63 protein-coding genes (2 of these 63 running past the window's edge) are annotated in these 57,671 nt (G+C 32.7%); 48 read left to right on the forward strand and 15 right to left on the reverse strand.

Going from position 1 to position 57,671, the window contains the following annotated elements:
* The 12 genes from ACX6U0_RS00720 to ACX6U0_RS00775 all read left to right on the forward strand — a co-directional run.
* A protein-coding gene (locus ACX6U0_RS00720) for an SRPBCC family protein (protein WP_464958093.1) crosses the window boundary here: on the forward strand, window positions 1-414 show its 3' portion. It extends 36 nt beyond the left edge of the window; only the last 414 of its 450 coding nucleotides appear in the window; its start codon lies off the left edge, out of view; the stop codon is at window positions 412-414.
* Window positions 415-465: 51 nt separating this feature from the next.
* On the forward strand, window positions 466-894 hold the full coding sequence (locus ACX6U0_RS00725; RefSeq protein WP_464958094.1) for an SRPBCC family protein: 429 nt from the start codon (window positions 466-468) through the stop codon (window positions 892-894).
* 6 nt (window positions 895-900) lie between these two features.
* On the forward strand, window positions 901-1,356 hold the full coding sequence (locus tag ACX6U0_RS00730; protein ID WP_464958095.1) for an SRPBCC family protein: 456 nt from the start codon (window positions 901-903) through the stop codon (window positions 1,354-1,356).
* 206 nt (window positions 1,357-1,562) lie between these two features.
* Window positions 1,563-2,009, forward strand: a complete 447-nt coding sequence (locus ACX6U0_RS00735) for a GyrI-like domain-containing protein (protein WP_464958096.1) — start codon at window positions 1,563-1,565, stop codon at window positions 2,007-2,009.
* A gap of 120 nt (window positions 2,010-2,129) precedes the next feature.
* Window positions 2,130-2,546: a VOC family protein gene (locus tag ACX6U0_RS00740; protein WP_464958097.1), complete on the forward strand. Its 417-nt coding sequence runs from the start codon at window positions 2,130-2,132 to the stop codon at window positions 2,544-2,546.
* A gap of 578 nt (window positions 2,547-3,124) precedes the next feature.
* On the forward strand, window positions 3,125-4,156 hold the full coding sequence (locus ACX6U0_RS00745) for a C45 family autoproteolytic acyltransferase/hydolase (RefSeq protein ID WP_464958098.1): 1,032 nt from the start codon (window positions 3,125-3,127) through the stop codon (window positions 4,154-4,156).
* 679 nt (window positions 4,157-4,835) lie between these two features.
* Window positions 4,836-8,294, forward strand: coding sequence for a S8 family serine peptidase (locus ACX6U0_RS00750; protein WP_464958099.1), 3,459 nt, complete (start codon window positions 4,836-4,838; stop codon window positions 8,292-8,294).
* Between the two features lie 193 nt (window positions 8,295-8,487).
* Window positions 8,488-9,042, forward strand: a complete 555-nt coding sequence (locus ACX6U0_RS00755; RefSeq protein ID WP_464958100.1) for an NUDIX hydrolase — start codon at window positions 8,488-8,490, stop codon at window positions 9,040-9,042.
* A gap of 281 nt (window positions 9,043-9,323) precedes the next feature.
* Window positions 9,324-9,992, forward strand: coding sequence for a Type 1 glutamine amidotransferase-like domain-containing protein (locus tag ACX6U0_RS00760; protein ID WP_464958101.1), 669 nt, complete (start codon window positions 9,324-9,326; stop codon window positions 9,990-9,992).
* A gap of 238 nt (window positions 9,993-10,230) precedes the next feature.
* Window positions 10,231-10,674, forward strand: coding sequence for an NUDIX hydrolase (locus tag ACX6U0_RS00765; RefSeq protein ID WP_464958102.1), 444 nt, complete (start codon window positions 10,231-10,233; stop codon window positions 10,672-10,674).
* A gap of 135 nt (window positions 10,675-10,809) precedes the next feature.
* The gene (locus ACX6U0_RS00770; RefSeq protein ID WP_464958103.1) at window positions 10,810-11,478 is read left to right on the forward strand and encodes a DNA alkylation repair protein; all 669 of its coding nucleotides are present in this window, start codon (window positions 10,810-10,812) and stop codon (window positions 11,476-11,478) included.
* 800 nt (window positions 11,479-12,278) lie between these two features.
* Window positions 12,279-13,370, forward strand: coding sequence for a GerAB/ArcD/ProY family transporter (locus ACX6U0_RS00775; RefSeq protein ID WP_464958104.1), 1,092 nt, complete (start codon window positions 12,279-12,281; stop codon window positions 13,368-13,370).
* Between the two features lie 371 nt (window positions 13,371-13,741).
* Here the strand turns inward: ACX6U0_RS00775 and ACX6U0_RS00780 are convergent, their stop codons facing one another.
* Window positions 13,742-13,876 (reverse strand): hypothetical protein, encoded by a 135-nt coding sequence (locus ACX6U0_RS00780; RefSeq protein WP_464958105.1) that lies wholly within the window; start codon window positions 13,874-13,876, stop codon window positions 13,742-13,744.
* A 145-nt stretch (window positions 13,877-14,021) separates the two neighbouring features.
* Here ACX6U0_RS00780 and ACX6U0_RS00785 point away from each other — a divergent pair, with 145 nt between their 5' ends.
* The 3 genes from ACX6U0_RS00785 (at window position 14,022) to ACX6U0_RS00795 (ending at window position 15,550) form a co-directional block, all read left to right on the forward strand.
* Window positions 14,022-14,369: a hypothetical protein gene (locus ACX6U0_RS00785; protein WP_464958106.1), complete on the forward strand. Its 348-nt coding sequence runs from the start codon at window positions 14,022-14,024 to the stop codon at window positions 14,367-14,369.
* A gap of 172 nt (window positions 14,370-14,541) precedes the next feature.
* Window positions 14,542-14,970, forward strand: coding sequence for a hypothetical protein (locus ACX6U0_RS00790; protein ID WP_464958107.1), 429 nt, complete (start codon window positions 14,542-14,544; stop codon window positions 14,968-14,970).
* Window positions 14,971-15,187: 217 nt separating this feature from the next.
* On the forward strand, window positions 15,188-15,550 hold the full coding sequence (locus ACX6U0_RS00795) for a cysteine-rich CWC family protein (RefSeq protein WP_464958108.1): 363 nt from the start codon (window positions 15,188-15,190) through the stop codon (window positions 15,548-15,550).
* Window positions 15,551-15,935: 385 nt separating this feature from the next.
* Here the strand turns inward: ACX6U0_RS00795 and ACX6U0_RS00800 are convergent, their stop codons facing one another.
* The gene (locus ACX6U0_RS00800; protein ID WP_464958109.1) at window positions 15,936-16,085 is read right to left on the reverse strand and encodes a hypothetical protein; all 150 of its coding nucleotides are present in this window, start codon (window positions 16,083-16,085) and stop codon (window positions 15,936-15,938) included.
* A 622-nt stretch (window positions 16,086-16,707) separates the two neighbouring features.
* Between ACX6U0_RS00800 and ACX6U0_RS00805 the strand changes: the two genes are divergently transcribed.
* From ACX6U0_RS00805 to ACX6U0_RS00820, 4 genes are all read left to right on the forward strand, one after another.
* Window positions 16,708-16,875, forward strand: coding sequence for a hypothetical protein (locus tag ACX6U0_RS00805; protein WP_464958110.1), 168 nt, complete (start codon window positions 16,708-16,710; stop codon window positions 16,873-16,875).
* A gap of 189 nt (window positions 16,876-17,064) precedes the next feature.
* On the forward strand, window positions 17,065-17,460 hold the full coding sequence (locus ACX6U0_RS00810) for a VOC family protein (RefSeq protein ID WP_464958111.1): 396 nt from the start codon (window positions 17,065-17,067) through the stop codon (window positions 17,458-17,460).
* A 256-nt stretch (window positions 17,461-17,716) separates the two neighbouring features.
* The gene (locus ACX6U0_RS00815) at window positions 17,717-18,325 is read left to right on the forward strand and encodes a barstar family protein (RefSeq protein ID WP_464958112.1); all 609 of its coding nucleotides are present in this window, start codon (window positions 17,717-17,719) and stop codon (window positions 18,323-18,325) included.
* 298 nt (window positions 18,326-18,623) lie between these two features.
* Entirely contained in the window at window positions 18,624-19,082 is a 459-nt protein-coding gene (locus tag ACX6U0_RS00820; protein ID WP_464958113.1) for a GNAT family N-acetyltransferase, read from the forward strand.
* A gap of 196 nt (window positions 19,083-19,278) precedes the next feature.
* Here ACX6U0_RS00820 and ACX6U0_RS00825 read toward each other — a convergent pair whose 3' ends face one another.
* Entirely contained in the window at window positions 19,279-19,671 is a 393-nt protein-coding gene (locus tag ACX6U0_RS00825) for a DUF1259 domain-containing protein (RefSeq protein WP_464958857.1), read from the reverse strand.
* A 391-nt stretch (window positions 19,672-20,062) separates the two neighbouring features.
* On the reverse strand, window positions 20,063-20,671 hold the full coding sequence (locus ACX6U0_RS00830; protein ID WP_464958114.1) for a trimeric intracellular cation channel family protein: 609 nt from the start codon (window positions 20,669-20,671) through the stop codon (window positions 20,063-20,065).
* A 339-nt stretch (window positions 20,672-21,010) separates the two neighbouring features.
* On the opposite strand from ACX6U0_RS00830, the gene ACX6U0_RS00835 reads away from it, so the two are divergent.
* From ACX6U0_RS00835 to ACX6U0_RS00845, 3 genes are all read left to right on the forward strand, one after another.
* Window positions 21,011-21,355, forward strand: coding sequence for a Na-translocating system protein MpsC family protein (locus tag ACX6U0_RS00835; RefSeq protein WP_464958115.1), 345 nt, complete (start codon window positions 21,011-21,013; stop codon window positions 21,353-21,355).
* Window positions 21,356-21,659: 304 nt separating this feature from the next.
* Window positions 21,660-21,995 (forward strand): ArsR/SmtB family transcription factor, encoded by a 336-nt coding sequence (locus ACX6U0_RS00840; protein WP_464958116.1) that lies wholly within the window; start codon window positions 21,660-21,662, stop codon window positions 21,993-21,995.
* A 40-nt stretch (window positions 21,996-22,035) separates the two neighbouring features.
* Complete coding sequence (locus ACX6U0_RS00845) at window positions 22,036-23,034, forward strand: NADP-dependent oxidoreductase (RefSeq protein ID WP_464958117.1); 999 nt, start codon at window positions 22,036-22,038, stop codon at window positions 23,032-23,034.
* A gap of 133 nt (window positions 23,035-23,167) precedes the next feature.
* Here ACX6U0_RS00845 and ACX6U0_RS00850 read toward each other — a convergent pair whose 3' ends face one another.
* Together ACX6U0_RS00850 and ACX6U0_RS00855 are read right to left on the reverse strand one after the other, a co-directional pair.
* Entirely contained in the window at window positions 23,168-23,584 is a 417-nt protein-coding gene (locus ACX6U0_RS00850) for an SRPBCC family protein (RefSeq protein WP_464958118.1), read from the reverse strand.
* A 42-nt stretch (window positions 23,585-23,626) separates the two neighbouring features.
* Window positions 23,627-24,643: an aldo/keto reductase gene (locus ACX6U0_RS00855; protein ID WP_464958119.1), complete on the reverse strand. Its 1,017-nt coding sequence runs from the start codon at window positions 24,641-24,643 to the stop codon at window positions 23,627-23,629.
* Between the two features lie 459 nt (window positions 24,644-25,102).
* On the opposite strand from ACX6U0_RS00855, the gene ACX6U0_RS00860 reads away from it, so the two are divergent.
* Together ACX6U0_RS00860 and ACX6U0_RS00865 are read left to right on the forward strand one after the other, a co-directional pair.
* On the forward strand, window positions 25,103-25,273 hold the full coding sequence (locus tag ACX6U0_RS00860) for a hypothetical protein (protein ID WP_464958120.1): 171 nt from the start codon (window positions 25,103-25,105) through the stop codon (window positions 25,271-25,273).
* Window positions 25,274-25,533: 260 nt separating this feature from the next.
* The gene (locus tag ACX6U0_RS00865; RefSeq protein ID WP_464958121.1) at window positions 25,534-26,379 is read left to right on the forward strand and encodes a protein-glutamine gamma-glutamyltransferase; all 846 of its coding nucleotides are present in this window, start codon (window positions 25,534-25,536) and stop codon (window positions 26,377-26,379) included.
* A gap of 175 nt (window positions 26,380-26,554) precedes the next feature.
* Here the strand turns inward: ACX6U0_RS00865 and ACX6U0_RS00870 are convergent, their stop codons facing one another.
* From ACX6U0_RS00870 to ACX6U0_RS00880, 3 genes are all read right to left on the reverse strand, one after another.
* Window positions 26,555-26,923, reverse strand: coding sequence for a spore germination protein (locus ACX6U0_RS00870; RefSeq protein WP_464958122.1), 369 nt, complete (start codon window positions 26,921-26,923; stop codon window positions 26,555-26,557).
* Window positions 26,901-28,019, reverse strand: coding sequence for a spore germination protein (locus ACX6U0_RS00875; protein WP_464958123.1), 1,119 nt, complete (start codon window positions 28,017-28,019; stop codon window positions 26,901-26,903). The genes ACX6U0_RS00870 and ACX6U0_RS00875 overlap by 23 nt, the downstream gene beginning before the upstream one ends.
* 246 nt (window positions 28,020-28,265) lie before the next feature.
* On the reverse strand, window positions 28,266-29,108 hold the full coding sequence (locus ACX6U0_RS00880; protein ID WP_464958124.1) for a hypothetical protein: 843 nt from the start codon (window positions 29,106-29,108) through the stop codon (window positions 28,266-28,268).
* Between the two features lie 221 nt (window positions 29,109-29,329).
* Here ACX6U0_RS00880 and ACX6U0_RS00885 point away from each other — a divergent pair, with 221 nt between their 5' ends.
* From ACX6U0_RS00885 to ACX6U0_RS00920, 8 genes are all read left to right on the forward strand, one after another.
* Window positions 29,330-30,001 carry a Crp/Fnr family transcriptional regulator gene (locus ACX6U0_RS00885; protein WP_464958125.1) on the forward strand — a complete coding sequence of 224 codons (672 nt, stop codon included), beginning with the start codon at window positions 29,330-29,332 and terminating at the stop codon, window positions 29,999-30,001.
* Window positions 30,002-30,092: 91 nt separating this feature from the next.
* Entirely contained in the window at window positions 30,093-30,233 is a 141-nt protein-coding gene (locus ACX6U0_RS00890) for a hypothetical protein (protein ID WP_464958126.1), read from the forward strand.
* A 41-nt stretch (window positions 30,234-30,274) separates the two neighbouring features.
* Window positions 30,275-30,421: a carboxymuconolactone decarboxylase family protein gene (locus ACX6U0_RS00895; protein ID WP_464958858.1), complete on the forward strand. Its 147-nt coding sequence runs from the start codon at window positions 30,275-30,277 to the stop codon at window positions 30,419-30,421.
* A 403-nt stretch (window positions 30,422-30,824) separates the two neighbouring features.
* A complete protein-coding gene (gene spxA / locus ACX6U0_RS00900) occupies window positions 30,825-31,220 on the forward strand; it encodes a transcriptional regulator SpxA (protein WP_464958127.1) in 396 nt (131 codons plus the stop codon).
* A 118-nt stretch (window positions 31,221-31,338) separates the two neighbouring features.
* Window positions 31,339-31,752, forward strand: a complete 414-nt coding sequence (locus ACX6U0_RS00905) for an RrF2 family transcriptional regulator (protein ID WP_464958128.1) — start codon at window positions 31,339-31,341, stop codon at window positions 31,750-31,752.
* A 127-nt stretch (window positions 31,753-31,879) separates the two neighbouring features.
* Window positions 31,880-32,215 carry an IDEAL domain-containing protein gene (locus ACX6U0_RS00910; protein WP_464958129.1) on the forward strand — a complete coding sequence of 112 codons (336 nt, stop codon included), beginning with the start codon at window positions 31,880-31,882 and terminating at the stop codon, window positions 32,213-32,215.
* 382 nt (window positions 32,216-32,597) lie between these two features.
* The gene (locus ACX6U0_RS00915; RefSeq protein ID WP_464958130.1) at window positions 32,598-33,071 is read left to right on the forward strand and encodes a DinB family protein; all 474 of its coding nucleotides are present in this window, start codon (window positions 32,598-32,600) and stop codon (window positions 33,069-33,071) included.
* A gap of 238 nt (window positions 33,072-33,309) precedes the next feature.
* Window positions 33,310-34,242 carry a GNAT family N-acetyltransferase gene (locus ACX6U0_RS00920; RefSeq protein ID WP_464958131.1) on the forward strand — a complete coding sequence of 311 codons (933 nt, stop codon included), beginning with the start codon at window positions 33,310-33,312 and terminating at the stop codon, window positions 34,240-34,242.
* A gap of 192 nt (window positions 34,243-34,434) precedes the next feature.
* Here the strand turns inward: ACX6U0_RS00920 and ACX6U0_RS00925 are convergent, their stop codons facing one another.
* Window positions 34,435-34,641 carry a hypothetical protein gene (locus ACX6U0_RS00925; protein WP_464958132.1) on the reverse strand — a complete coding sequence of 69 codons (207 nt, stop codon included), beginning with the start codon at window positions 34,639-34,641 and terminating at the stop codon, window positions 34,435-34,437.
* Between the two features lie 205 nt (window positions 34,642-34,846).
* Window positions 34,847-35,743 carry a LysR family transcriptional regulator gene (locus ACX6U0_RS00930; protein WP_464958133.1) on the reverse strand — a complete coding sequence of 299 codons (897 nt, stop codon included), beginning with the start codon at window positions 35,741-35,743 and terminating at the stop codon, window positions 34,847-34,849.
* A gap of 445 nt (window positions 35,744-36,188) precedes the next feature.
* Between ACX6U0_RS00930 and ACX6U0_RS00935 the strand changes: the two genes are divergently transcribed.
* The 9 genes from ACX6U0_RS00935 (at window position 36,189) to ACX6U0_RS00975 (ending at window position 47,092) form a co-directional block, all read left to right on the forward strand.
* The gene (locus ACX6U0_RS00935) at window positions 36,189-36,596 is read left to right on the forward strand and encodes a DUF5412 domain-containing protein (RefSeq protein WP_464958134.1); all 408 of its coding nucleotides are present in this window, start codon (window positions 36,189-36,191) and stop codon (window positions 36,594-36,596) included.
* A gap of 257 nt (window positions 36,597-36,853) precedes the next feature.
* Window positions 36,854-37,417, forward strand: coding sequence for a GNAT family N-acetyltransferase (locus tag ACX6U0_RS00940; protein WP_464958135.1), 564 nt, complete (start codon window positions 36,854-36,856; stop codon window positions 37,415-37,417).
* A 233-nt stretch (window positions 37,418-37,650) separates the two neighbouring features.
* Entirely contained in the window at window positions 37,651-37,899 is a 249-nt protein-coding gene (locus ACX6U0_RS00945) for a hypothetical protein (protein ID WP_464958136.1), read from the forward strand.
* A 337-nt stretch (window positions 37,900-38,236) separates the two neighbouring features.
* The gene (locus ACX6U0_RS00950) at window positions 38,237-38,866 is read left to right on the forward strand and encodes a CatA-like O-acetyltransferase (protein ID WP_464958137.1); all 630 of its coding nucleotides are present in this window, start codon (window positions 38,237-38,239) and stop codon (window positions 38,864-38,866) included.
* Window positions 38,867-39,561: 695 nt separating this feature from the next.
* Window positions 39,562-39,693, forward strand: coding sequence for an FbpB family small basic protein (locus ACX6U0_RS00955; protein ID WP_464958138.1), 132 nt, complete (start codon window positions 39,562-39,564; stop codon window positions 39,691-39,693).
* A gap of 45 nt (window positions 39,694-39,738) precedes the next feature.
* Entirely contained in the window at window positions 39,739-40,185 is a 447-nt protein-coding gene (locus ACX6U0_RS00960) for a DUF6376 family protein (protein ID WP_464958139.1), read from the forward strand.
* A 600-nt stretch (window positions 40,186-40,785) separates the two neighbouring features.
* A complete protein-coding gene (locus ACX6U0_RS00965; RefSeq protein ID WP_464958140.1) occupies window positions 40,786-41,256 on the forward strand; it encodes a YndM family protein in 471 nt (156 codons plus the stop codon).
* Between the two features lie 648 nt (window positions 41,257-41,904).
* The gene (locus ACX6U0_RS00970; protein WP_464958141.1) at window positions 41,905-46,329 is read left to right on the forward strand and encodes a pullulanase X25 domain-containing protein; all 4,425 of its coding nucleotides are present in this window, start codon (window positions 41,905-41,907) and stop codon (window positions 46,327-46,329) included.
* Window positions 46,330-46,450: 121 nt separating this feature from the next.
* A complete protein-coding gene (locus ACX6U0_RS00975) occupies window positions 46,451-47,092 on the forward strand; it encodes a DUF2306 domain-containing protein (RefSeq protein ID WP_464958142.1) in 642 nt (213 codons plus the stop codon).
* 83 nt (window positions 47,093-47,175) lie between these two features.
* On the opposite strand, the gene ACX6U0_RS00980 is transcribed toward ACX6U0_RS00975, so the two are convergent.
* Window positions 47,176-48,513, reverse strand: coding sequence for an APC family permease (locus tag ACX6U0_RS00980; protein WP_464958143.1), 1,338 nt, complete (start codon window positions 48,511-48,513; stop codon window positions 47,176-47,178).
* A gap of 335 nt (window positions 48,514-48,848) precedes the next feature.
* Between ACX6U0_RS00980 and ACX6U0_RS00985 the strand changes: the two genes are divergently transcribed.
* The 7 genes from ACX6U0_RS00985 (at window position 48,849) to ACX6U0_RS01015 (ending at window position 55,155) form a co-directional block, all read left to right on the forward strand.
* The gene (locus ACX6U0_RS00985) at window positions 48,849-49,016 is read left to right on the forward strand and encodes a hypothetical protein (RefSeq protein ID WP_464958144.1); all 168 of its coding nucleotides are present in this window, start codon (window positions 48,849-48,851) and stop codon (window positions 49,014-49,016) included.
* Window positions 49,017-49,427: 411 nt separating this feature from the next.
* The gene (gene rpiA / locus ACX6U0_RS00990; RefSeq protein WP_464958145.1) at window positions 49,428-50,108 is read left to right on the forward strand and encodes a ribose-5-phosphate isomerase RpiA; all 681 of its coding nucleotides are present in this window, start codon (window positions 49,428-49,430) and stop codon (window positions 50,106-50,108) included.
* A 731-nt stretch (window positions 50,109-50,839) separates the two neighbouring features.
* Window positions 50,840-51,652: a basic amino acid ABC transporter substrate-binding protein gene (locus ACX6U0_RS00995; RefSeq protein WP_464958146.1), complete on the forward strand. Its 813-nt coding sequence runs from the start codon at window positions 50,840-50,842 to the stop codon at window positions 51,650-51,652.
* A gap of 64 nt (window positions 51,653-51,716) precedes the next feature.
* Entirely contained in the window at window positions 51,717-52,373 is a 657-nt protein-coding gene (locus ACX6U0_RS01000) for an amino acid ABC transporter permease (protein WP_464958147.1), read from the forward strand.
* The gene (locus tag ACX6U0_RS01005; protein ID WP_464958148.1) at window positions 52,370-53,092 is read left to right on the forward strand and encodes an amino acid ABC transporter ATP-binding protein; all 723 of its coding nucleotides are present in this window, start codon (window positions 52,370-52,372) and stop codon (window positions 53,090-53,092) included. Before ACX6U0_RS01000 ends, ACX6U0_RS01005 begins: the two co-directional genes overlap by 4 nt.
* Window positions 53,093-53,352: 260 nt before the next feature.
* Window positions 53,353-54,261 (forward strand): hydroxymethylglutaryl-CoA lyase, encoded by a 909-nt coding sequence (locus ACX6U0_RS01010; RefSeq protein WP_464958149.1) that lies wholly within the window; start codon window positions 53,353-53,355, stop codon window positions 54,259-54,261.
* Window positions 54,262-54,375: 114 nt separating this feature from the next.
* Window positions 54,376-55,155: an undecaprenyl-diphosphate phosphatase gene (locus ACX6U0_RS01015; RefSeq protein WP_464958150.1), complete on the forward strand. Its 780-nt coding sequence runs from the start codon at window positions 54,376-54,378 to the stop codon at window positions 55,153-55,155.
* Here ACX6U0_RS01015 and ACX6U0_RS01020 read toward each other — a convergent pair.
* The 3 genes from ACX6U0_RS01020 to sleB form a co-directional block, all read right to left on the reverse strand.
* Window positions 55,152-55,670, reverse strand: coding sequence for a hypothetical protein (locus ACX6U0_RS01020; RefSeq protein ID WP_464958151.1), 519 nt, complete (start codon window positions 55,668-55,670; stop codon window positions 55,152-55,154). The two genes, ACX6U0_RS01015 and ACX6U0_RS01020, sit on opposite strands and share 4 nt — an antisense overlap.
* 134 nt (window positions 55,671-55,804) lie before the next feature.
* Window positions 55,805-57,118 carry a germination protein YpeB gene (ypeB, locus tag ACX6U0_RS01025; RefSeq protein WP_464958152.1) on the reverse strand — a complete coding sequence of 438 codons (1,314 nt, stop codon included), beginning with the start codon at window positions 57,116-57,118 and terminating at the stop codon, window positions 55,805-55,807.
* Between the two features lie 19 nt (window positions 57,119-57,137).
* Window positions 57,138-57,671, reverse strand: partial view of a spore cortex-lytic enzyme gene (gene sleB, locus ACX6U0_RS01030; RefSeq protein ID WP_464958859.1) — the 3' portion only. 213 nt of this gene lie beyond the right edge of the window; the window shows 534 of its 747 coding nt (coding positions 214-747); its start codon lies beyond the right edge, outside the window; its stop codon occupies window positions 57,138-57,140.

Consider the following 57,671-nt stretch of genomic DNA (forward strand, 5'->3'; position numbering starts at 1 on the left):
AAACTAAAACATGTTTATCCAGTAAAACGTGAAAAAGTTTTTGCTGCATGGACTAAACCAGAACTATTAGAAAAATGGTGGGGACCACAGGGTTATACAACAAAGATAATTGAGATGAATGTAGAAGTAGACGGAAATTATAAATTTAATATGCGTTCTGCAAATGGCGTTGAGCATATAGTTTATGGACATTATGTAGAAATCATACCTAATAAAAAACTAGTATTTACTTGGCAATGGGAGCAACAAACGGAGTTTCCACTTACAAATGTAACAGTAGAATTTATTGAGAACGATGGCAATACAGAAGTAATTGTCACTCATACAGATTTACCAAATGAAGAAGAGGCTGAAAATCATTCAAATGGTTGGACAAGTTTCTTAAAAGAAAAATTGACAAGTTTTTTCAAATAAAATTTAAATTAATCAACTATAAAAAACAATAAAAGAAACGGGGAAATAATCATGATAAATATGCCACACCAAATTACAATTAATGCAAAGCCTGAAAAAGTTTTTGAAGCCATTACAACGACTGAAGGAATCAAGGGTTGGTGGTCAACTGATGTAAAGGCAGAACCACAATTAGGGAGTATGACAGAAGTTGCTTTTTATAATCGTCAGGCTATCTTTCAATTAAAAGTAATTCAGTTCGAACCGGGGAAAATCGTTGAATGGTTAGCTCACCATGATATGCCTGCGTGGAAAGGAACAACAATTCGATTCGATTTAAGTGTTAATGAAAACGGGGCAACTGTGTTAAATTTCAATCATTCTGGATTTGAATCAATGGAAGGTCCTTATGCAATGATTAATACAACATGGGGTTCACTAATGTATATTTTAAAACAATATGTAGAAGGTAAAAATCCAGAAGTATGGCACAAGGCTTAGTTATCAATGGTAGACGTTCTAACTGAAATTATAATTGATTGTCCTAAAGAGCTGGTTGCTGAATATGCCGCGAATCCAGACAATGCCCCTGAATGGTATGTAAATATTGATTCCGCAATTTGGCAAACCGAAAAACCATTAAAAATCGGTTCTCAAATTGCATTTAAAGCAAAGTTTTTAGGGAAAGAACTAAAATATGTCTATGAAATTATTGAATTTATACCTAAACAAAAATTAGTCATGAAAACAGCTAATGGACCTTTCCCAATGCAAACAACTTATACATGGGAATCTATTCACAGTAATTCTACACTTATGACACTTTCGAACAAAGGAAATCCAACTGGTTTCTCAAAATTTATTACTCCGTTCATGTCCTTGATGATGAAAAAGGCTAATATGAAAGATCTTAAATCAATAAAAAATATATTAGAAGACAAACAGAAAAATAAAATAAATTAGTCTAAATAATATAGGATTTCACATGTACTAAAAATGTGAGATCCTTTTATTATATTTTCATCATTAATATTTAAACAAATTACAAAATCAAAAAGTTTTATCTAACTGAACAAACGAGAACGGTATTTGATTATAGGAATAAAGTATTTTTTGTTGAATAATAACATTAGAATATTAGCGAATTTTCATGTGAAAGGAAGGTTAATATGTCGTTTATGATGGTTAAAAAATCATTTAAGATTGTTGGATTAAAAGGTAGTGGCGAGTTTGAAAATTTTGCTAATGAAGTCCCCTTGCTTGCAAAGCAACTATTAAGTCGCTCAAGCGAAATCTTAATACCAACAGAAACCGAAATTGCTTTATTTGAGCCTAAAAAGGATACGGAGCATAGTATAAGTCATTATTATGTTGGGTTAAGTGTAAGTAAGAAATTACATGAAGTACCAACAGGAATGGATTATATTGAAACAAATAATAGTTACATAACTACAAGAGGGAATATATCTAATTTGCGAGAACTTCATTTTAATCTATTGAATTGGGCAGAAGAACAAGGTTATCAAAGGGATCTCGATTCTTATATTATCGAGACATATCACCCAATGGGAGAAGGATATGAAGAAGTACAGATTTATTTACCAATTCAAGCTTAAATGTACAAATTAAAAATTTTCTTCAACAAAAGGTATAATGGGGATTTTTTATTAAGTTTCTAAGAGGTCAAGATTCATTGGAGGAGAGTTTAATACTATCTGAGAATAGGAGATGAAATGATGAATGATAAATTAATAAGGGTTGGCACTACATATATACCAGTGTCTAATGTAGAAGTTTCCTCTGAATGGTATGTAAGTAAATTAGGGGCAGAGTTAAGCTATATAGACAAAAACAAAGTAATTCTTAACTTTGCAAACCAAAGTATCTTTCTTGTTAAGTCTAAAGAAAATCAAAGTTCTAATTTCTATGATATTTACGGTAAAGAACATTTTTCTTTAACTTTTGAAGTTAATGGAGTAAGTGCTTTAGAATCTATTCATAAAGATTTTATTGCAAAAGAAATTAAAGTTGGAGAAATTGAAAACAGAGGTCACACTGGAAGAAACTTTGTTTTTTATGATTTAGATGGTAATAAATTTGATGTATGGAGTGAATTAAGCCCGTTATTTAAAGAAAAATATTGTATCTCATAATTTTAAAAAACTTTTACTTGTACAACCAACGCATGATCAACAACCATGGGCTGCTTCGTAATTTAGCTAACTGGCAAATAAGTTTAATTAGAATTTACTTATAGTTTTAAAATTCAAGCAGACATTAAAAATTCAAAGGCAACTCTACAATTTCGAGATTGTAGGTTTTAGGTGGGATTGTATTACAAGTAAATATCCTTTACCAGATAACTTCATATTGTGGGATGGTCAGGATTTGAAATAAACCTGTTGTAAGAATTAGTACTATTGAAAGAATGTATTTTAGAATATTATGAGGAAAATGAAGAACTACCAGACTTTTTATCTGAATTAATTTTTTTTATTAATTAATTTTACATTTATCTCTTCAACTAACGACGCATTAGTTATATAAGGAATAGAGGATGATCATATTTCGATCGTCCTCTATTTTGTAATACAGAGCAGAATCTGTCTAATGAAAGCAGAGAAAGACAGGATAGTAAACTAATTAGTTAATATAATCAATATGTAGTGGAAATGATACAGGGAATCTCTAGTGTGGAAAAGAGTTAGTAATTCTGGGGAGGAAATATAATATGCATTTAAAAGAAGAATTGAATGTTAGAATAGTAAATTTAGTTGGGGACTATTATCAAATAGGCATGAAACAAGGTAAGGAGTTAAATTCTTTACCAAATTTAGAACAATTGGACCAATTAAGAGAGTTGACAAAAAATTGTAATGTACAAAGGGCGAAAAAGTTAATAAAGGATGTTTCGCCGAATTTATTTGAGGAATTAAAAGGTGTATCAACGGGATCAGGCATTGAATTAGAGGATACTATTAAACTTTTTGGTGGATATGATGTAGTATTTCCTGAGATGGGTTGTACTACTTTGGCAAAAGACGGTTATTATGTTCGAAATTATGATTTTAGTCCTGATATGTATGATGCACGACTTGTATTTATAAATCCTAAAGATGGATACGCTAGTGTCGGTTTTAGTCAGCAAGTCGTTGGTAGGCTCGATGGAATGAATGAAAAAGGCCTTGTTGTAGGGTTACATTTTGTCAATAACGAGCATAGTCAAGAGGGGTTTATTGCAACGACAATTGTTAGAATGATTTTAGAACAAAGTGCAAATATTGAAGAGGCTATAACTTTTATTAAAAATATTCCTCATGGTTATTGTTACAATTACTCCATCACAGATTCAAGTGGTAAAACTGCCATTGTAGAAGCAACTCCACATCAGCAAGTAATAAATTTCTCCTATCCTCTTATATGCACAAATCATTTTGAGTCAGAATCTTTAAAATGTAAAAACAGGGTACAGATACAAAGTTCTGTAAAACGAAAAGAGACTTTAGAATCTCTTTTAACTGGGAGTCTGTCCATGATGTCAGTTTATCATCATTTTAATAATGAAAGTTCCCCATTATTTTTTAAACACTATAAGGAATACTTTGGAACGTTACACACTGTTGTTTATTCACCAATAGATCTAAGAGTTATTATTGGTGTTGGAGGTAATAGTAAACCGGTTGAGTTTTCTCTTAGGATATATATTGAAGAGGATTATTTTCTCCCAAAATTTATCAAAGGGACAATAGATCAATCTATATAAGAAGAAGTAATTTCCTTTAATAATGATAGTCCTCCATTAATTAATTCTTTATTAGGAGGTATCAAACTATCTTCTATTATTAGTTTCATTCGAATGTAAAATCATTATTTTTAAATATTAAATAAGATATTTGAAAAGAATATAGGGGGAATTTATCAAAAATTAACCCAACGTATTTTAGTTATTTAAGTATTAAATTCGTTATTTAACTAACGAGAATGTTAGATTATGGGCGTGAGTTGCAATAAAAGCTCTACTCTTTGAGTAGGGCTTATTATCCCTTCCATAATAATCCAATAACTTATCCTTTTCTCACTTTTTTAGGAAAACTATCCACTCCAAAGGTTCTATTATTTTGCTACTTAAATTAGTCTTTAAAAAAAATTATTCGTAATAAAACCAAACCGAAATTTATAATCCTTAGAGTTTATGCTATTTTCATAATACTTGATTTAAAATTTTATAAGAGAAACTCATTAATAAGATGTAATCCAAAAGTCATTGTTTTTTCTCCGTCAATCAGCGGACAAAATTATCATTTATTTATTAAATTACTATCATTAAAAATCCAGTATTGTTTAATGTTCCGAACATTTATAATATTAAGTCAGTTTTGATGTCACAAAAGGAGGTAGTAGTGTTTAGCGATAAAAATATTGCATTTGAAAGGAGATTTTGTTTGAGAAAAAATCTAAAAGTCAGTAAGTTAAGTCAGTTAATTTTAAGCATCCTATTATCTATTATTCTATTTTTTAGTCTTTTCCTACCGAACTACGCACTTGCACTTGGTAGTAACAAAACAAATAACTTGAATCCTAACCCAGTGGAAGGAAAAGTGGATCCGAAAGTAATACAGGCCTTTGAAAAAAACAAGTACACGAATGTGATTGTAGAGTTAAATAAACAAGCGGATGTTGAACAGATCGCTAATCAAGCTCGGGAAGAGGCTCAGAAGTTGAAGTCTACCCACTACCAAGAAAAGCTTCGAGTCCGTTCATCTGTCGTGTCAGGACTACAAACGAATGCTCAGCAAACACAGCATCATATCAAGAATTTAATTGACCAAAAGAAAGCTGAAGGTAAACTGAAGGATGATCAATTTTACTACATTGTGAATGCTGTTTCATTTTCATCCACGAAAGAGGTTTTGGAGGAAATAGCGACTTATCCGGAAGTCAAGCATATTTATCTAAACGAACGAAATGCTGCGCCAAAACCGGAGACATCTCATGTCCAAAAATTGACTAATGAGCTACCTTGGAACCTGGATAAAATTCAGGCTAAGAAAGCATGGGAAAATGGTCTGGATGGAACAGGAGTCGTTGTAGCAACAATTGATACTGGAGTGGACGTAAATCATCCTTCACTTAAAAATCAATACCGAGGACTCAATCCAGACGGCTCATTTTCACACACTTTCAACTGGCTTGACTTAGTTGGAAATAGTCCAACTCCAATTGATTCAATTGGACATGGTACGCATGTAACAGGAACAATGGTTGGCTATGACCAAGAAACAGGTACCCGTACTGGAGTAGCTCCAGGAGCACGCTGGATTGCTGTTAACGCATTTTCAGAATATGGTGCATTGGATACAGACCTACTAAAAGCAGGAGAATGGCTACTAGCTCCACAAGATGAAAACGGTACTCCTCATCCAGAGATGGCACCGGACATCATTAATAACTCATGGGGTAGCAGTTCTTCGTTAAATGACTGGTTTAGAACAGTTGTTAAGGCATGGGTAGCTGCCGACATTACACCGGTTTTTGCAGCAGGAAACCATTCTCAATGGACGCCAGTTGGGCCAGGTTCTATAACGAATCCAGCTAATTACCCAGAAGTCATTGCAGTTGGATCAACGAATTCAGCCAACCGAATCTCAGATTTTTCTTTAAGGGGCCCATCACCTTATGGTGACACTGAGATAAAGCCAGATTTGGTTGCACCAGGGGAAGATATTATTTCAGCCATCCCAGATAATAAATATGCTTTTTCAAATGGAACTTCCATGGCAGCACCTCATGTATCAGGGGCCATAGCCATCTTGAAGCAAATGCAGCCAAACATGTCGATCGACAAGCTTAAAGAAACTTTGTATGCCGAATTGAATCCAATATCCGATTCAAAGTATCCAACTTCCCCGAATGACGCCTATGGGAGAGGATTACTTGACCTGACAGGTATGATTAAGAGCAGTACTAATGGTGTCGGTAGTATAGAAGGAAAAGTAGGTATTAAAACTGTCGATAAAAAGAAACCAGTAGCAAGCCATGAGCCTCTTCCATATGCTTATGCTAATGCACCTTTAAAACTCTCTGTACAAGCTTCTGATGATTTTGCAGTTTCCACTGTGGAACTTAATTATCAAATCGATAGTGCACTAGCACAGTCGTTAAATGCTAAACTTTTTAAAGGCGATTTTAAAAGTGGTTACTATTCAATTGAACTTCCTTTAGATGAAGTAAAAGGGAAAAATATAACATATTACTGGAAAATTACGGACTATGCGGGAAACAGTATTAAAACCACCCCTGTTCATCTACCCTTAAAAGAAGCGGTGTCAGTCGGGTACTCAACTGACTTTGAAAAAACACCAGTAGGTTGGTACAGTACCGGCAGAAACAGTTCGTGGAATTGGGGGAAAGTTATGACATCAGTCCTGAAGGCGCCTTCAGGGAGCAATGTATTCGCGACTACGAACGATGACTGGAGAAAAAATCTCGATAATGATCTCGATTATTGGAGCTACAGCAACAATGAGGAATCCATGCTAACTATGCCTCCAATCCAAGTCAAGGAAGGAAAAGCCTTATTCCTTAACTTTAAACAGACCTATGGTTTTCCAACCTTTTATATTGGGACAGATGATTGGGGTCAAGTACTCGTTTCTGAAGACATGAAGAACTGGCAAGTGGCTAAAACAAACGAAGGGCATTTATTCACGCAATGGGAAAACATTTCTGTCGATTTGTCTTCCTACTCAGGGAAAACCGTTTATGTAGCTTACCGTCTCCATTCCGATAGTTACAAAACAAATTTAGGTTGGTACTTAGATGATGTTGCTATAGAAGATAAGCCTTCAGGTGATGTATATCAACCATCTCAATCAACGATTGCATTTAAACCAATTGGAGAAATTTCTAGTCTACAAAGCACTCATGAAAAACAAGTGCTCGTCCCACTCAGCGCGAAATTACAGATAGTTGAAAATGGAAGGCTTTTAACGACTGATCCAACTGATGGAAGCTTCCGCACGAAACTTCCAGCGGATGAATACCACCTACTAGCCGAGGCATATGGGTTTGAGCAAAAGATTCAAACGGTAAGAGTAACAAAAGATGCATCAACCAAAGTAGATATACAGTTATCCCCATTAGATAAAGGAATCGTCAAAGGAACAGTCAAGGATAGCAATACCAAAAAAACGATTAAAGGAGCAACGGTGAAACTGATTGAAGACGCCGCTATAGCTCCAGAAAGAACAGATTCAAACGGTAAATATTCTTTAACACCTTTTGAAGGAACATATACACTTGAAGTGAGTGCCCCATATTTTCATACTTACCGTAAACAGGTTGAAATTAAAGGTGATTCCATCACTTTAATTGATGTAAAATTAAAGCCTTATATTGGTACAGAAGATGAAATCAGCTATGACGATGGCTCAGCTGAAAATATATTTGCGGTTTCTGGAAAAGATGAGATTGCAGTAAAAATGTCATTGAAGGATGGACAGGAACAAGCATTACTAACTGCTGGTCTGTTTTATGTGAACCCACACTGGTATACACCGGGCGGGGAAAATTTTCAAGTTGATGTATATGATGCGACTGGACCAAATGGAGGACCAGGTAAGAAACTAATAAATTCTATTGCAGCAAAGTCAGGCGTCAATGCTGGTTGGGTCAGAGTAGATCTTAGTCCATACTCCATTTACGTACCTAAGGAGTATTTCCTTGTATTCAGCACCCAAGCTCCGTCTCCATATGTGCCAACCCTTGGTTTAGATAACAGCCCATTTGCAGACCGCTTATGGAAAAATTATAAAGGGGTAGAGTGGTATAAAGTATTTGCAGGAGATATGGATACTGGCAATCCGATGATTCGCTCCGTCGTTTCATATGAAACGAAATAAAAATCTCTCACGCTCGATAACGTGGAGGAATTAATTCAAAAATTTATTCAACTAACAAGAGCGTTAGTTGAACCAATGATGGACTACTTCGGTAGTCCATCATTTATTGTGCTAACTGGGGAAGGTTGAACAAGGAGAATAAAAATAATTAGAGAAATAAATACAGTAAACTGAATATTAAGGAGCTATCAATATGCAGAAATGGAAAACACTAAGTTCGGAATATCTATTCGAAACTCCTTTTGGAAATTTAAGAAAAGATAGTTGTGAATTACCAGATGGAAATATTATAGAAGATTATTATATAAATGAATATTCTAATTGGGTAAATGCTATTGTAATAACAAAAGAGAATCAAATATTACTGGTTGAACAATACAGACATGCTGCTCAGGACTTCTTTTTAGAAATTCCAGCAGGTAAGCCAGAAGAAAAAGAAACCTATGCAGAGGCTATTTTACGAGAAGTAAAGGAAGAGACCGGCTATATTTCTGCATCGGAACCAATCTTATTAGGAGAATTCTTTATTAATCCCGCAACACAAAATAATAAAATAATTTCATATCTAATTTTAGATGCTTATCAAGCTTATGAGCAAGAATTGGATCCAGTTGAATTTATCGATTTCAAACTAGTAGATGTTGAAAATATATCCTCTAAAATAAAAAACGGAGAAATAAATCAACTTTTTACAGTAAGTGCATTCTACTTAGCTAAACCATATTTAAGTAAAATATTAAACTTATAATTCAACTAACTGTCGAGTTAGTTGAAGATGATGAGTCACAGCTGTGGCTTTTTTTATTGAAATTTTTAGCAGAATAGTTGAACAAGGATTTTATATAAGTTTTGTAGAATTGTAAAGCATAGGACTGATTGACATTCACCAGATATTCCAATAGACAAATAAACTGAACATCGGCTAAAAATGATTCAATTGAAGTGTTCTAAACATTCATAAAGCTAATGTTGCTATCATAGAAGTATGAACTAACTTGGCAGTGCAAAGCAAGGATAAGGAGTGAAGTTATGAAATTTCTGCTTACATCTGGAGGCATCAATAACAAAAGCATACACGACGCGTTGGTTGATATGCTAGGCAAGCCAATTGCTGACTCCAACGCCCTGTGCATCCCGACTGCGATGTATGGACACCCTTGGGTTGGTCCTGGCGTAAAAGCCTGGGAGTTCATCAGTGGGAAAGAAGAGAATCCCATGGTCAGCCTCGGTTGGAAGTCGGTCGGCGTGTTGGAGCTCACAGCGTTGCCAAGCATCGACGAAAACCGTTGGAAACCACTGGTTAAGGAGACAGATGTACTGCTGGTGTCAGGCGGCGACGCCCTCTACCTGTACCACTGGATGCGTCAATCCGGGCTGGCAGACCTTTTACCGTCACTGAACTCAGTCTATGTGGGAATGAGTGCTGGGAGCATGGTGATGGCACCTAACATAGGGGAATACTTCGTTGGCTGGACTCCACCAGACGGTGGTGATGAAACACTGAGACTTGTTGATTTTTCAATCTTTCCGCACCTGAATCACGAGATGCTTCCGGGAAATACCATTGCTGCCGCAGAGAGATGGGCAGCCGGTATGCAGGGACCGGGGTATGCGATTGACGATCAAACCGCCATCAAAGTAATCGACGGAGAAGTTGAAGTTGTCTCCGAAGGGCATTGGAAACTGTTTTCGCATTGATACTACTCCTAAGGAAACTGTTGCCAAATTAATATTGAAATATTGTGGGGCTTTATTAAGAAAATCAATTCCTAATGCAACTAACACATGAGTTAGTTCAATAAAAAGAGCCTCTATAGAGGCTCTTTTTTATTAATTAAATGTCAATGGTTTTATGAACTAGAAGGAAATAACTTTATGCAAATTAACTTATAAAGATAGAATAAAGTAATAGTTATTGTTAATAGGAGAGAATTGAATGAATTATATTAAAGATCTAAGAAAAATTATAGGTACCAAACCGATAATTGCTCCTGGTTCTGCAATAGTTGTCATGAATAATGAAAATGAATTATTGTTACAATTACGTTCAGATACCAATGATTGGGGAGTCCCTGGTGGTGGCATGGAAATAGGTGATTCTTTTGAAGAAACTGCCATAAAGGAGCTTTTTGAAGAAACGGGACTCTATGCAGGAAATCTGGAATTATTAGGAGTTGTTTCAGGAAAAGATTTATATTTCAAATTTCCAAATGGAGATGAGATATATAACGCTACAGTAATCTACAAAGCATTAGATATAAAAGGAGATTTGAAAAAAGACCATGAAAGTCTTGAGTTAGCATACTTTCCACTGAATTCTTTACCAATTTTAAACCATACAACTTACAAAATATTGCAAAAGATGGGTTTACTTACATAAAATAGTGGATTTTTTTTACATAACCTTATTGAACAAACTGGTGCGTTTCATTATGACTTATATCGAAATTAAGTTCTTGATATATCCCGCAAGGACATATTATGAAACAATGCTTTAATAAAGGAGTTGTATAAAATGTATGAAAAAAAAGTTACAGAAATAAAACGCTCTTCAAAAGCAGAAAACATTCTATCTCAGATCAATAGTAAAACTAAGCTAGGCGACTTACGAAAAATCGCGAAGGACATTAAAAAAGATCATGAACTAGCTAAGGAACTTTGGTCAACCAAAGAGTTTTTGCCCAGACTATTAGCAATCTTAATTATGGACAAAAACCTTCTTTCACAGGATGTTCTAAATAAGCTTGATAAGGATATGCAGACTCACACTTTTGATGAGCGAAATAACTTAATGGATTGGTTAATGGCTAATCAGCTCACTAAAGACAAGAAGAAAATTGCATTGATGCAGTCATGGGAAAATAGTCCTTCTGCTCTTCAAAGGAGAGCTTTCTGGTATTATCAAGGACGATTGAGATGGACTGGACAAACACCGCCTGAAAACACCGCAGACTTGTTATCTGCAATAGAAGCTAATATTACGCAGGAAGAACCGGAAGTTCAATGGGCTATGAATTTCACCGCAGGGTGGATCGGCGTTTATGATGAAAAGAATCGTGCACGTTGTATTAAACTTGGTGAGAAAACGGGTCTTTACAAAGATGAAATAGTAGCAAAAGGATGTACTCCCAGCTACTTGCCAGAGTTCATTACGATTGAAGTTAACAAACGACATAATAATTAGTTACCTCTGAAAAATTTATTAGGGTTTTGCAAAAATTAAAGGTATTTAAATATGAAAATTGTAATAGGCTTGGACCGAATAATAAAGAAAACAACGCGATATGGCAGTTAGTGAATTACGCAAGGAAGTTTTAAAGGATTAACCCACTATCTCTTTTGGATCTGTAGAGAGCGTTAGTTGAACTTAAAAAGCTGCCTAATTGCAGCTTTTTTAATTGGAATAAATGGCAGGATAATAGAAGTAGATTTATTGATATAATTAAATGGATAAATTTAGTAAACCAAGGTAGTCTGTTATGCAACTACTGGCGCAATAATTGAACAAGATCTTGAGTTGCTTCTGCGACTCTTTTTTTATTGCTCTTCCTGGCAATTCAGTAAAAGGATGAGATAAATATAAAGTGAATTTTGAAAACGTTCTATAGAAGAGAATTAAATTAATACTATTAGAGCTGGTGATAAATAAGACAAGTAATAACACTAAGCTTAATTGTTATATATATTGAAAGAATGAAAGGGATTTCAAGGTGCATATTTCAACTTAAATGGTAAATAATAGAAAAATATTACATAAGAATTCATCCTGCTATAACGCTTTCGAACAAAAGTTACAATGATTATCTTTTAATGAAGTTACTATTGATGATAATACACTTTAAGAATTTTTGACTACACCTTAAATTCCGAAAGTTTTCCAACATTCAAAAGCTTAATAGACAATAATAGGGCATTTTTAATAGTAAGAAGTGAAAACTGTCCTAACGGAGAATAAAAACAAAAAAGAAGAAAGAAGGTGATCGTATGAAGGAACGGCTTCAACCATTTCAACTTTCTATACTTATCTTTATGATTCAAAATGGTCTCGTCTTGTATTCTGCACCTCGAATAACTGCACAATATTTCGGGACAAATGGCTGGTTAAGTATGATTTTAATTTTCCTACTGGTTAATATTAATATTGTGATGATTGCGATAATTTATAAGTTGGGTAAAGGAAGGTCAATTTTTGAAATCATTGAGGAGACTGTTCCTAAATGGGTAATGGTGCCTTTCTATTTGGTTATTATTGGTATTTGGGTTGGAATGGCAAGCATGATTATGAAGAAATATATCATCATTTTCAAAATGATGTTTTTTGGTGAACTTCCCGTATCGGTTTTTATCTTATGCTTTATGATTCTTAGTTTTCAATTATTAAGAGGTGGAATTTACAACATGACTAAAGCAATTTTTGTTTTATTTTGTTTCGTGATTCCAATGCTTTTTTTAATTTTTTATATTTTTCCAGAATTTGATTTTGCACGTTTAACACCTTTCTTTTTTAAAGGAGAAACAGATTTTTTCAAAGGAGCATTTCAAGTTTATACTAGTTTTTTGGGTTTAGAAGTGGCTATACTTTTTTTTCCAACGGTAGAAGGGGAATGGACAAAGGCTCTCTTTCTTGGGAATTTGTTCACTTTGTTAAATGGTCTCATCATCACCTTATGTTGCTACGGTTTTTTTAGCTTCAATCAAATATTAAATGATTTGTTACCAGTAATGACATTATTTGAATATACAGAGGTTCAATTCCTTTCAAGGGCAGAAAATTTATGCTTTTCCGTTTTCGCATTCAAGGTATTATCAACTATGGTAATATACTATTGGGGTGCTCATCAAATATTTAAAAATATGATGAAAAGTGTTAAGCCAAATTTTTGGATACTCATTATATTAGCAAGTAGTTTCATTCTTGCACTTATTCCGGATTCCTTAGTGAAAGTTGATGAATGGTTAGATTGGCTCAGTTATTGTGCAATAGGTATAGCCTGGGCATTACCTATTTTTGTGTTTTCCATCTTGGTTATTCAATTTATTCAAAAGCTAGGTAGTGCGGAGATAGGTCGTGCTTAAGTTTATTGTTAATATGGAGTTTGTTTTTATCTTGTTGTGGCGCAAGTAATATTTATGATAATTGTACTAGGTGTTATAAAGGATGCTTTAGTTGAACAAAAGTAGAGGATGATCATTAGTCGATCATCCTCTATTTCAGTTTGTATTGGATTTTTAACACTATTTAAATGTAAAAAGGGTTTAGTAAAATGTATAGCTTATAACAATTGGCTCAATAGTCACAGAATATTCATTAGTATTCTAAGATAAAAGATGAGTACTGTCTTATAGAACTAACTGGCGCGCTAGCTCAAAAATATATGAGAAGGTTCTACATTAATGAAGAATCTTCTCTATACCAATTAAACTATTTGATAAAAAACATTTTTTATCTATGGACTATTAGATGATTTTTTCTTTTTATCCTTTTCTCTTAATTCGCGCAATTCTTTAACTAGTTTATCAGAAAAAATACCCTTGTCTAAGTAACTCTCAAGTTCTTTGTCAGTGAACCATTTTTTCTCCATGTTATACCTCTCTTATTGTTAATATATTATAGTATTCCCAAAAACGTATAAGTATTTCTCTAATTGAAGATGAGATTTGGGAAGCTAGTTTTTAAATTCAACAAATCTTAGATTTTTTTTCTTAATCAACAAACTGGCGTGTTTGTTGATTAAAATGATCGACTGTTTAGTCGATTTTTTTATTTCTCCAAAAGGCAGAATAATTGAACAAGGTAAGCAACACATTATTGTCGAAATAAGAAAAAGGTTAAATTTTTTAATCAAACTAATAGGAGTGTTTGATATGAAGAGGATTTGTATACAATGCCAAACTGAAATGATAGAAGACTGTAAAGTAACTGTTGAAGGTGATTTGAGTGGTATTAAAATAACTCAAAAAAAGAAAGGGTTTTTTAATAATATATCAGCAAAAACAAAAGCGGCTGTTTGTTCGACTTGCGGTTATGTTGCTTTTTATATTGACGAGTACAAAGAATTTAAAATTGAATCCTAATGTAACTAACTGGCGCATAAGTTGTACAACATGATCGACTGCATAGTCGATTTTTTGGAGGCTTCAAGTTAGGATAATTAAGGCAACTAAATGTCTTAACGTTTATCGTAGATATAAATTCTATCAAACATTTATGAAAAAGTTCTTCAAATTTGTTACCAGGAGGTTAATCTTGAAGGAAATTAGTTTTATGTTTTTGAGATTTGCATTACTTTTCATGTTAATAGGGTGCAGCAAGTTGCAAGTTAAAAAAGATGCCGATTGGAACGAACAAACTACTATACCGCAAAATTGGGTTGGGCCAACTGATACTGGTGTATCATCAAGGGATATTGGATTGTGTGGGAAGTCTGAAAATGCAAAAAAAATGAATTTACCTGGTTTCATAGAAATAAATTTTACAGGTGAACATCTTTCCTATCATTCAAGTGAAAAGATCGTTCAGTTTTCACAAAATCAGATGGTGGATTCAGGTTATAAGCTAGAGAAACTTTCGCTATTGATAAAGAAAGATTCAGTAGATGAAGTTTATATAGGTGTGCGAAATAATGAAAATCAAATATCAAGGGTAGTTGTCTATAAAAAGGGAGCTTGTAGTTAAATAAAGACTTTAAGAAATGATCATATTCAACTAACAGACGAGTCAGTTGAAGAGAGTGAGCAGCTAATGGCTGCCTTTTTTTTATTTAAGAATGTGGCTGTTAAGTTAAATAAGGATTGATATAATTAAATGGATAAATTTAGTAAACCGATTAAATGATTGATTAGAATTAAAGGGATATTCCTTTTGCTAACTATATAATTGAGGAGGGGATTTAATGGCAATTAAACTCTGTCCGATGTGTGGTAATGAGAATAAGTGCTCCAGTGGAAAGACTTGTTGGTGTAATGATGAGTATTTCCCAAGGGAGATATTTAATCAGATATCACCAGATGAAGTAAGAAGATCTTGTATTTGTAAGTCGTGTTTAGATAAATACAAAAAAGATAACAGAATAGAAGACTTAAAACCTTCTAATATCGGACCAATGGTCTTTGGTCGAAAGAATGAATCTAAACAGGACGATGAAGTATGTTACTGCTATGAGAAGTTTAAAGATCAACTTAAACCTGGGACAGTAACTAAGTGTTTCAAAGAGAAATGTGCTACTTACCTAAGATGCACAGAAGAACGTAAATGACCTTTTAAATCAACTAGAGATAACATTTGGGATGAATTTATGTTAACTAAAGAGGAATTAGAGGCTTTAAAAAATGTAATTTCGACGATACGAATTTAAAAGCTATTGAAAAGACAGTTAGAGACTCTATTCTGGGAGCATTTAACGATGCTTTCACTTTATTAGACTGAATGATTTATAGTACTTAATGGGATTGGTTGGACAGAAAAAAATAGGTTAAATCTTATGGAACTATTTGGCGCTAAAGTCTAAGTTTATTAGTATTATAAGTTTCATTACAATCATTATTATAAGGACTTTCTTATCCAACTAACTGGCGCGTTAGTTGAACAATGATTAATTATTTGATTAAAAAAGCCTTCTGTTTTCCGAAGGCTTTCACTGACTATTGGACGCGAATAATTTCATAAATATCTTTATCAAAACGAACTCTGGTATGCTTGGATTCAAGGCGATCAATCTCATCTAAACTAGCATTTGTTCTCGATTTGCTAAACAACATGTTTTTGAATTCAGTTAAAATTAGAGTAAGCATCATTATTCCTCCTAGTATGAGTAATGATTTATCACCACCTTATTGTATAAACAGTTCTTTAAGTTAGGATTAATGTGATGTAAAAGATTAATTAATTATCAAATAATTATTTTATAAAATTATTAGTAAGATCAATAATTTTAAATTCGTTACTAAATAATAATTATTTCTTGAAAGTATCTGATCTAATAGTTTTAATTACTCTTGTTAAGTTAATTGCTAGAGAAGAAGTACTTTCGACATTCTATTTTCAAAAAATGGAAACGCTCTTAATTGGAAATTATGATCTAAGTTTACTTTTATATTCAAAAAAGGAATTAACGTATAAGGAATACGAAAAATTGGCACATAAAAATAAGTTGTACATAAGAAAGTGAATTTTCTCTTATACAACTAACAATCGAGTTTGTTAAACAAGGAGGGGCTATTTTGATGTAGTCCTTTTTCTTTTACAGGAAATTAAATGTTGGTGAATGGTTTTCCGGAATAGTTCAAAAAAATACTTAAATCATTAACCGAATGGCAATATGGTTCAATAAGTAAAGGACTTTCTGGAATTAAATGGAATATAATACAGGTAATATTATCAACATATATCATACTAAGAGGGGATGAATTAGACGTGATATGGATTGCTGGAAGTATTTTTACTATGATTGCATTTGGTTTTTTTATGGAAAAGAAATTTGGAACCGGTGCACCAAATAAAAGTGATAATCAAACAGTGAGTGAAGAAATTGGGAGAGATACGACAAATCCCAATAATTCGAATAATTTTGGACCGTATTAAACAGTACGATTTCACCACAATTACTACACTTATACTTAGGTAACTAGCAGGGGTCAGTTAAAAAGTGCTACTTTTGGGGCTGCTTCAGCAGTATATTTAAAAGTAAAATTGAATTAATCTTTATTATAGATATAATAAGAATAAGGGTTTTATTGGAAAATTCTGATTTCATAAAGATAGGAGGAAATTATGGGAAGACTAATTCATTTTGAAATTCATGTAAGTGACATGGAAAGAGCTAAGAATTTTTATGGAGAAGTTTTCGGATGGTCATTTCAAGATTGGAGTGATTATGCGGGTATGCCGTACTTTGGTGCAGTTACTGGAGATGAAAAAGAACTTGGGATTAATGGTGCTTTAGTACAGCGAAAAGGTAATGCTCCTGAACAAAGTCAAGCTTTAAATGGATATGCTTGTACAATGGGAGTAGAGAATTATGATGGAACAGAAGCTAAAATTATTGCAAACGGAGGTAAGGTTGCAATGCCAAAATATGCACTTCCTGGTATGGCATGGCAAGGTTACTTTATTGATACAGAAGGTAATATTTTTGGTATACACCAACCAGACGTGAATGCGAAATAATACATAAAAAGAGAAATTATTTCTCTTTTTATGTATTGTATAGATGCTAGCCACTAATGCTTCATTTATTAGTGGTTTTTATTATGACTTTTTGTGATACATGATAACTCGCTTGGTTGTTAGATAGCCTTTTTATTTTTAATTGGGCGTATTGGAATATATCCGCACAAATAACTGGGTAAATATGGTAAAATTCAGTTTGTATAGTTCTAAATTTCGATTAATAAAATTATTGAGCATTAGAGAGGGGGTATTTATGAAAAAAATATTTCTGGCTATTATTATTGCTATATTTCTAATTAATTTTGTCCAATTTTTAATATATCCTTTATATGTAGATTGGTTTACTTACTTTAGTAATTCATTCACGTACTTTTTTGCTTACGTGATTATTGGGATACCAATAACTCTTTTGATCGATTACATTGTAAAAAAAATATATTTAAAAAATCTTTTCTATGAGTATTTAACACAATTACTTTTATTCTCAATTCCTATAATTTTTATTCCTAGACTAACTGAATTCGTTTATTTGTATTTTCATTTGCTTTTCTTTTTTAGAAGGATAGAAGTTGAATCAGATAATCAAATTATTGTAACCATTGATGTGTCCTCAATCCAATCGAACAAAGAATTGCATAACATACTAAAAGAGAAACTAAAATTTCCTGAAGGGTATGATGCAAACTGGGACGCTTTTTGGGAGACCATTACGGGTTCAGTTGAGTTACCAAACCAAATCCAATTTATTGGTTGGACAGAACTAGAGAAAAAACTACCAGAGGACTCTAAAATTATAAAAGACTATCTTTTCGAACATAACCAGGAATTCCCCGACTGGAAATGTAATTTATTATTCAACTAATGAGCAATAGAGGAGCTAATAGTAGAAACTTCTTGTGAAAGTTTGTACTTAACCATAAAGGGAACTCGGCTTATAATCTATTAAATTTTAATAGACCATAGACATTCTTTTGTTATTTACATAAGATGTAAGTTTTATCTTTTACAAATATCTTTTTTACTTAATGAACTAACGAACGCGTTTTTTGAAGTTCAAAAGCATCTTAATGTAACTTTTTAATTGAAGTGACTGGCTATATAGTTTAATAAGAAAATAAAGTAAAGTAAAGTAACAATTAGATGATGGTAGGAGTTGTAAAATGATTATAGAATTTAAGCAAATCAATAGGACAAATTATCAAGATTGTATCGACCTTCGTGTAAATGATGAACAAAGTGACTTTGTTGCCCCAAATATTTTTTCATTAGTACAGGCTGCATATGAACCAAATTTATATCCTTTAGGTGTTTATTTAAATGGAAAAATGGTTGGTTTTATTTTATATGATTATGATGATAGCCTTAACGGTTGGTCAATGAGTAGATATATGATAGATGTAAAATATCAAAACAATGGTATTGGAAAAAAGGTTTTAGAAAAGTTCTTAGAATTTTTTGTTAACAAATATGGGCATATAACTCTTTATACAAGTTGTGAGGTAGGTAATCTTGCTGCAATTAATTTATATGAAAAATTCGGATTCGAAAAAAGAGAAGTCTTTGAATATGAGCATCATGGTAAAAAGTATAGAGAGTTTAGAATGTTTGCTATACTTTAACAATAATATCATTAGAAAAAGGTGATCCGTTCATTTCAATTAATATAAACTTTTATTCCACTAACGAGCAGACTAGTTTAATAAGTAAATTTAAAAATCAATCCAGAGTGAAACCAATAAAGAGCAACAATTATTAGTGGCTCTTTATTAACTTTCACATCATTTATATTTTTTTAGTGGACATAGGAACAGTTAACTATTTGTTTTTTAGTGCTTTTCTGACTTTTCTTGCAAAAACCAATGGATCATCAACAGCCTCTATATTAACGTAAATCAAGTTAGGGTTATCAAATAGCCACTCATTGTGTATGGAAGAAACAACTATTCCTTGTTTAACAATTAAAGCAACAAAATGCTCAACTTCATTTTGTAAGAGTGCAACTCTACCTAAGCACAAGGCTTGTTTCGTCTGATTATCTTTCGATTCAAATGAGAAAGAAGAGGTTACTCTAAATCGCTTTCCTAAAATGATTGCTGGTATTTCATTTCGATTTATTGTTGCCACGCATTTCCCCCCAGCAAATCCCTCTTGGCCACCGATAATTCTAGCAAACTCTTTACAAATCAATTCATCATTAGTCAAAACTATTCATCTCCTCCCAAGTGTTATTAGGATATGAATAAATGATAAAAAAGTGAGTTTTAAATCGCTTATGACACTAAAAATAGTTATTCCTAAAGGGTTTTACTTTATTGAACTAACGAACAGAACAAATCAGTTGATTAAGAAATGTTAAACTATATTGATAGCATGTTCGTTCGTCATTGGGATGGCTATTGTTTCTATCATTTTCGTGAGTCGCATAAACAGATATTCCAAAAGAAATTTTAGATATTTCGGTTATGTGTGACTAATAGGGTATTTATATCTTTCATTTTTTTAAAATTAAGTAGTCAATTTTTATTGGTCACTTTTAATTTGTTCAATTTCATATTACGCAGCTATGTTACATAACAGAAATAAACAAATAAATATCAGTTTAACTATTTTTTTTAGGATGACAAGGTAGGTGCAGCCGCCATTGATAATGGATAGCGGACATGCGTAAAGCTATAACAACTAGAACAATCATAGTCAATTGAAGAGGAGTGTTCCAGCCCAACCATATACATATTGCACATAGAATCGTTAAAATAGCATGGATTTCTTCTTTTAAAGCAAGTGGTTTTTTAGCAGCTATAATGTCGCGAATCAAGCCTCCTCCAACTCCTGTAAACAACGATGCCAAAATCATCACACCTAAATCATCTGAGAAACTTTCTTTGGCGGACATTGCTCCTTGGAGAGCGAAGGAAGAAAGGCCAATTGAATCAAAAAATAAACTCCAGCGTTTCCAATGATTGATCCACTTTTGCGGTAATAAAACGATGATTGTCAGTGTCATTAAAACAGTTAAAATAATGGATTGGACCCATAATTCTGATACAGGAACACCGATAATATAATTTCGGACCATTGCTCCCCCGAAGGCTGTGGTTAATCCCAAAGCGTACACCCCAATGAAAGAAAATTCTGCTTCAAGAGCAACAAATGCTCCGCTTGCTGCATAAGTAATAATCCCGATAAAATGTAAAACTATCCAAGACATATTTTTACAATCCCCCCCTAAAATAATAAGTACCTATTTGAGCAAAACACAAGACCGTCGAAATACTTCATTTCACACAAAAAACTCCACCAGAAGAAATCATCTTTGAGATGATTTCTTGCGGTGGAGTAATCAATTAGCAATTCCTACTAATGAATCATTCCATTGGGAATAATAAATAAAGATCTAACAAAAATCAAAATTATTTTATTAGAATTCCATTCATAAAATTTGATATATTGTGTTTTACAGACATAATTATACTCTTCGCATCAAAAAAAACAAGATAAAATTAAGAACTTGTTTTTATTATAGAATAGAATCATTGGAGGAAGTATTATGGGGAAAAAGGAAACAGCTTTTAATGATATTGTACGGAAAATGCGGAAAGAAATTTTTGGAAAGGGACCAGAGAGAATATTTACTCATTTTGTAGAGAATATGGCTGTAACGACCATGAGTGGTATTCTAACTCCTACGGAAAAATTCATTTCACAATCACAGGAAGGAAAAAAAGTAATTCATAGTGCTAGAACGGAAATGATTAGAGATGTGTATAAGCAAGATGTGCCAAAAGGAATGGAGGAGCTAGTCGGTTCAAAGTTGCTTCATTTATTTTCGGATGCAAAGATAGAAGAGGATATGGCTGTAACCGTATTTATCTTTGAGAAACGGATTGAATAATTAACCTGTAACTAACGCTCAAATTTAGTTGATGTACAAAATGTGCTGCTTTTAGCAGCCTTTTTTATTGCTCTAAATGGTAGTGTAGTTGAGTAGTGGGTTTAATACTTTGATCACTGTTTAATAATAAGCACTATTTTAAATAACTGAAAATTATAAGTTAATGATGCCTCCTCTAAAAGTTGTATTCGTCTCGATTTGCTTTCTCAATATTGCACCCATCTATACTATCGTATATTGTTGTATTCAGTGATATGGTTCATCAACTTAAACCATTAAACTGATTAATGGAGGTATTCACTGAATGAATAAACAGGACCAATTAAAATTGATCAAAGAGGATTTTATAAAATGTCAAAAAGTACTATTGGCAATTGGTGATGAAACACGTCAATCAATTCTGTTTGTTCTAATGGGGACGGATTGTCAAACAGGATTACGTGTCGGTGAAATCACCCAGCAAACACATCTTTCTCGACCGGCTGTGTCCCATCATCTTAAGGTGTTACGAGAAGCAGGTGTAATTTTGATGCGTAAAGAAGGTACAAAAAACTTTTATTATATTAATGTACGAACAGAATTAGGTTTATTAAGAAACCTTGTGTTGGATATTGAAAAGTTCATGCAGAATTTTTATTAAATGATGGAAATTAAAAAGAAATTAGTAGGAGGTATAGGCTATGAGAGCAATGGTTATTGATAGGTATGGAAAAGTTCCAATGAGGTTGGCAGAAATGCCTACACCTGAAATTGGTGAATATGAGGTACTCGCAGAGATTCATGCTGCTAGTATTAATCCTATAGATTTTAAGATTCGCGATGGGAAAGTGAAATTGTTAATTAAATATAAAATGCCTCTTATCTTAGGGAATGATTTTTCTGGAGTCGTTGCAAAGGTTGGCGCAAAAGTGACTCGTTTTAAAGTTGGTGACGAAATATATGCACGTCCACGTAAGAGTAAAATCGGGACTTTTGCTGAATATATCGCTATTCATGAAGATGACATCGCCTTAAAGCCTAGAAATTTAAGCTTTGAGGAAGCGGCATCAATCCCACTGGTTGGGTTAACCTCCTATCAAGCTCTAACAGACATTTTACAATTACAAAAGGGACAAAAGATCTTAATTCAAGCTGGGGCCGGCGGTGTTGGTACTTTTGCTATTCAATTGGCTAAATTAATGGGGGCCACTGTTGCAACGACTGCCAGTAAAGCAGGTGAAAATTTAGTAAAATCACTCGGTGCAGATGAAATGATAAATTACAAGACAGAAAAATTTGAAGAGATACTGAAAAACTACGATGCAGTATTTGATACTCTTGGGGGCAAGACACTCGAAAAATCATTTAAAGTGGTAAAAAGAGGGGGAAAAATTGTTTCCGTTTCGGGATTACCAAATGCTCGATTCGGGAAAGAATATGGTTCTGGATATTTTAAAACGTTTTTATTTTCAGCAGTAAGTTATAAACTTACCTCACTTGAAAAAAAGCATAATGTTCTATATACATTTTTATTTATGAAGCCTAGTGGGGAACAATTACGTATAATCGCAGACTTTATTGAGACTGGTAAAATAAAACCTATAATTGATAAGGTTTTTCCATTTGAAAATGCTCAAGAAGCGATGGAATATGCAGAGTCTGGTAGAGCAAAAGGGAAAATCATATTAAAAATTAAATAGGTATGAAAAGAAAAAATACAAGGTGTTGAGTTATAAAATGCTCCTTGGAAAAATCATTAGTAGAAACCTAATATAAAAAACAAAGGGAAAAGAATTCCCCTTTGTTTTTTTAATATTTTATAAACTTTAATACTTATGCATTAAAAGCTTTTTTTAGTGCTTCCAATCCATCTTTATAGATATCATGGAATAAATTGATGACCTCTTCATCACTTACACCCACAGGTGTAAAACTACCTGACCATTCAACAATCGATTTATTATTATCCGAATGTTCAAGAACTTGTATTGTTGATAGATAGTTTGTAGCAGGGAAGGGTGCTTTCATAATTGAGTACGTATAAAAACGATCTTTTTCATTGAATGCTTCTAGACGTTCAATGATTACATCCCCATCTGGGTTTGCTAAACTACGAACACGACCACCTTCACTTAGTTCACTAGTTGGGATATATGGTAACCAATCTGGTAATGCATTAAATCCACCAATTAAATTCCAAACTTGTGTTGTTGAAGCAGGGATTTCCATCGTAACTTTTGTATTTGCCATTATAATCACTCCTGTTGTAGTTTATTTATGTGTCAATTAATTTTATTTAACATCAATTGGTAGTGGGGCATTTTCAGCCACTAATTTTTGTTCGCGCATCTCATGCCAGAACGAAGCTGGGATTATTTCATTTAAAGCAGCTTTGTCTTCAGCGATACGTTCTGGTTTACTTGCACCTGGAATTACTGATGCAACCGCTGGGTTAGCTAAAGAGAATTGAAGAGCTGCAGCTTTGACACTAATTCCATGTTGTTGTGCAATGCCTTTAATTTTCTCAACCTTCTCGATAATTTCAGGTGATGCTTTTTGATATTCGAAATGAGTTCCACCAGCTAAAATACCAGAGCTATAAGGTCCACCAACGATAATATCAACATTTTGTTTAGCAGCTTCTGGCATTAACCGTTGAAGTGCACGATCATGATCAAGAAGTGTGTAACGTCCAGCTAATAAACTAACATCAGGTTTGTGTTCACCTAATTCTAATGCGATTTCGATTGGTTCTACTTTATTTACGCCAAGTCCCCAAGCTTTAATAACTCCTTCATCACGTAATTGAGAAAGGACACGGAATGCACCAGTACGAGCAATTTCAAACTGGGCTAACCAGTCGTCACCATAAAAGTCTTGTGCAATATCATGAACATAGACAATGTCTAAACGATCAGTTTTCAAACGATTTAAACTATCTTCGATTGAACGTAATGTTGCGTCAGCACTATAATCGTTCACCATCTTATTCTTACGTCCGAATTCAAAAAGACCGCCTTTTTCTCCTAAGTCACGAGTAGAAGGATCTTCTAGTTCATCAAGAATTAAACGACCAACTTTCGTACTTAGTAAAAATTCGTTACGATTGTATTTTGATAAGGCTTCTCCTAAACGAATTTCAGCAAGACCAGCACCATAAAATGGAGCAGAGTCAAAGTAACGTATTCCACTATTCCATGCAGCATCAACCGTTGCGATTGCTTCTTCTTCTGGGATGTTACGGAACATATTTCCTAATGGAGCAGTACCAAAACCTAATTTTCCTTGAAACAAGTTTTTCTCTTTCATGAAAATCCTCCTATATATACTTGTCTTCGTGAATAACATGAAGATAAGTAATTATTTTTTTAAAGAAAAGAGCCAACACTTATAAATTGTAGTTTTAGAAGTAATCTCTTCTCTACAATTGCTATTATTAAATAAAGTAAATATAAAAAAAAGAACGCACTTTTTAGTACGATAGAAACCTTTTTGAATCTGAGGCACCTATTGGTAACATAAGAACCAAACATATATAAATGTAAAAATAAAGAGGTAAAATATAATTTAAAGTTGGTTGGACGTATTTTCTTAAAAAAATCGCATTATTTTTCTTTTATTATTTTTATAAATGAACCGTAGATGTTCTAATCGATAACATAGATTTCAGACAGAAGTGGTTGGGCTATAAGAAAACCTCAATTAAGAATGGAAAACATAATAAATTCATCGTAAAAATCCAATACTAATAAAAAAGAGGTGAATTTGATGGGAAAATGGAATGAACAAGCTGCACCGAATAATAATTTATCGTCTAATACAATCAGGTCATCTGAACTTCTTTTAGGTAAGAAAACAGAGCATGAATTTTCAGAAGAGTTATCTGACGGTGGAGAAAGAGATAAAAATATTCAGATACTTAAAAACAGTACTAAATAAAAACTACTATAACAACAACGGTGACGATTAAAAAATCGATCGTCAATCTTCACTATTGCTCATTTCCATGGTTACTACCAATCCTAAATGTGATATTTGTAAGAGAATGGACTACTAAATTGTAGTCTTTTTTAGTTATCAGTTTTTGGGGACTTAATTTGAATGGTCCCACTCTCCATATGATAATACACTTCAAAACGATCTTTGAATATGATGTGTATAAATGAAAATTAAAATTAGATGTTGAAAAGAGGTATATTATGAATCATTTATTGGAGATGCCCATTCAACTAAGTGATAAAGGGCCGTCTGACGGTATTATAAGAACGATCATTCAACGGATGTATGATGATCCAACGGTAAATGCATATCGATCAATTTATGAGTTTGAAGGTATGTTGCGAAATAATATTATTTTAAGTGCAAGAGCTATGTATCTAAGTAGAGTGAGGTTTGAAGTATTTGCAAGATCTCGATGTAATCCAAGGTACTGGCATTTAATGAGAAACGGGGGTTTCCTATTGAGAGAAGGTGTAAGACCTTCTGATGCGATTAAGGATATTTACTTTAACAGTCCATATTATGCGTTTGAATGTGCAACAGGAATGGTTATTATCATTTACAATGCGGTCCTAAACCTTATAGGCGAAAACTTATTTAATCAAATATTTCAAAATATCTATTTATACGGGTGGCATGCTGATCCTGACCTCGGTATAAATTCACAATATGTACGTTTTCTTCCAGGAGATATCGTATATTTTAATAATCCGGATTTTAATCCGTTAACCCCTGAGTGGCGAGGAGAAAATGCGGTTGTTTTAGGTGATGGTACGTATTTTGGACATGGATTAGGAATATTAACAGCTGAACAAATAATATATGTCCTAAATAAAATGAGAAGGCCAAGAGCATATCGTTCGGCATACCTGACTAATTTAGTAACAAGACCGAATTTTAATCAATTGGCGGAATTATCGAATTGGCAACGAGATGATTCGAATAATAAGTATAAGAGTATAAACATCCACCATAACGAAAATTCTATTTCTTTTGATCAATATAAGGATTTGTTAAATAATAGTGTTTTAAAATACATGACATAGAAGTGTCTTTTAGATAAATAATTTCTTTACTGAGTTTAATATTTTAAACAAAAAATTCTTTCTTACGAGAAGGTCTGTTGTTTTTCTTATTCAACGAACGACCGGGTTAGTTAGTTGAACATGAATAGCAGCCATTGACTACTAATAATCCAGCAAATCTTTTGGAATTGCTGGATTATTTTTCATCATTATCATGAGGATATGTGTGCTTACTATTTATTAGTTTGTTTAAATTTCCACGATAGAATACATCTTTGAATTCTTTGGGGTTAAATGGAATGATAGGTGCTAAATATGGTACACCTGCTGATCTTAAACGAGACATGTATATAATTAATACGATTAATCCTAAAAACATTGCTGAAACTCCTAATAAACTTCCAACTATGAAAAATATGTATCTCAATGAAAATGTTGCACTACCCATCCCACCAGACAGAAATAATAGTTGGGTTAAATAGGTAATTCCTATAATAATAAGACTAAGTGGGTGAATTAGTTTTGCTTCAACTGCAGTGCTACTAATAACAATCGTTCCGACCAAGGAAGAAAGAACTAGCATTTCTTTTGGGATTCGAACAGATGCTAATCCTAATTATGTATACAAGAAAAAGTATTAAAGAAACTTCAAGGAAGAAAGGCAATAGCGTCTCTCCATGACTGATATATTTTTCAGCAAACTTTTTCGGTACCCAATTCTCATGAAAGTGAATAATTGCTAGATATAACCCCGGTAACAGGGTAGTCATTAAAAAACTGCACAATAGAACCATTCGATTGGTTAATCTTCCTGCTTTCATATAATAATCATTTGGTATTTGTAAGTATTGAATAAATAAGTTGGGAAGAATGATTGCTTCCGGGGTGCCATTCATTATGACAACTACTTTCCCCTCATATAATGCCGAAACTGCTACATCAGGTAATTCAGTTGCATTTGTTAAAGAAAAGATTGTTTTTTTTCCTGATAATGCACTTTGAACTACAGCAGGTTCAAACACATATTCGATATTTAATGAGTCGATTCGTGAACGAACTTCATTTAATACAGTTTTATCTACTATTCCATTTAAATAGAGAATTGAAACGTCACTTTTAGTAAAACGGCCCACTTTCTTCATTTCCACGCATAAATTCTCTGATTGAATATAGCCCCTAATTAAATTGATATTCACTTTTAATTGTTCTGAAAAACCAATTGCAGGTCCTCTGGTCGAACTTTGCCTAATACTTGTTTCTACTGAACGCTGCTGCCACTGGGCAGTATCGACCATAATTCCACTATCATAACCCTCGATTAAAACAATTGATTTTCCACTAGAAATACCAACTAGACTCTCGTTAACAGATTGAAGAATCTGAATTGATTCTGAGTGAATATGACTGTGTGCTAAATTTTGAATTAAATTTTCTTTATCATTAATGCTTTGTATGTTAAGTAAAGGAGTAACAATACAATCTCGTATAATTTGCGAGTTTACGATGCCATCTATATAAACGATAGCTACCTCATGACGATGTGTTGAAACACCTATTCGAAGCGTTCGAATGACTAAATCCGAGGTATTGTGTAAACCTTCTTGAATTAATTGAATATTTTTATTCAGTTGTCTAGAAAAATCTGCTTTATTTTCTTGCATGACATGTTTCACCTCGAAAATACGAAATAGATATTGTTAGTATTTGCCAATATCTATTTTGCATTCAAACATACCTGTCATTATTTATATATTGAACAATGGTTATTCGTAAATGAAGTTGTGTAGTTAAGGCATGTGATAGTTCTATAAGATTAAACTGCTACTTCTATAAATACGTTTGTCTCTTAAACGCTCCAAGTAAGTTTCTTTGTTTGAGAAATGATTAGTGAACCAGTAATTAGACAATTAGTTAATGCTTGAAAGTAATGGATCAACATTAACTTTCCAAGGAGAAAGAGGTGACGTTCTCACCATCTTAAAAGAAAGTTTGGTTCTAATCCGACCTATATCTTTTATTATGAGAAAAACATCAACTGGGATTTCAGTTGCAAAAGAGTATGAATCTGACTCCTTTGATTTAGGCAAAGTCCACTGTATCGCTTCTATTTTTTCTATTTTCTTTAGTTCCTTTTTAATATCTTTTTGATTACTTATGGCAATATTTTTAAACAAACCTATATCTTCGTTTTTAATAGAAACGAATAAAACATTTAGCAATTGGGAAGGTGAAATGCTATTAATATATTCATCAATCCTCCCAGCAGCTTTAAGGATCATCACATAATGCGAAAAGTCTGCTCTACCTGTCCTATGTGTCGTGCTTCCTAAAAAATGAATGCAAAAGTGACCACCGAATCCGTTTTGAAGAGCACCCGCTCCGTGTGGCATTCCATGCATGGAAGCAGGGATTAGGCTGTCATGAGCTAAAATTAATACAGCTCTTCTTCGCCAACTCCATTTCCCATTGTATATTTCCTTCATTATCTTAGTATCTTCTCTTGTTAATGGTTGAACATCTGCATGCCTACTACCAGCTCTTCGTTGTACTTCAAAGCTTTTGCCAGTTTCCACATCGATTACAGTGAACTTCGAATATTTTGGAAGTAATTTGTTGACAGCTTCCCAATTCTGAATTTCTATTTGAAAGCTAATTGGAGAGAGAGCTGGTTCATCTGTTGTAGCGTAAGTAAATTCTGCAAAGAAAAATAATGAAAGAGAAAGGATTACAATAAAAAAAACTTTCTTCATAGCTTTATGTCAACTCCGATGTTTAGTAATTGAATACATCTATTGTGTGTTATTTTTTAGATAAAATAGCTATTAAAAAATTGGGAATATAAGGTATGCTTGATAATGAGGAAGGTGAAGAAACTTTTCATAATTAGGGCATTACACATACTTAGATATGTAACTTTGGCTGCTTTTTATATAAATAGGCTTTATTTCGTTTATGATAGGAGGTTATCTTTTTGAAAAAAGAGCAGATCGAAATGATTAATAGGAAATTTCCCATTTTCAGAGAAATACCAATACATGAATGGAAAGATAGCAGCGGGTTTTTAAGGACTCTACCTGTTCGTCAAATGATTGAGGAAGGATATATTTTTAAACATGTTTCTTTTGTTCTTAGCGGTTGTATTCGAATTTATAAAATAAGTCCATCAGGAAAAGAGTTAACACTGTATCGATTAAGAAGTGGTGATACTTGTGTTATCATGTTAGCAAGCGTTTTAGGTGAGACAGGATATGAAGCAATCGCCGAAATAGAAAATGAAACCGAGCTATTTGTTCTACCTGCGCAATTATTTAGAGAATGGACATATAGATATAAAGAAATAAATACATATATTCATCGTTTATTTATAAAAAGAATAACAACAGTTGCGAATCTTATTGAGGATATAACTTTTAGGCCATTAAATTCAAGGTTGGCAGACTTGTTACTCCAAAAATCAAGTAAAACATCCGACAATCTTCTTTATATTACTCATCTATCCCTCTCCATAGACTTAGGTACAGCAAGAGAAGTAGTCAGTAGAACATTAAAAGATTTTGAAAGAAATGGATGGATTAAACAAGAACGGGGTAAAATTTTTATCATTCAAAAGGAAAAATTACAAGAAATAGTTGAAGTAATGTGATAAAGTCACTGAAATCATTCTTACAAAATCCTAGAATAAAAAATGTAAATTGTTTCATATACAAAACATTTAATATCTAGGAGGTAATAAGATGACGTATTATAAGCCAGAAAATTTAAAGAAAATTCCACAGTTAGTAAAAAAATGCCCTGAAGCTGCAAACGCCTATTTTGAATTTGAGAAGACCGTCTTTGAGAAAGAGACTCTTCTTTTAAAAAAACGAAAGAGTTAATTGCTATTGTAGTAGCTCATGTTACTGTTTGCCCGTATTGTATTGATGTACACATAAACAAGTATAAAGCACTTGGAGGTACAATGGAGGAAGTTACAGAAGCTATTTTAGTAGCAGCATCTACTAGAGCAGGAGCAATTCTTGCCCATGGTGTAAACTCTTTGATCGCTTTCGAGGAAGGGAATTAAATGAATACACATTAGCTTTTGCGAAGAGACAATGACAAAGAGGGAATCGTTGGAGTTATAAGAAGACTTATATAAGTAACGAGTGCTTTAGTTGAATATCATACTTTGACAAAACTTAATGAAAGTAAGTCTCATTCATATTTATTGGAATGAGACTTTTCTTATTGTATATATTATCTTTTTATTTTGTATTACGTAGAGGAAGAAAAAACACTCCATGTTTATACTCAAAAAATATAGTTGACACTTTTAACTGTAAAGAATAAAATTACAGTATAGTTATTTGAATTGAGTATAGAAAATTAACTTAATTCGTTTAAATAAGATAATACATTTTTACTTTTTTTATGTTAACTGTAATTTTTTTTATTACATTTTTTAAATATAAGGAGTGGATAAAAGGATGGTAAATCTATATGTCACACCAAGCTGTACATCATGTCGCAAAGCAAAAGCATGGCTAGAGGAACATCATATTACTTATAGTATTAAAAATATTATGAATGAACCACTTACACTTGAAGAGATTAAATCTATTCTTCGCATGACAGAAACTGGAACTGAAGAGATTATTTCGAATAAATCAAAAACATATCAGGAATTAAATGTAAATATTGAATCGCTTCCACTTAATGAATTATATAAATTAATAATAAATAATCCCAAAATGTTACGCATGCCAATCATTCTAGACGAAAAAAGATTACAGGTTGGTTATAATGAAGATGAAATTCGTAGTTTTCTTCCTCGAAATCTAAGAACAATTTCATACAATAAATTACAAAAAGTAGCTAATTAATAATTTCATTGATAGTGGCATAATGTCAGTATTCTTGACAAATTAATCTGTAACACATAGTATTACAGTACAAATTATATAATCAAAGAATATAAAGAAAATTTTTAGGAGGCAGGCCATGAACAGTGATTTCACACTTGCCATTCATAGTTTAACTTATCTTGCGCTTCAGTCGGACCGGATGTCTACAAGTGATGCAATATCAGAGAGTGCCTGTGTCCATCCAGTACGTATTCGTAAAGTGCTTAGTTTGTTAAAAAAACATGGGTTTATAAAATCGAAAGAAGGAACTGGTGGCGGATTTATATTTGCCTTAGATTTAAAAGAAGTGAATCTATGGGATATTTATAAGATCACCTCTGAGGGGGCATTACAGCCTAAGTGTCCTGAATCAAATGAAAAATGTCTTGTAGGGGCAAATATGCAAAATGTTCTTTTTAATATTTTCCTAGGTGCAGAAGAACATCTTGGTGGATATTTAAAGCAATACACTATGAAGGACATTGTCGATCATATTAAATGTGAGAAGTGAGAAGCATAAAGTAAGGGCTTAGCCTTCTTTTAATCTAAATGTAATAAAAAATATTACAGTTTAATTTTAATGCTGGTATGATCAAAAATTTTATAATTTTTTTACTCTAAATGAGAAGGTGGAAAAAATGAACTTAAATAATGATACTATTTTAAAAACAGGTGACTGGGTTAAAGGTAAATCAGTGAATGGAGAATTAGTAATAGGTTATATTGAGTCACATACTATTCTCGATGAAATAGTAAAGGTAAATGTAATAACTTCAGATAATGAAACTACTGTTGGGAAAACCATTCAAATGAGAAATAAAAACGTGAAGAAAATGCCTGATTCGAAAGTGATCAATAAAGAACAGATTCGCTTTCTAATTGACTTGGCCCTCTTAACGGGTGATGAGGATTGGTTTAGTGAGCTATCATCACAGTTAAATTCTATGAGGGAACTTGTTAATGGCGTTAAATAAGGATACCTTAAAGAAAATATCAAAGAAGGACAGATATTAGAAATATCGAAAAAATGGATTAATAATATGGATGAGTTAGTTAAATATTCGATTTAGTAGGTGAGTTTTAAAGAATTATCACCTAAACATTTATTACAAATATATGATGGCATTTCGACCAAGATAAACAACAATGTTCTTTAGTTATAGAAAGATAAAAATATAAGTTCTTTTTATGATACTAATTAGCGCTTTGGTTATATGAAAATAAGAATTTAATATTCCTCTTTCTATTAATTAAACGTGCTATGGTGCAGAAGGAGTAATGTGTTTTTTGTTGAATTAATTATTATCAAACAAAAAACGAGTTACATGTCTTTTTGCAAAAAAGGGAGAACAATCTATGAACGTTTATTGTAAAGGTGTTTTCAAAGAAATGGATTTGGCGGTTGACTCTATTTTTAAGTTAATAAACACTTTAAGTGAGGAAGACCTGAAAATTAAACCGACGGTGGGGAAATGGTCAATTGGTGAATTACTCTCGCATATCTCGGTTCTATGTAAAGCCGATTTCATGATTGGATCTGGAGCCTCGGAGGATGAACTGGATCGTTTCTATGAAAAAGCTGAACCAGAATCGAATCGAAAGGCATTAATCAATTCCCTGATTAGCAACTACTCTTATTTAAAAGAAGGCATATCAAGATTACAGGATGAAGAGTTGTTACAGGAGACGACTTCATTTTTTGGGGTAGTTCATTCACGTTACGAATGGCTGTTGGATACTCAGGCCCATCTATTTCATCACCGTGGACAATTACACTCCATGATTGTTCACATACTAAAGCGTGAGCCTAATGTCCAGTTATTTGAGTAAGCCGCATTAATAAGTATGTTTAACTAATGAGAACGTTAGTTTGATTTCAAGAAGATTGCTATGACAGTCTTCTTTTTTTGTTCTTGCCAAGCAGAAATATTGCAGAAAGGAAGGAAATACATATTTAAACGAAGAATAAGTCAAGTCTATACAAATATGAATCAATGGTGAGTTAAATAAGTTGGGTTACTCATGCTTTTGTTATGATTACTGACTTGAAAAAGGGAGAGAACAATAGATGGAACATGAAGTACAGAAGTTTATTATTAAACATCCGACCTTTGAGGATGCACAAGCGATTACTGATTTGGTGTCATTATGTGATATTGAGGAAATAGGTGAACCGGATATTACATTGTCAGATGTCCTAGATATGTGGAATTCTATCCAGATTGAAACAGATGCTTGGATTGTCATTTCGACAACAAAAAAAATACTTGGTTATGGTTTTGTAGAGGTAACAGGGGCTAACAGGATGGATACTTGTATATTCGTACATCCACAATTTAAAAATCTAGGAATTGGTTCACTTTTATTAAAGAAAGTAGAAGAGCGGGCTAACGTTCTAGCTAAAGACAAAGATGGTGAGCAAAAGTTAATGAATCAAATTCCTTTTACCAATATTGCTGCTAGAAATTTAGTGGAGGATAGGGGATATGAGTTCAGTAGGTTATATGAACGAATGAAAATCGAGTTAACTGAAAAACCAACTCAGTCGCCTTTACCAGAGGGAATAATATTACGAACCTTTCAAGCTAATTCAGATGAAGAAACTCTTTTCTCGATATATGACGAAACTTTCCGGGATACATGGGGTTATACAAAAAAAGATTCATCAACCTGGATTTCTCAAAAAATGGGAGAAGGTTACGACCCAAGCCTTTGGATTATTGCTTGGAAGGATTCTAAACCGGTAGGATTCATAATGAGTAGGTTACAAGATGATGGGGTATTTATTGATTTACTTGGGGTAAAACGTGAATATAGAAAACATGGAATAGGTAAGGCGTTGCTTTTTCATATATTCGGGCAAGCATACCAACTTAACCAAAAAACAATCTTATTATATGTAGACACTGATAGCCTAACAAATGCTAACCGCTTATACAAAGATGTGGGAATGTTTCCCCATTCTCAAACAGCTATTTATTCAAAGAAAATGACTATCTGAACTGATCTCGTGAAAAAGTATAAACATAGAATTTGAATATTTAGTTCACTTTTCTAAATGAACTAACTAGAGCTTTAGTAGCATAAGAAATGAAAAAGATTCTTCAATCGAAGAACCTTTTTCATTTCTGTCTAGAATAATGTTTCACCTTTTGAGTATCTGGTCTATTTCTAATTAAGGATATTTTAGATATTAAGAGTTTACATTGTAAATGTAAGATTGTTGAAATTTAAGTAAACTGGTTTGATAAACCAAATCGAGTTTATTTATTAATACCTGAAATTCATTTTCTAATATATCCAAATTATCCATCGTATTAAGAAGTGCTTCTTTTTCTTCTTCGAGAGAAACAAGACTCATACTACTTATTATTTTTTTATAAGAATCATCAATATACATTTGGATTGAATCCCTCCATATTAGTATATCGATATTATATCACTAATATATTATCAAATAGTAATATAAAGTCCTAAATGACTAATAAAATCATTTAATATAAGAGTTCTCTTTAAAAAAATAATTTTAGAAGTCTGTTTAACTAACTCTAATTTTTATTTAGAACATTATCGTACAAGACTAATAAGGAATCAAATAGCCACGATTATTGAGTGGCTATTTCTTTAACGATTTCAAGAAATTTTTTGCTTATGTTATTCAGAATTTTGTTTTTGGGATAGATTACCCATAAATCTTTATAAACGTAATCATCATTTTCTTTGTAGGGTATAGATTTAATAATTCCAGCGAGAATGTCAGGGTGTAATTTAGCTCCTGACTCATGAGAATATACAAATACATTCTGTTCTTTAACAGCCTCTGTAAGTATATTTATACTGTTTGTAGTTAACTTGATTTTATTTTTATTTTTTTTAATTAACTTAGAATAATAATAATCAGAATAGATAGAATAGCAACCTGTTTCCATATTTAATAGATCAGATTGTGTTATGTAGTCAAAATGAAATAGAGGGGAGTGTTTTCCTACAATAATATGAACACGATCAGTTCGAATTAAATCATAGTTAATATTTTTTTCACTCTCTAGTATCTCTAAATCTTGTGGAAAAAAACAAAAATCATATTCAGTGTGTCTAATTGTTTCCATGATTAGAGGTGGAGCTTTTTCCTCAATTTCAATCGTTACATTAGGATGTTCACCATGGATTCTGTTCATTGCTTGCTGAAGTACAGATGCAAAAGTAGGTGCAGCTACAACTTTTAAATGAACATTTTTGTTATTTCTAAAATCAAACAGCTCATCATTTAATTTAGAAATAATTTGTAATACTTCGCTAGCTCTTTTAATGACAATCTTTCCTTCTTCTGTAGGAACTGTTCCTTTTTTTGAACGGTTAAAAATAGTTATTCCTAATTCATTCTCTAGTTGGGAGATAGATTGGCTAATTCCTGAACTTGTAATATGTAATTTTTCTGCAGCCTTATTCATAGATTTCTCGCTCGCAACTTTTACGATATATTCCATTTGCTCAAATTTCATAAATTCTCCTCGAATAATAGTTTACACACTTATTTTTTCTTTCAATTGAAACTGTATACATTCTTCTAGGAAAAAGTAGTAAATATCAAAATGAAATTATCATGTGCATTTTTTTAAAAATTATTAAATCACCGCCCAAATCAATTTTCTATAAGTCGGTGATGAAGGTGATGAACTGTTTAGTTGACGTGGTCTAAGCCCCATAAATGCTTCGTTCTAAACCGACTAACTTAATCATAAAACCAATCCACGAAAAAAATGGTCACCCATTAAAAAAAACTAGATGACATAAAAATATGATTGAGAGCGTTAGTTCAACAACATGGCAAGCTTATTAGCTGCATTTTAAATGAAGTGATATATAACAGATTGTTATTTAATGATAATCTATTAATAAAATTTTCTGATACAATATATGTAAATTGTTTAATATGAGGTGCGGTACTTGACTAATATAATAGAAAATAAACAGAAATGGCAAAATAAAAGACTTAAAACAGTGAAAATAATTATTTTTGGCAGCTTTTTATTTGTCGGAATCTTAGGATATGGAGTATATTTGGCGTTTTTTGATATGAATAGATTACCAAAAGGAGATTACCTTACAGAAGTAACATCTCCAAACGGTGTCTATACTCTAAAGGCATATGTTAATAGTGGAGGAGCAACGACTTCATATACTATACGAGGAGAATTAGTATTTAACAAACGAAGTAGTAAAACTACTAAAAATATATATTGGAATTATCGTGAGAACAATGCTTATATCAATTGGATAGATAATGATACAGTAGTTATTAACGGACATACCTTAAATGTGCCTAATGATAAATTTGACTTTAGAAATAATTAATAATGTATGTAAATTTCCTTATGTAACTAACGAATAGCTATAGTTGAACAAGATTTAGTCGATTTTTTATTTACGCTAATGACAGTATTGTTAAACAATGAAAAAGGAATAAACCGAGTTTATAAAGAATTACAATTAAGAAGTTAAATTCTTACTTTTTATATTGTAGAAGATGGCTTATGATGTGTAAGGTTTGTAGATAGACATTTATAAGAGGTTTGTTTTGTCGAATTTATTTTTAGAGAGGGGAAAATTAAATGAATCCAATTTTATTAGATGTTCCGTTACAGATTGAAACAGACAGACTAATTCTTCGAGCACCACTTCAAGCTGGCGAAGGGGAAATAGTGCACCAAGCTATTAAGGATTCAATTAGTGAGTTAAAGCAATGGTTGGTTCTTTTTCAGTCAATTCCTACTGTTGAAGAAACAGAAATTCTCCTGAGAAATGCCCATATAGATTTTATGAAAAGAGAAAGCTTTCGCTATCTTATTTTTCAAAAGGGTACTAATGATTTTATTGGAACTGCTAGCCTTCACAGAATTAATTGGAACATTTCTAAAGGTGAAATTGGATACTGGATTAACACACAATTTAGTGGCAATGGCTATATAACTGAAGCAGTAAATGAGTTAACAAACCTTGGCTTTCAGCTACTCAAATTTAGAAGGATTGAAATACGATGTGAATCTAATAACACTAAAAGTCGTACGATCCCTGAAAAACTAGGTTTTGAGCTAGAAGGGATATTACGTAATGAAGATCTTTCAGCTGATGGTAAGAAACTAACTGATACATGCATTTATGCAAAGGTAAATTAGAATAAAAGAAGAGCTTAAGTTAAAAAAAACGAGTTGCTAACAGCTCGTTTTTTATATTGAATAAAAGCGGATAAATCGAAAAGGACTGTCCAGTTAATTTAATGACAGTCGTTTTTGTGAAAAGAATATTTTGGAATACTCTTATAGTAAATCTATTCAAAGTTTAGTTTTATCTCTTACCAATCAATCATAAAATGAATTACTCATATTTATTTTAAAATTTGGAGGGGAATATGAATAAAACCATTTTATGGATCCGAGAATATGCTGATGAGATAAAACGTGGTTTAATTGGCGGATTTACTATTTTTGGTCTCGCTACTATTTTTTTTACAACGGATTCATCGATTGATCAAAATAATAATGCTTGTTTAAAATGGAAATATAACAATTACGAAAAGATTAATGTTTGTTCAATTTATAAGACAAATGAGTCACATACAATTCCATATGGATCAATTATTAGTTTAGATAGTAAATAGATAAAGTTAGAACAAGTATTAATAAACATCTTAGCTTTGTAGTACTCTCAGCTTTAGTTCAACAGTTATGGACTGCCTCAGCAGTTCTTTTTTTATTTTGTAGGATTGTCATAATGAACGAAAGGCTCAATTTTGCTTATCTTAGGTTTCATTTGCAAATTAAGTTTATTATAAAACTAACCCTCAACGTGTGCATCATGAGTCAAATAAGTGGCTCATTTTTTTATTAATATAAATACCGCTCTCGTTGAAAAAACACAACTTTGTTGGTCGCTAGAGAAGGTATTATCATTTAAAGAAAGAATAAACATATTATGTTCAATTTAGGAGTGAAGCAATGTCTGAATATCGTGTTGTAGAATTAGAAAAATGGGAGAGAAAAGAATACTATCATTATTACTTTTCAATAAATGTTACCCATGAAATGACTACGAAAATAGATGTAACTACTGCTGTTGATTATTGTCAAAATAATAATTACAGCTTCTATGCCTATATGATTTTTAATATTACGAAAACTATTAACGCTATAAAAAATTATCGTTATGATCTTATTGAAGATGAATTAGTTTGTTGGGATTACCTAGTTCCAGCATTTACTATTTTTAATAAGGAAAAAGAAAAATTTCAATGTATTTGGTTAGATAATCTTGAAAGTATGGCCGAATTTCAATCTGCATATAAAGCAGAAATTGGAAAATACGATCGTTCCGATAAAATGTTTCCTAAAGATAATCAACCTTTAAACACCTTCGATATATCAGCTATCCCTTGGGTAAGTTTTGATAATTTTTCTTTAAATATTGCTAATTCTTCTTGTTATTTGAAGCCGATATTGACTATTGGAAAGTATTCTGTACACAACGGGAGAATAACTATCCCTATATCTATAAAATCGCATCATTCAACAGTTGATGGATTCCATGTAGCAAAATTTTTTGAAGAGCTAACAATGAATATTGATTAAGTATTAAATATTGTTTTAAATGTTGTTTATAGTTTTTTTATTTTCTAATCATCACTTTAATTTAAACATTATCATACCTTTTGTAACTAACGCTCAGTGGTAGTTCAATACTCTCTACTACGAGATTGGATATGTATAAATTAATTTTTAATAAAAATAAAAACGGTACAATTTAACGAATAAAGTAGAAAGCCTATTAAAAGTAACATTTTTCTTTAAAGTTTTTGTTTGACGTTTCATCTATTTCAGGTTAAGATAACTTCAAATAGATGAAACGTGATTTCTCCAAAGGGGAGTAGCTATTTCAGCAAAGTCGTCATTACGGGATTCAAATCCTCGGCTCTGCTGGCAATTTAGATTGCAAGCGAGACCTTTGCCAATTTATTTGGTAAAGGTCTTTTATGTTGAACACCTTTACCAGATAAATGGTAAAGGTGTTTTTTCATTTGTGAGAAATTCACGTTATTTATTCGTTAGAAAATGTTTCTCCAACAAGATTCATGAAAATATAAGAAGGGAGCACGATTATGTCTAAACTTTTCAAAATACTTAAAAGTACTGTATTCCGAAAAGGAATAAAAATGGCAAAAAAAAGATTGATCCCTATCATCATGAATGAACTTAGGAAGAGAAAATGACAAAGATGTTCTAATAGCAGTACTGATAAGAAATTAAATATAAGAAGGTGATGGAAGATGAGAAAAACAATTAAACTGTCATTTAAACAATTGGTGTTGGAAAACAAAAAGGAACTCATGAGCAATGCAAAGGAAATGGAAAAAATTGAGAAGAAGATTGAAGACAAGTATTCACAATCTTCTAAATGACTAATAAAATGAATAGGTGATCTTATGAAAACGGAGGTAATCACAATGAAAAAATGGCTGGTTATTTTTTCTACTGTTCCATTTTTGATTCTTAGCGGTTGTTCTTCATTGGAGAAAGTAAACAACACGTTAACATACGTGAATGAAGCAACGGATTATGTAAATGAAGCTATTGCTTTTGGAAACGAAGTTCCTTCTCTTTCAGAACAAGCTGTTAGTGATCAACAAGCGGCAAAAGAATTGGAGACAAAGCTGGAAGAGATGAAAAAAGATATTATAGAATTTAATGAACTTCAGTCGCCGGACATAGCTGCGGATCTGCATCAACAAATGGTCGAACAAAATAATAAAGTGTTAGTGGGGATTGACCTTTATTTAAACAATATGGAAGACGGAAAGCTTGATCCTTCTATTGTAGAGAATACGGAAATGTTTAAGTCTATTCAAGAGATAACTGGTATCATTGATCAAATTAAACAATTAGGACAGTAAGTAAAATGAGAATCTTCACTGCAAACCACGGCGTCAGCAGCAGAGAGCTCGAACTACGTACTACCTGCGATGACTGCGGCGCGCCTACACTCGCCATCACATATGTTGGTGCTGAGGACTTGAACACTCTGCCTGGGAAAGATTACCGCCTGCACGAATCGTGACCATGAAGTTCTCCATCGCATGCTCGCCACCGTGACTGAACGTCCTTGAGACAGTCTGTTTTCACTAGGCAGAGTAGTTGAATAATACAATTGAAATTAAGCACAGAATCAATAGATTCTGTGCTTTTTTATTTTAGCTTTGTACAGCCTTTTTATTGTATTAATTGCTAAATTTATAATGATTGTACCCATTTTTAGATTATTTGTACTTTCTTATAAATACTATTTAGAAGTTCAAAGAGCTTAAATAGTAATAAATACAGTTTTGTAGTTAAAATATATGGGATGTATCAGTAAATATAAAAGTCCTCTTTAAGCGATAAATATTACGAATACTTGTACAACATCAATATGACAGTCAAATGAAAAACTATTCAAAATTACAATTGTATAGTTTAAATATTATTTATCATAATAATTGCAAGGAGGGATTTTGTTGAAACATGTAAAAGCATTATTTATAAAATTTATTGCTAGTTTCATCTTATTATATATGGTACTTGGTGTATTATATGATATGTCAATTGGTAATGTATTTGTCATCACCATGTTAGTCGGGGTTAGTGCGTATTTACTAGGTGATATGCTTATTTTACCTAGAACAAATAATACAGTTGCTACAATTGCAGATGTAGGATTAGCATTCTTTTTAATTTGGTATTTAGGGTCAGTATTAACTGATGGAGGCAATATGTTTTATCCATCTTTAATTTCTGCAATCGGACTAGGTTTATTTGAAATTTTTTTCCATAAGTATGTTTTAAACCGAGTATTCAAAAACGAAGTTGTATCAGAAAATATTTCAATTGGGAATTTAAGATATCAAACTGAAGCTTCTGAAGAATTAACTCCTGAATTTAAAAATGAAAAAACATATAAAAAGAAAAAGAAACAGAAAAAAAAGTAACTCTGTTTAAGAGTTATTTTTTATGTTTTGTTCAGATATAGAAGTCTCAATAAAACCACATAATCTAAGTAATTATTATTATCAAATTAATATTTATTATTTTAATGTTTTCTATTTACCTTAAAAATTAATTACTTAAGTTAATATTATCAAGCCAGTTTGACAATCTATTTTCTTATTGGCATAAAGTATTATAAATTTATCCTTTCCCATGCCTAAAATAATGAAAAAGCGATTCATATAAAAGAATCGCTTTTTTTGATGTTTATCAAATTTTATCCCGCTCAATTATATTTGTATAGGAAAGACCTTCGCATGCGTTTCGAGTGTTTTTTGCTTGGTTCTGTATTGCGGGTAGTATGCATTTAATGTAGGAATATATGCTTTTAGTACTAGTAATATATACAAATGATTTAGAACTAAACCAAATGGACGATTGTTACCCAGTACAAACGATACAAATTTCAGAAAATTTAGATTTTTAATCTAGATCTCTATTGATTTGTGTTGATAAAAAGTTATAATAATTCTGAAAACAAATTTTGCAAACGTTTGCAATTAATTTCTTCGGTCATCATACATATATAGTTTTTTGCCTTCTTTTGCATATATGTTTTCTAAATATAGTTAAAGGAAAGGGGTTTTTTCATGAGGAAAAAACAGAAAACGATTCTATCACTCGTCACTGTAATCGGTTTAGTTTTCCAGTTGTTTTCGGGACTTTTTACAAACAGAACCGCTCTAGCAATGGAAACGGTTGCTAAGCAAGTAGTACTTGTTGGAAATCTTCAAAAAGTATTAGGAAACTCAGTTGATTGGGACCCAACTTCGTCCATAACTCAAATGACATACATAGGAAATGGACTCTACTCAATAACTGGTACTTTACCTACTGGTCAATATGAGTACAAAATCGCCATTGGTGGGAGTTGGTCTGAAAATTATGGTGAAGGTGGGATACCTGGTGGCGAAAACATTAAACTAACACTTTCAGATCAAAAAGAGATCACCTTCTACTATAATGATAATACTCATTCAATTATTGATAGTACACACTACACTCCTTTAATAGAAGAAAGGCAACCTCGACTCGTTGGTACCATCCAGCCGGCAATTGAAGCAGGATCAGCGTGGAGCCCTGCGGAATCAACAGCATTCTTAAAAGACGAAAATTTTAAAAATGTTTATTCCTTCACAACAAAAGTGCCAAGAGGTACTTATGAATACAAGATAGTATTAGGTAAGGATTGGACAGAGTCCTACCCATCCTCAAACATGAAGCTAAATGTGCTCTCTGAAACTACCATTACATTTTTCTATAACAATCAAACAAAAGAAGTTTATACAGATTATAAACCTATTGGATCAGATGGTTTGATAGATAAAAATGCCCTATATCATGATTCGTGGGACCAAGTATACCGAAAACCGTTTGGAGCAGTTGCTGCAGAGAATCCTGTTACTTTCCGGATATCGGCAAAGAAAGGCGATCTGACGAGTGCAAACCTCTATGTTAAAAACTATAATTCTGGTACAACAAAGGTCTTAAAGATGAAGAATGTGGGCTATTCAGACATAAATGACAAAGGTGCTCATGAATATTGGGAAGCAACATTTATCCCAGCAGAAAAAGGAATTCACGGGTACAAATTCATTGTGAGGGATCAAGATTCAACAACTGAGTACGGAGAAGACACGCAAGAAGGTCATACTGGGAAAGCAGAAGATAAAAATGCAAGTCTTTTCCAATTGACAGTTTATGATCCTGCATATCAAACTCCGGATTGGATGAAGGAATCTGTAGTATATCAAATCTTTCCGGATCGCTTTTATAACGGCAATAAGACAAATGACCATGTAAAGGATGAGGTTGGTGCTCGAGGTAGTCAACCAATTGAACATCCCACTTCTTGGTCAAGCTTACCGGATAATCCTAATGAACAAGGTAGTAGTTCCTATACTGGCGACGGAGAGTTTAGTAATGATTTCTATGGCGGAGATATTGCTGGAATTAAAGCTAAGCTTGATTACCTTCAATCACTTGGAGTCAACACACTTTATATTAACCCGATTGCTCTTGCACCCTCTAATCATAAGTACGATGCAACAGATTACAAAATGCTAGACCCTATGTTTGGCTCAGAAAAAGAATTTAAGGATTTTACAAAAGAATTATCGAAACGTAAAATGCATTTAATATTGGACGGCGTTTTTAACCATGTTTCCGACGATTCTATTTATTTTGACCGTTATAACAAATATACAACAGTTGGCGCATATGAATACTGGTCACGTGTTTACAATTTGATGGATAATGAAAAATTGTCCGAAACTAGTGCCAAAGAGAAAGCGAAAAAGCAACTCATATCAGAGGGACAAACCTTTAGTCCTTATGGATTTGAGAACTGGTTCCGTATTGAAAATGTCAAAGTTCCTAATGAAAAAGTCAACGGTGTTTCAAATGGAGATCATTATAAATATGAAGGCTGGTGGGGATATGACAGTCTGCCAGTATTTGAATCTAAACAGGGTTCAAAAGTCGATCATCCTAGTGAGCTTAATAACACTTCTTTAGCAAATTATCTTATGTACGAAAAGGATTCTGTAGGAAATTTATGGATTGATCGAGGTTCTTCCGGCTGGCGTCTAGATGTAGCAAATGAAGTGGATAGCACTTTTTGGCAGGAATTCCGAAATCAAATGAAATCCAAGACTATGACAGGAAGCGGAAAAACCCTACAAAAAGATGAAAAGCCACTAATATTGGGTGAAATTTGGGATGATGCATCCAAGTACTTCTTAGGAGATCAATATGATTCAGTTATGAACTACCGTTTCCGTGGCGCTATTTTGGATTATTTAAAGAACGGCAATGCTGAAAATGCACAAAACTCACTTCTTGCTGTTCAAGAGGACTATCCGAAAGAAGCATTTTATGCCCTCATGAACCTAATGGGTTCTCATGATACCGCACGTGCTATATTCTTGTTAGGTAATGGAACAGATACTTATAACAGGGCTGAACAAGATCCGAATTATCATTTCGATGAAGGTCTGAAGCGTTTGAAACTGGCTTCCATCCTTCAAATGGGCTACCCTGGTGCGCCTACCATTTATTATGGGGATGAAGCTGGTCAAACGGGATCTAAGGATCCAGATGATCGAAGAACGTATCCATGGGGAAAAGAAAACCAAGATTTGATTAAACACTATCAAACTATTGGTCAAATTCGTCAGAAATATTCCGATTTATTTAGCTATGGTGATCTTCACCATGTTTATGCAAAAAACGATGTATTAGCTTATGTTCGAACAAAAGAAACAAAATCTGGCCTTGTTATAATCAACAGAGGGAAATCTACACAAACTGTCGATATCGATACAAAAGGCTTAATTGCGAACGGAATTCGTTTTGTAGACCAATTAGATCCGAATTACTTAGTAACAGCAAAGGATGGCAAGTTGACTTTGACTGTTCCTGCTGAATCTGGAAGAATGTTATTATCTAATAATGAAGTGAAAAAACCACATCAAGTTGAAAATGTAACAGGATTAGCAAGATCTAAGCAAATTACGTTAAACTGGACAGGTACTGGAACGAAATTTATTGTCTATCAATCTACAATTCCTGGAGGTTTATGGACAAAAGTGAAAGAGACGGCGGACACAACTGTCGACGTTTCAGGTTTGAATAATGGTCGTACTTACTATTTTTCAGTGACAGCTGTAGATTCAAATGGCAACGAATCTAAACCTGCAGTTTCGAATGGCTTTGTACCACATTTTGATGTTACAAATGCAAGTGTTACCAACTTGACATCCTTAGCGAACAGAGAGCTCAATTTAGCAATTGAGTCTACTGTTAAAGCAAACCTATATTTGCAAGATGCAACAGAAACGGGCCCAGCTGAAGGGATTATGGCAGAGCTTCAAGTAAGAATAAAAGGCGAAAGTGCTTGGACATCATATCAAGCTCTATATAATGGTCAGGCTCAGGAAAATCAGGCGAATGAGTTTCTAAGTAGCTTTACACCATTGGAGGTAGGCACTTATGAATACCGAATGGCCTTTACACCGGATTTAGGCAGGACATGGGTCTACTCACCAACTGGAGAAGCGACTTATAATCGTAGTAATTCAGATACTACTCCTCCTGCTAGTGAAGTCACATTGGAAACACCAATTAAAGAGTCTGGACAAGTCAACTTGAACTGGAAACTAACGCAACCAGAACAACCATTTAAATCAGTTATTTATCGAGACGGTACACTCCTTGCATCAGTGAGTGGAGACACAACCACCTTCCGTGATTATCAGGTGTCAAACGGTTCAACCTATAAATACCAAATCCGAGTATTTGATCAGGCTGGTAACTTTATTGATTCGAACAATGTAAATGTGACACCAGATATAGTCATGGTACAGGTCACATTTAAAGTGCATGCACCGGATGACACACCATTGTCAGCGCAAGTTAATATACCAAATAGCTTAAATGGATGGAATACTGGAGCTTGGTCCATGAGCAGAAATGGTGCTGTTACACCTGACTGGGAATATACATTGGAGCTGGAAGAAGGAACTGAAATTACGTATAAATATACGAGAGATAATACATGGGATCATGAAGGGTTAGCCGACCATACACGATCTGATTCATCAGATGATGATATTAGTTACTATGGTTACGGTGCACCTGGAACCGATTTGAAAATAGTTGTCTCTAACGAAGGTAACAACAAAATGCTTGTACAGGATACTATATTGCGCTGGATTGATAAGCCACTTGTTGTTAGCAATATCGATGTGAATGGTTCGACTTTAACGGTCAAAGGAAATGCTATTAAAGGAGCTAACCTCACAATTAATGGAGAAAATGTAACTGATTTTAATGAGATGAATTTCTCACAATCTTTCAATCTAAAAGAAGGTCAAACGCTAGTACCGGTGCATATTGAACCTACAGATTCTACCAAGTCAACAGTCTTTAAAGGCGATGGTGGTTCGATAAACAAAAATACAAAAAACTATATGATTGATATTATTAATAAAACAATTAGCGAGTCCAAGTAATTAGTAACCAAAAAGGTCTGCCAAGTTAGGCAGACCTTTTTGGTTATAATATCTTAGTTCATGAACAGTTCATAATAGTTTTATAGTATGAGACTATCACACAATCAAAGGGGAAGTTTGCATGAATTCTAAAAAAACCTGGTGGATTTTACTCATAGTATCTATTGGGGTTATGATCCCTTTTATAACACCTTATTTTAATGTAAATCCGTCTAATAGTAGAATACAAATTGATTCGACATCAATTCAATATCCTGCACTAATCGTACATATATTCTTTGCCGCTATTGCCTTAATTTCAGGTTTTCTGCAGTTTAACACTCGGCTCAGAAAAGAAAAACCTAAGCTACACCGTATACTAGGAAGAGTTTATATTAGCAGCGTTTTCGTAAGTGGTTTACTTGCTTTTGTTGTTATTTTATACATTGAGCATTTTACGAAGGCAACATCGTTTGTTGTATTAACGATTATTTGGCTTTTTACGACTGCAAAGGGATATGTAACAGCTAGACACAGAAAGTTTTCTGAGCATCGAAAATGGATGATTCGTAGTTTTGGTGTTACGTTAGTAGCAGTGAGTGGTAGATTAACGGTACCAATCCTACTTTTATTCTATTATTTGCTAAATGGTTTTTCTTTGCCAGGTGGAAGAGTACAAATGGTAAAAGAAGTGTTAAATGTAAATATTTGGGTAGGATTAATCATAAATTTAATTATCATAGAATGGTTTATATTAAATAAGAAAACAAGTGAAAACAAGTAAATTAGAACAATATGAAAATAAGAAAATCCCCTCCATATTTTTGAAGGGGGCTTAAGATATATTATTACTTAAATTAAGAAAGACTAACTTGCTTTAATTTTCTGTTCGTTCTTTTCATTGCTTTTTAATTTAAAGAATACTGGTAAACCAATAATTGCGATTCCGATTGATATAAATGCATCTACTGGTGCGTTAATTAATGTACTAACAATAATGTAAAGCGTACCAACAATTGCCACGATTGGCGTGAAAGGATACAAAGGTACTTTATAAAGAGTTTTATCGTTATTGTCTTTTTTACGTAAAATGAAAATAGCACTAAATGCCAGACCATAAAATAAAAATACAGCGAATATTGCCATATCTGATAGGCGGTCAGGGTTCCAAAAAATCATCATTGCTAAAGCGATAATAATTTGTATAATTGTTGATCCGACTGGTGTATTAAATTTAGGATGAATGCTTGATAAAAACTTTGCACCAGGAACCATTTTTCTTTCAGCCATAGCGTACGTAATACGTGGGAATGTAAGAATTTTACCATTTAAACATCCAAAGATTGAAACTAAAATACCAATTGCAAGAAGTTTACCACCAAAATTACCAAATAATGATGTTGCAGCTGCAGTTGCGGCATTTGGACCTAATTCAACGATTTCTTTGGCCGGTAATAAATGAAGCATCGCAATATTTACTGATAAGTAAGCTATAATAACAATAAGAATGCCTGAAATAATTGCTCTAGGCAAAGTTTTAGAAGGATTCTTCATTTCGCCAGCCATAAACCCAACGTTCATCCAACCATCATATGCCCATAAAGTTGCTAAAACGGCTGCACCCATACTAATTGTTTGTGTACTACTGCCGCTGTCAGCATTAAAGACAGTTACATCTCCTTGGAAAATACCAAATACAGCAATTAGGATAATCGGTACAAGTTTTCCGACAGTAGAAATAGTTTGGATGAATCCACCAAAATGTGTACCAAGTAAATTTAATGATCCTAATAAAATAATTGTTATGATACCAATAAGAACTTTACTACTATCATCGAATCCTAAGAAATCTGCAAGTAACGATCCAAAATATAGGCTAAGTGCGCCCATTACTGCAGGACCATATACTAGGGTTTGAACCCAACCACATAAAAAGCCCCACATCTCGCCATAAACTTCTTCAATATAGGCGTATAATCCACCCGTTTTTGGAATTTTTACACTTACTTCAGCGATTGTTAAACCACTAGCGAGTGTTATAATTCCACCGATAATCCAAGCTAAAAGAGCCATTGTGGAATTTGCTGTTGATGACAGTACCACTCCTGGTTTCATGAAAATACCAGAACCAATGACTGTGCCAATTACTAGAGATGTTGATACGAAAAAACCAATATTTTTCTTCAAATTTACTTCCTTTTCCACTTGCTCCACCAACTTTCAAAACAAATTTTAAAAATTAGAAAAATTATACCACATTAATTTTCTGAAGCATTTTTTTCAGAAAACTTAAAAATTTATTTGATACTTTACGACTATTGATGTTCAATTAAATAAAAGAACTAAAGTCTATTCATTTTTGAGATTTTGTTTAAAGAAAGAGTAATTAGTAGAATGCTAAAGCAAAGTTCCTAATAATCGAGGTTAAATAACAACAATTTTCCAATGCATATTAGCAGAAAAATTTAACTTAATGTATAGATTTAATTGAAAAAAAGTAGTATTTAACTAAGCCAAATTCATTAAATAGGAGGATCATTATGTTCCCAGGAGATTATTTTTTTCTTGTATTTATCTACTTAAAGCCACTGTTATTTATTGCAATCATCATTTGGTTCTTTATTGAAAATAGAAAGAAAAAGGTAGAAATACAACGTTTAGAAGCTAAAATAGATAAAATACTTGAGAAATTGAACAATAATCAGTGAGGATACAGAATTGTTCTTCTAATTCCAGTATTAGTGGTCGACCTAGGCTGGTTGTCGAACTGACTATGTATTAATTCTTTTTGAAAGAAATCATAAAATCTAAAAGTATATGAATCTAATAACAATACTAAAATCGAAAAGACCATTCCCATTTATTGTTAGGGAGTGGCTTTTTTATATTTAAGCTTGTGTGTACCCTAAGTTTAGTTGATTTTCAAATTCATCATGTCGGTAGCAAAAGGAATATAATTCTTCTTATAAAAAAGAGGAATCATAGTCTAAGCTTCACACACTAAAATAGCAACAAAATATATGATTTAGCCGTTAAAGTAACCATTAATTTGATGAAAGATGGAAGAATTTAGTAAAATGAATTAAATACAACAAATGACCTTATTTAGGGGTGAGCAAATGGACAGTAAAAAAATAGCTGGTGAAAAGGCGGTTGAATTTGTTGAAGATGGTATGGTAGTTGGGCTAGGAACTGGTTCAACTGTATATTGGACTATCTTAAAACTTGCTGAGCGGATGAAAGAAGGATTAAACATTTATGGAGTACCTACCTCAAAGGCTACTGAACAACTAGCAAATAAATTAGGAATACCATTAATTGATTTATCCGAGATAATTAAAATAGATTTAGCTATTGATGGTGCTGATGAAGTGAACCATCGTTTAACTTTGATCAAAGGTGGAGGTGGAGCGTTATTACGTGAGAAAATGATTGCGTCCATTTCTGAACGATTTATAGTTGTTGCAGATGAATCAAAGTTTGTTCAGACACTTGGTACATTCCCGTTACCGATAGAAGTCATACCATTTGGTTGGGAATTAACAAAAAAACAAATAGAAAAAATTGGCATTATTAATCCAATTCTTCGCCTAAAAAATAATATTCCGTTTATTACAGATAATGGTAATTATATACTTGACTGTCATATGAAAAGCATTGAAAAACCAGAAGATTTAACTATTCGTTTAAATATGATTCCAGGTGTAGTCGAGAATGGCCTTTTTGTGAATATGTGTGAGGCCGCTATAATTGCTAGAAACGATAACACAATCGAGATTAAATATGGTGCTAGAAAATAATATTGTTATTAAATCAACAAATTTCTGATGAAATAGTAAGGAGTAGACAAATTCTATGTCTGCTCTTTTTTTATTTCCTGGATTCAGACATTCCAAATGACTGAAAGTGTAATTAATATATACATACTATTCATTTTAAAAAAATGACAATAATATCTCATGATAAAGACCTTATTCCCCCCAGTTTTTTATGAAAATAATCGAGTAGACTGGACAAAGTGTGTTTTACATCAAGGCTATAAAGTTATGATTTTAAGAAACATATTGAATCCCAATTTTTTAGAACGCAGGAAGTAGTGAATATTATATATATATGAATATCATTTTCATAAGCTAGTTAGGTATTGATCTGATAAGTAGCTATGATTTCCCAAAAAAATGACAGATTTTTATTATTACAGCTAGATATTGTGATCATCTTTCTATTAATAAAGAACATGCATTTGTTTTGCTAATAGGTACGAGAATTCCATTTATCCCGCGTGATGAAGTTTTTAGAATGAAATAATAAAACAAAATAACTATTTATTTTTTCGAAAACAGTTCGTAATGAACTGCTTTTTTATTTGTGAATCCTACCAATTTATTATGGTTTAACAATCTTAGACATAGTATTGCATAAATAAACAAGAACAGATATAATTATTTAAAGTCTAAATATAGTAAATTTTCTATATATTTAATTAAATCAGTAAATTAATGAGAAATAGAATTACATAGGGGGAATTTAAATGAAGAACTTTAAAAAAATGTCTTTTGCTTTCGCTGTTTCAACGGCACTGATTCTATCTGCTTGCGGAAAAGATTCAAAAACAAGTGGAACTGAAAATCAAAAGCCTTTAAGAGTTGTTACAGATGCTGCTTATGCACCATTTGAATATCTTGATAAAGGTAAAATCGTAGGCTTCGATGTTGATTTTACGAATGCAGTTGCTAAAGAAGCAGGGCTAAAAATTGATATCGTAAATGTTGGTTGGGACCCATTATTCGCAGAAGTTGGAGACAAGCTAGCTGATATTGGTATGTCATCTATCACAATCAATGATGATCGTAAAATTAAATATGATTTTACAGTTCCTTATTTCCTTTCAACAAATAAGATCTTAGTTCCTGAAGGCAGTGACATTAAATCTGCAGAGGATCTTAAAGGGAAAGTCGTAGCGGTTCAAAATGGTACGACAGGTCAAGAGGCAGTTGAATCATTATTAGGAAAGAACAGTAAAGATGTTAAAAAATTTGAAAATAACAATCTAGCAATTCTTGAACTAAAGAGTGGCGGAGCGGATGCTGTAGTCGCTGATAATGCAGTAGTAGAAACATATGCAAAAAATAATCCAAATGAAAAATTAGTCGTAATTGAAGATAAAGATAGCTTCGCAGCAGAGTTTTACGGCTTAATGCTACCTAAAGGAAGTAAATATAAAGAGAAATTAGATAAAGCAGTTAAAGAAGTGGTAGAAAATGGTACGTATGAAGAAATCTATAAAGAACATTTCGGTACTGAACCTGATCTTGAAACGTTAACAGCTGAACAAAATAAATAGAAATCTAAAATTGCGTAACCTCAATTGTGTTACGCAATTTTAGATAATTGGGGGAATAAATTAGATGGGATTTAATTGGGATGTAATCGTAGAATATTTGCCATTTTTTTGGAAAGGAACATTGTTAACAATTGCCCTATCTTTAGCGGGAATCGTTTTAGGTACAATTATTGGTTTATTTATCGGATTAGGAAAAATGCAATCTAATAGATGGTTAGCATTACCATTTGTGTGGTATATCAACTTTTTCCGAGGAACACCTTTATTTGTTCAAATACTATTAATTCATTTTGGTGTCGTACCTTACTTTATAGGAGAAACGAATCCAATTGCCGCTGCGATTATCGCATTATCATTAAATGCTGCAGCGTATATTGCTGAAATTTTCCGCGCAGGCATACAATCAATTGATAAGGGACAAATGGAGGCTTCTAGATCACTTGGTATGACACATGTACAAGCTATGAGATATGTAATCTTACCTCAAGCGATTAAAAGAATGATCCCACCACTTGGTAATGAATTTGTTGTTTTAATTAAAGAGTCTTCTATTGCAGCTATTATAGCAACTCCTGAAATCATGTATTGGAGTCGTGCAATGAATGGTCAATACTATATTGTTTGGGAGCCATATTTAATGGCAGCATTCATTTATTTAATATTAACGTTATCGTTAAGTGCAGTATTAAATCGTATTGAAAGAAGGCTGACAACAACATGATAAAAGTAGATAAATTAAAAAAATCATTCGGCGCGTTAGAAGTCCTAAAAGATATCAGTATTACGATCAAACATAAAGAGGTTGTCGTTGTCATCGGGCCTTCTGGTTCTGGTAAATCAACATTTCTACGTTGTTTAAATATGTTAGAGACGATTACTGATGGTAGTGTGTTAATTGAAGGCGTTGATATTACTGATAAGAAAACGAATATAAATGAAATTCGTACAGAAGTTGGCATGGTATTTCAGCACTTTAATTTATTTCCTCACCTTACAGTATTAGAAAATATTATGTTAGCTCCAACAAAGGTTCGAAATACTGCTAAGGAAACAGCTAAAGAAAAAGCTTTAGAACTTTTGAAGAAAGTTGGACTAGCTGATAAAGCAAGTAATTACCCAGATTCTTTATCTGGTGGTCAAAAACAACGTGTTGCTATAGCAAGAGCTCTTGCTATGGAACCAAAAATTATGTTGTTTGATGAACCAACTTCAGCTCTTGATCCAGAAATGGTTGGCGAAGTATTAGAGGTAATGAAGCAGCTAGCAAAAGAAGGTATGACGATGGTCATTGTTACACATGAAATGGGATTCGCTCGTGAAGTCGGCGATCGAGTTATATTTATGGATCAAGGATATATTGTTGAAGAAAACGAACCAGTACAAATTTTCGATTTTCCAAAGCATGAACGTACAAAAAGTTTCCTAAGTAAAGTTTTATAAGATTATTAGTTTAAGGGAGGCCACATAAGTGGTCTTCTTTTTTGTGCCTTTAATGATATAGCGTATTTTGGATAAGATTTTAATATTAGCATTTTGTACGTTAACGATTGTTTACTAGAATTGATTAATCATAAAATGGCATTTTCTCAATTATATTAAAGGAAGAGTATTAGAAATAAGACTTTTGTATCTGCAGTCATTAGAAGTAGTGTAATAGATCTGTTTTAAATTCAAAATTTCTAATATAGGAGTAGATACTATTGAAGCTTCCACAATCTGTTATTTTAAATGAAATTGGTCCAAGATTAAATTTACAAAATAACCTACATTTATTAAATGAACAAAAACTAAATTGGATTCATTTACTTGCCGAAAGTGGTCTACCTAATATCGAAGTGTCTTCATTTGTGAGGACGAAACATAAAAAGGATTTCAATGATGCAGCGGAATTAGTTTTAAAGCTAAAAAAGAAAGAAAACTGTCATTATAGTGTCTTAGTACCAAATAAACGCGGGCTGACAAGAGCTTTTGTTGTTGATGCTGATCAAGTGAATCTATTTATCTCTAGTAGTGAAACTTTTAATCAATTTACAAAAGAAGGAACGATCGAACAAACTACTCAAGAGATGAAAAAAATGGTAAATGAATGTAAGGATCATGGGAAAAGTACTAGAGTTTATATTACAACCGTATTTGGTTGCCCATTTGAAGGCAATATTAATATTCAAAAAACAATCAAATTGGCCACTCAATTACTAGACATTGGTATTGATGAAATCTCCTTTGTAGATTCCGTTGGAAAGGCCACTCCTCCACAAATTCAACTATTCTTAGAGGAGTTATTGAAGACAGTCCCATCAGATCGTTGTTCAATGCAGTTTTATAATACTTACGGTCGCGCGATTTCTAATGTTTATACAGCATTGGCATATGGAATTCATCGCTTTGATTCGTCAAATGGAGGATATGGTGGACTATTTCCTTCAAATGAAAAAAATCAGATGGTCGCAACTGAGGATATTTTATCGTTATTAACTCAACTTGGAATCTATACATCAATAGATGAACAAAGACTTCAATTTGCTACTCAGTATATCGTGAACGAATTAACTGTAGATCCAACAAGTAAACTATTTTCGGTCATGAAAAACAAAAAGCATCTACCATGATGCTTTTTTTGCAAATAAATTAATTACGAATGTATTGAAATTACCTTAGTTTTGGACAAGATTGCTTATTTCAGAGCATATACTTTACTAGTTTAGTTGAAAGGGGAAACGTAAATGTCTAGTATTGAAGCATTTATTTTAGGAATTATCCAAGGACTAACTGAATTTCTTCCAATCAGTAGTACAGGTCATTTGTATATTGGGCGGCATTTATTTGGACTTGATGAAGCGGGTTTATTATTAGATACGCTTATGCATATTGGTACTTTATTAGCAGTATTTGTATTTTATCAAAATGAATGGAAGCAGTTACTCAAAAAGCCATTTTCAAAACTAACTTTATTGTTAGTTGTCGGTACATTACCAGCTGTAGTCGTTGGTTTATTATTTAAAGACTTCTTTGATGCAATTTCAGTTTCCGGAAAAACAATAGGCTGGGAATTTATTTTTACTGGCATTATTTTGTTTATAGCAGATAAAAAACGAAAGGGCACAAAAGCGATGGAAGAGTTAACATGGAAAGATGCGCTATTTATTGGTTCATTCCAAGCACTTGCTATTTTTCCAGCCGTATCACGTTCCGGTCTTACCATTGCAGCAGCATTGTTTAAAGGGATGGAGCGGAAAAGTGCAGCATATTTTTCATTTTTACTTTCAACTCCAGCAATTCTTGGTGGCATCATTTTACAAGGAAAAGATTTATTAGGTGGCAAGGTAGAGCAAATCTCATTTTTTCCACTTTTTATTGGAACATTGGCTTCAGCGTTATTTGGTTATCTAGCAATTAACTGGATGATCAACTTATTAAAGAAACAATCGTTAAATGTATTTGGTTATTATGTTGTTATTCTAGGGGTTAGTATCGTGATACTCCAATATTTACATGTGTTTTAATCACTCTCGTTTTTTAATTGAATATACTCAGTTAAATGATGTCGAATGTATTGACTGATATTGCTTGTTGTATGCTCTGATAGTTTATGAAATGTAATAAATGAAGATACGACTATAGATTGTAAATCCCGTTGATTCTTTAAAAGTGAAAGTGAAGGATTTCCACCATCTATTTCCCATAATTGTAAATGAGAGATAAACCGCTCTATATGGTCAATCATTGCTTGATCGTTAAAGAATTGTAATGCTTTCTTAGTTTCAGTCCATGCATTTCTAAACATTAATAAATGTGCTGTCCACCAATAGTACTCTTCTTTAGAATTTAAAGCATGATTAAAATAAACAGTATACATAAATAATGCTTTTTGTCCTTTTGTAAGATTTCTATAATGTGTCTCTGTAAAGTCTTTTCCTTTAGTTTGTTTATAAGCAAGTATAGTAGGTTCGATACAATCCCAACATAAATCAACATCATTTAAAGAATTCATTTCCACATTTGATAATCTAACGAACATGAAATCACACTCCTTAATGTATATTGTACTGTAATCACTGATATGGAATGATATGATTTTTCTACATACACATAAATGAGTTTTTTTAGTAGAAAAAGAAGCTTAGAGTACATAACCTCTAAGCTTCTTTTCATTTATAGTTTCTTAACTTTTTCCTCTTCACCAGTCATTGCATTTACATAAATATCATACGTATCATCGCCTAAAGTTCCAATAAATTCATAACATAGTACTTCTTTATTCAGGTCGTTTAATAGGATTGCTAATCTTTCTTCTTGTACTTCTACATTAGGATTAACCTTTTTACGAGCTTGTGCTTTAGTTAGTTTAGGATTTGGAATATTGCGTTTATGGTTTGAAACTACGTAAGATTTCGCATTAAAGCCAATAACTTTCCCATTATCTAACGCAACTTTTAGTTGTATAGACTCAGGGTATATCCGAACATCATTGACAGTTTTAACAAATTGAAATACACCTATAGTATCGTATTGGGAGCTATCGTATATTTCCATATCTATATATTTTTGTTTCTTTAAGTAGTTTGCGCCACTTTTCCCAGCATCTTCAAGACTAATTTGCTGCTTTTTAATATCTCTATTCGTAATAAAGAATAATGGGTGACCACCAGTTTCGGTTATCTCCATATAAGAATCACCCTGAGGATTCTTATGCTCCATTGAAACAGAGTAGAAGGGCTCCTTGCTGCCTTTTAAACTCTTATTTACTGCAATATCTTTATAATTTTTGATAGGGAAATAGGATTTTGCAATTTTTTTCGCTTCAGCTTCTGAAATTTTTTTACCTGAAAGCTTCTTTAATTCTTTTGATTGCTCAGGTCCAGTAGTGAAGGTAGGCCCAAAATCTTGATCGACTGTAGACTTCGTTTGCTCAACATGTTTAAAACCATTTATAATTACGTTATCTCTTGGTGCTTCTTTTTGAGCGGATACAGTCTGTACATCAATCCAGCTTAAGTCTTTATCAATTATATCTGACTGAACATTTCGTAGGCCATTTTGAACACTCTCAGATTTTTTATAAATGGCTTTAAGCGTATTGTATTCTTCATCAGTTAAAGGTTCTTTTTCTAAGTCACGAACAGCTGTTCTGTAACTGAAATTTCCAATCTTCGTTAAAAATGCTTGTGTTTTATCAAAAGGTAAAAACTTCAATGGCAGTTGGGCAATGTCTGATTTAGATTCAATTGATAATCTCCATACATCCGCAAGAGCAGGGGATAGGGAGGTCTTAGAGTTCATCGCAAGTGTTGCACCAATCTTATCATGTAATAAATCGACATCATAAGTTAATTCATTAAAAGCCCTTTGATAACTATTTTCTGCTTGATTATGCATTTCTTGAAGATCACGATGTTTTGTATAGCCCCAGTAGCCTGTACCAATTAAGGCGACAGACAAAGCTCCAACTATGATAGCGTTTTTCATACCTACACCTCAATTTAGTTTATTTACAAAAAATATGTTCACCAATCGTTAAGATTTTAGGACGATTACGAATCCATTTATTTGTAGCGGTTTTAGGATTATAGTAGTAAATACATCCAGTCGTGGGATCCCATCCATTGATAGCATCAAGAACAGCTTTTTTAGCGTTGGCATTTGGCGTTAAGTTAATTTGACCGTCAGCAACTGCTGTGAATGCACCAGGCTGATAAATGATTCCTGAAATTGAATTAGGGAAAGAAGAACTACTTAGGCGATTTAAAATAACTGCTGCTACTGCTACTTGACCAATATAAGGTTCGCCACGAGATTCACCGTAAACAGCATTTGCCATTAATTTAATATCATTGTTCGTATAACCATTCGGAGCGTTTTCTACTTGTTTCTTATTATTAGTTTTACTTGAGCTATTACTTGTTTTCGTTATTTTACTTACGATACTGTTAGATTTCTTAGTATTCGTATTGGATGCTGTATTAGAAGCTTTATAATTCTTGGTAGCCTTTACTAATTTTTCTTTTAGCTTAGGTCCAGC

The sequence above is a fragment of the Gottfriedia sp. ABJ_BB2_2 genome (genome assembly GCF_055484705.1).

Bases quoted from the DNA above. Each gene is read 5' to 3' on its own strand.
- ACX6U0_RS00725 (WP_464958094.1), top strand. From the start codon at position 466: ATGATAAATATGCCACACCAAATTACAATTAATGCAAAGCCTGAAAAA.
- ACX6U0_RS00730 (WP_464958095.1), top strand. From the start codon at position 901: ATGGTAGACGTTCTAACTGAAATTATAATTGATTGTCCTAAAGAGCTG.
- ACX6U0_RS00735 (WP_464958096.1), top strand. From the start codon at position 1,563: ATGTCGTTTATGATGGTTAAAAAATCATTTAAGATTGTTGGATTAAAA.
- ACX6U0_RS00740 (WP_464958097.1), top strand. From the start codon at position 2,130: ATGAATGATAAATTAATAAGGGTTGGCACTACATATATACCAGTGTCT.
- ACX6U0_RS00745 (WP_464958098.1), top strand. From the start codon at position 3,125: ATGCATTTAAAAGAAGAATTGAATGTTAGAATAGTAAATTTAGTTGGG.
- ACX6U0_RS00755 (WP_464958100.1), top strand. From the start codon at position 8,488: ATGCAGAAATGGAAAACACTAAGTTCGGAATATCTATTCGAAACTCCT.
- ACX6U0_RS00760 (WP_464958101.1), top strand. From the start codon at position 9,324: ATGAAATTTCTGCTTACATCTGGAGGCATCAATAACAAAAGCATACAC.
- ACX6U0_RS00765 (WP_464958102.1), top strand. From the start codon at position 10,231: ATGAATTATATTAAAGATCTAAGAAAAATTATAGGTACCAAACCGATA.
- ACX6U0_RS00770 (WP_464958103.1), top strand. From the start codon at position 10,810: ATGTATGAAAAAAAAGTTACAGAAATAAAACGCTCTTCAAAAGCAGAA.
- ACX6U0_RS00775 (WP_464958104.1), top strand. From the start codon at position 12,279: ATGAAGGAACGGCTTCAACCATTTCAACTTTCTATACTTATCTTTATG.
- ACX6U0_RS00780 (WP_464958105.1), bottom strand. From the start codon at position 13,876: ATGGAGAAAAAATGGTTCACTGACAAAGAACTTGAGAGTTACTTAGAC.
- ACX6U0_RS00795 (WP_464958108.1), top strand. From the start codon at position 15,188: ATGGCAATTAAACTCTGTCCGATGTGTGGTAATGAGAATAAGTGCTCC.
- ACX6U0_RS00800 (WP_464958109.1), bottom strand. From the start codon at position 16,085: ATGCTTACTCTAATTTTAACTGAATTCAAAAACATGTTGTTTAGCAAA.
- ACX6U0_RS00810 (WP_464958111.1), top strand. From the start codon at position 17,065: ATGGGAAGACTAATTCATTTTGAAATTCATGTAAGTGACATGGAAAGA.
- ACX6U0_RS00815 (WP_464958112.1), top strand. From the start codon at position 17,717: ATGAAAAAAATATTTCTGGCTATTATTATTGCTATATTTCTAATTAAT.
- ACX6U0_RS00820 (WP_464958113.1), top strand. From the start codon at position 18,624: ATGATTATAGAATTTAAGCAAATCAATAGGACAAATTATCAAGATTGT.
- ACX6U0_RS00830 (WP_464958114.1), bottom strand. From the start codon at position 20,671: ATGTCTTGGATAGTTTTACATTTTATCGGGATTATTACTTATGCAGCA.
- ACX6U0_RS00835 (WP_464958115.1), top strand. From the start codon at position 21,011: ATGGGGAAAAAGGAAACAGCTTTTAATGATATTGTACGGAAAATGCGG.
- ACX6U0_RS00840 (WP_464958116.1), top strand. From the start codon at position 21,660: ATGAATAAACAGGACCAATTAAAATTGATCAAAGAGGATTTTATAAAA.
- ACX6U0_RS00845 (WP_464958117.1), top strand. From the start codon at position 22,036: ATGAGAGCAATGGTTATTGATAGGTATGGAAAAGTTCCAATGAGGTTG.
- ACX6U0_RS00850 (WP_464958118.1), bottom strand. From the start codon at position 23,584: ATGGCAAATACAAAAGTTACGATGGAAATCCCTGCTTCAACAACACAA.
- ACX6U0_RS00855 (WP_464958119.1), bottom strand. From the start codon at position 24,643: ATGAAAGAGAAAAACTTGTTTCAAGGAAAATTAGGTTTTGGTACTGCT.
- ACX6U0_RS00860 (WP_464958120.1), top strand. From the start codon at position 25,103: ATGGGAAAATGGAATGAACAAGCTGCACCGAATAATAATTTATCGTCT.
- ACX6U0_RS00865 (WP_464958121.1), top strand. From the start codon at position 25,534: ATGAATCATTTATTGGAGATGCCCATTCAACTAAGTGATAAAGGGCCG.
- ACX6U0_RS00875 (WP_464958123.1), bottom strand. From the start codon at position 28,019: ATGCAAGAAAATAAAGCAGATTTTTCTAGACAACTGAATAAAAATATT.
- ACX6U0_RS00880 (WP_464958124.1), bottom strand. From the start codon at position 29,108: ATGAAGAAAGTTTTTTTTATTGTAATCCTTTCTCTTTCATTATTTTTC.
- ACX6U0_RS00890 (WP_464958126.1), top strand. From the start codon at position 30,093: ATGACGTATTATAAGCCAGAAAATTTAAAGAAAATTCCACAGTTAGTA.
- spxA (WP_464958127.1), top strand. From the start codon at position 30,825: ATGGTAAATCTATATGTCACACCAAGCTGTACATCATGTCGCAAAGCA.
- ACX6U0_RS00905 (WP_464958128.1), top strand. From the start codon at position 31,339: ATGAACAGTGATTTCACACTTGCCATTCATAGTTTAACTTATCTTGCG.
- ACX6U0_RS00910 (WP_464958129.1), top strand. From the start codon at position 31,880: ATGAACTTAAATAATGATACTATTTTAAAAACAGGTGACTGGGTTAAA.
- ACX6U0_RS00915 (WP_464958130.1), top strand. From the start codon at position 32,598: ATGAACGTTTATTGTAAAGGTGTTTTCAAAGAAATGGATTTGGCGGTT.
- ACX6U0_RS00920 (WP_464958131.1), top strand. From the start codon at position 33,310: ATGGAACATGAAGTACAGAAGTTTATTATTAAACATCCGACCTTTGAG.
- ACX6U0_RS00925 (WP_464958132.1), bottom strand. From the start codon at position 34,641: ATGTATATTGATGATTCTTATAAAAAAATAATAAGTAGTATGAGTCTT.
- ACX6U0_RS00930 (WP_464958133.1), bottom strand. From the start codon at position 35,743: ATGAAATTTGAGCAAATGGAATATATCGTAAAAGTTGCGAGCGAGAAA.
- ACX6U0_RS00940 (WP_464958135.1), top strand. From the start codon at position 36,854: ATGAATCCAATTTTATTAGATGTTCCGTTACAGATTGAAACAGACAGA.
- ACX6U0_RS00945 (WP_464958136.1), top strand. From the start codon at position 37,651: ATGAATAAAACCATTTTATGGATCCGAGAATATGCTGATGAGATAAAA.
- ACX6U0_RS00950 (WP_464958137.1), top strand. From the start codon at position 38,237: ATGTCTGAATATCGTGTTGTAGAATTAGAAAAATGGGAGAGAAAAGAA.
- ACX6U0_RS00955 (WP_464958138.1), top strand. From the start codon at position 39,562: ATGAGAAAAACAATTAAACTGTCATTTAAACAATTGGTGTTGGAAAAC.
- ACX6U0_RS00960 (WP_464958139.1), top strand. From the start codon at position 39,739: ATGAAAAAATGGCTGGTTATTTTTTCTACTGTTCCATTTTTGATTCTT.
- ACX6U0_RS00970 (WP_464958141.1), top strand. From the start codon at position 41,905: ATGAGGAAAAAACAGAAAACGATTCTATCACTCGTCACTGTAATCGGT.
- ACX6U0_RS00975 (WP_464958142.1), top strand. From the start codon at position 46,451: ATGAATTCTAAAAAAACCTGGTGGATTTTACTCATAGTATCTATTGGG.
- ACX6U0_RS00985 (WP_464958144.1), top strand. From the start codon at position 48,849: ATGTTCCCAGGAGATTATTTTTTTCTTGTATTTATCTACTTAAAGCCA.
- rpiA (WP_464958145.1), top strand. From the start codon at position 49,428: ATGGACAGTAAAAAAATAGCTGGTGAAAAGGCGGTTGAATTTGTTGAA.
- ACX6U0_RS00995 (WP_464958146.1), top strand. From the start codon at position 50,840: ATGAAGAACTTTAAAAAAATGTCTTTTGCTTTCGCTGTTTCAACGGCA.
- ACX6U0_RS01000 (WP_464958147.1), top strand. From the start codon at position 51,717: ATGGGATTTAATTGGGATGTAATCGTAGAATATTTGCCATTTTTTTGG.
- ACX6U0_RS01005 (WP_464958148.1), top strand. From the start codon at position 52,370: ATGATAAAAGTAGATAAATTAAAAAAATCATTCGGCGCGTTAGAAGTC.
- ACX6U0_RS01015 (WP_464958150.1), top strand. From the start codon at position 54,376: ATGTCTAGTATTGAAGCATTTATTTTAGGAATTATCCAAGGACTAACT.
- ACX6U0_RS01020 (WP_464958151.1), bottom strand. From the start codon at position 55,670: ATGTTCGTTAGATTATCAAATGTGGAAATGAATTCTTTAAATGATGTT.
- ypeB (WP_464958152.1), bottom strand. From the start codon at position 57,118: ATGAAAAACGCTATCATAGTTGGAGCTTTGTCTGTCGCCTTAATTGGT.